Genomic DNA, 55863 nt, shown 5'->3' with positions numbered 1-55863 from the left:
CTCTCCGCGGGGCACAGCGCGTGCCACCTCGCCGCGCTGGCCCTCAACGCGGCGCTGGCCGACCGGTGGCGCAAGGAGGTGACGCCCGACTCGCTCGGCCGGCCCGACTTCGACCAGGCGGCGATCACCACGTCACGGATCGTGGAACACGGCAGTGACGACGTCTACCGCCTGGGCAAGTCGCTGCGGAGAAAGGGATTCGACGCCGAGGGCCTCGACCTCGCGGAGCTCACCCGGCGGATCGACGACCAGCTCGGCGAGTGGATCGCGGCCGATGCGCCGATCACGGTGGACAGCCCGTCCCCTTCCCTGTCCGCGCGGCGGATGTGGCACTGTTCGCTGCCCGAAGGCGAGGCGCGCATCCCCTGCGGCGGGACGCATGTCTCGCGGACCTCCGAACTGGGTTCCGTACGGGTCTCCCTCTCCCTCCAGGACGCGGAGCTCACGATGCGCAGCGTCGTGAGCCCTCCCGCGTAGCGGCACGAGGGAGAGGTCGGCCCGCGGTCACACCGGACCGGTGAACATCGGCTCACCCCGCTCACCGGTCCTCCCGCTCAACCCGCTCTTTGGTCTTCCCTGCTCACCTGCTCACCGCGGAAGCCAGGGCGCGCACCCGCTCGGCGTTCCGGTCGTGGCCGATGACGACCGGTGGCTCGTTGTACGGCATGGCGTCGGAGGAGCGGCGCAGCTTGACGTACTGGCCGCAGGCGTCGACGGCGTAGGGTTCCATGTCGTCCTGGAGCGCGCCGATCACCGTGATCCCGTACGTCTCGCCGATCCGGCGGAACAGCGCCACGGCCTCCCTGCGATGCTCCTTGCCGAGGTTGCGGCCCAGCTCGTCGAGGACCAGGCACAGGTGCCCGCCACCGGAGGACGCGATCGCCGCCGCGCAGACCAGTTTCACCGCCTTCTCGTCCATCAGCGCGGTGTTGGCCCGCCGGTTGTACGGCACGAACCCCTGCCCCTCGCCCCTGCGCCACTTGGGCGTCACCCGCCACGCCCAGCGCTGCTCGGGGTCGGCGGGCGCGGGCGGCACGGGGAACTCCAGCGTCGCGCCGTAGCCTCCGTAGGAGGTGTCGAGCCTGTCGAACTCCTCGGCCACCCGGGTCAGCCGCGCCTTGATCGCGGCGGTCAGCGCGGCCCGGTGCACGGCGGTGGACTGCGCGGCCTCCTCGGCACCCTTGGCGGCGGCCGTCAGGTCACGCTGCCGGGTGGTGATCTGCGTCTCGATCTGGCGGCGCCGGTGCCGTTCGTACTCCTCCTGGCCGCGCAGGTAGGACGCGAGCGCCGAGCACACGCCGGGGAACGTCGCCTGCTCGCGGGCGGTGGGGCCGGGCGCCGGGGCGGGCCCCGCCCGGAGCCGCGAGCGCCCGGGCTGGGGGCGCGCGCCCACCACCCCCGGGCGGGGGGGGGGGTGGCCCCGCGCCCCCCCCCCGCCACACTGCTGCGGGTGCGCGGGTCGAGGAGGTCGGGCCACGGCCACGAGGGCGACGGTGGCTGGCTTTCTGAGCACGTCGTCGAACCGGTGCAGGTGCTTGTAGTCGCCGAAGGCCGGATCCGTAGTATTTGGGATCTAGCCGGATATTTAGGCAAACTGGTTGGCTTGATGCTGGCAACTGCATTGACTATGCTGAATGAAACGGAACGAGCTGCTTGGCCGGATGGCTCGCCTGGCCAAGCGGTACGGCTTCGAGTTCTCGAAGACGCCCGATGTGCATGGTGGCAGCCATGACAAGTGGTATGTCCGAGGAGGCGCGGTCATCGTGCCGCGTCATGCTGAAGTCAACGAGTTGACGGCCAAGGGCATTCTCAAGGAGTGGGACACACTACTCGCTGAAGCTCAACAGGACATGAGCCAGGATGACGAGGAGGAGGCCAGGTGAACGAGTTCCGGGTCACGGCCCAGCGGTCCGGTGGCTGGTGGGCGCTGGAGATCGAAGGGCCGGGATTGCGGCGTCCGGCGCATACTCAAGCGCGGCGGCTCGATCAGGCCGAGGAGACGGTACGCGATCTACTGGCCCTTCGCTTCGACATCGACGACCCGGCCGTGACCGCCTGGCAGATCACGGTGGTTCCCGTCCTGGGGGAGGAACTCGCCGCGGAGGTCGCGCGGACCAGGGAGATTCGCCGGGAGGCGGACCGGTTGCGTGATGACGCGGTCAGTCGTTCCCGCGAGGCCGCGCGCCGTCTGCACGAGCAGGGGCTTCCCCATCGGGACATCGGCTTGCTACTCGGAGTCTCTCACCAGGCGGTCAGCAAGCTTCTCGCTGGTTAGATCGACACTCACCGGTCAGAACCGACGACGGATGCCTTCCGGCGTTCGACAGGATGATGGGGCCAAGGGAGTTCCGTATCACCTGGCTTGCCGGCGTCTAGGAGATTTTCACCAACGGCGCCCACTGCCCGGCTGTCGCTGGGAGGGGCGGGTTGAGAACGACCGAGGCGTTCAATGTTCCCGGCTGGAGTCCGCCCTTCCACGGGTGGATGGTGGTCGGTCCACTCGCGGAGCCGGGCGTGCCGGTGAGAATGTAGCGCTTCATCGTCGTCCGGTTAACTTTCTGATCACGCATCGGAACGATCTTGGTCGTAGAGGGTGCTGGTCTGCCTGGGGGCGCAGTGGACGGTGCCGGCGCCGTTGCCGCCCAAGGGCAAGGAAACGGGCCGACCACAAAGTAGCGGTGATGTAGATCTTGCTCTCTGTGCGTGGTTGGCATGAGCCGAGGTCGGTGTGACCTCGCCCGGGCTCTTGAAAGGTGCGTACTCTCGCGGAGTGAAGATCATTCGCAGTATGGTTGGAGTCCTCACGCTCGGTGCGGGATTTGGAGCGATCACCTTCCTTACCAAGGACGCATCCTCTCCAGGCGGGATGATCGGACGCCGGTTGGTGGACGCAGACTGGGCGTGGGTCGTGAAGGTCGCAGAGGTGGCGAGCCTGCTGCTGGACGTTGGCTGGGCCTGGGCGGCGCTGGCGGTGGCCGCAGGGTGGCTGGTCGGTGGGCTCATCCGAGGAGCGGCCGCCGGCACTCTGGCATTGATCGCGGCCACTGCGGCGTACTACTGCGCGAAGTTCGCCCTAGCGGAGGTTCCGCTGGCCGGGCAGTGGAGTCTGATGCGCTACTGGTGGTTCGCGAGTGTGCTCTTCGGGCCGATGCTGGGCGCCGCAGGCGCGAGCATCCGGCATCCTGGAGTGATTGGCCTGTTTGCCAGGTCGACGGTACCGATCGGCGCGATCGTCCAGATGACCTTTCTGCCGCCCCGAATCTTTCTGATTGGACGCCCGGAGGCGGCCTGGGCGCTGGTGATCGTATGGACGGCCGCCGCAGTGAGCATCGGCGTCATCCTCATCCGGTTCCTTGCCGCAGTGCGGCACCGGGACTTGGAGATCAACGCTCATGAAAGTCGGTCCCAGCAGGCGCCCTGATGACCCGGCGACGGAGGTAGGTCCGGCCCAGCGAGCGGCTGGGGTGCCTGGGCTGGTATACGGAGCCGCCTCCCGCGTGAGCAGGCGTTTTCTGTCAGGACGGCACAGTGATGCCGTCCAGAGCCTCAGCGGGCCTGGCGCCGCCCGAAAACGTTAGAGGTTTTCCCTTTTAGTGCCGAAGCATCGGGAAAGACCGACATATCACCCCATCGAGGCTTCTACTACTGTAATTTGGAGAATACAACCACATGCAATAAGGGTGTCCTTTTAGCGGGATCGCCCGTTGGGGCGGCCTCGAACTCTGAGTTCACTCCAGGTTTGTGAGAAAAACTCATAAGCCCCAAAACGGATGAGACCCACCGAACATCCCCCATCTCAATCGCCATGCGTAAGTAACTGTGGCCGGAATCTGTCACTCCACCTGCATTCGAGGTCTTGCGCCCCTCTGTCATCAATGATTAGCTCGCTTACGTGACGGGCGCGCCAATGTATACGGAGGGTGAAACTCAGGTCGAGTTAATCGCGATTCGTCCATGACGGGTCTTCTTCAGATCCTGATCGTCGGCGACATCGTCGCCGGACTGATTCGAACTGCTTGAACAGGGCGTGAACAGGGGGCAATGAGGCCCTCTCGTGCCATCTGCCACCATCGCCGATCGACATCCCCTCTTGAAGTTGGACCGTTCCAATCTGCCGGAACGGCCCAGCGGCGGCACGAATGCCGCCTCGTGTCCCCGGATGCCGGGGATCTCTTTCTCGCTCGACGCATCGCCGCAGATCACGCATTTATTCGCGAGAACCTTCATGTGATCGTCCGGGAATTCAATGCACCATGCCCGAATTCTCGTCCAGGAACGACCATGTGGGCGTTCTCGACGCCGAATCGTTTGGAGTCTCCTCCGTGACGAGTTCGCTTTCCGATGTCCAGAGTTCCTTTCCAGAGCCGACGACCGGCGAAGGCTACCGGTCACCCATGCCGGGCCTCGCCGCGGCCTTCGACCCCGAACGTTTCCACGACGGCGCCGTGGACATCGTCAGCCGCCTGACGACATATCTGGGCGACCGGTCGGTCCGGGGACTCGACCTCCTCGATCCGGCGGTGCTGCTGAAGGCCGCGCGGGAACTGATGACCCCGGAACGGCGGCGCATCGCCGACTTCGACGCCGACCGGGTGAACCAGATCGTCGACCTGTACACGGAGACCGGCATCCCGGTCTACTCACCCGGCTACATGGGACGGCAGTTCTCCGGTGTGGTGCCACTGGCCAGCCTCATCGACCTGGTCGGCTCGGTGGTCAACCAGCCCTCCTCCTTCTATGAGGCCGGGCAGCTCCCCAACGTCGCCGAGCGGCTCATGGCCGAGGAGCTCAACCGATTCATCGGCTGGGACCGCGACCGGTTCGCCATGGTGACGACCTCGGGGGGCTCCCTGGCCAACCTGACCGCGCTGCTGGCCGCCCGCAACCGCGCCTTCCCGCAGATCTGGACGCGCGGCGCCGGCGGCATGTCGGGTCCCCCGGCCATCGCGGTCAGCGAGGAGGCCCACTACAGCGTGACCCGGGCGGCCGGGGTGCTCGGCATCGGGGAACGGCAGATCGTCCGGCTCCCGGTCGACCGGGCCGGGCGGATCCGCCCCGATCTGGCCGGCCCGGTACTGGACGAGGCGCACCGGCGCGGTCTGCGACCGTTCTGCCTGGTGGCCACGGCCGGGACCACGTCGATGGGCGCCTTCGACCCGCTGGAGGAGCTCGCGGCCGTGGCACGCCGGTATGGTCTCTGGCTCCATGTGGACGGGGCGCACGGGGCGAGCCTGCTGCTGTCGGACCGGCACCGGGACAGGCTGCGCGGCATCGAGCAGGCCGACTCGCTGACCTGGGACGCACACAAGATGCTGTTCATGCCGGCGCCGTGCACGCTGCTCTTCTACCGCGACGGCGCGACGGCGCGCGGTGCGTTCCGGCAGCGCGCCAGCTACGTCTTCGACGAGGAACCGGACGTCTACAGCGCCTATGACAGCGCGGACAAGAACTTCGAGTGCACGAAACGCCCGATGATCATGCCGCTCTGGACGGTCTGGTCGGTCTACGGCCCGGCGCTGTTCGCGCAGAGGATCGACCGGCTGTGCGCGGTGGCCCGGCAGGCGTACCGGATGCTCGCCGCCGAGCCGGACTTCGCCGTGGCACACGAGCCGGAGTCCAACATCCTGTGCTTCCGGTACCGGCCGGACGGCCTGGAACCGGCGACCGTGCACCGGCTGCAGCTGGAGATCCGCAACCGGATCCGGGGCGGCGGGCGCTTCTTCATCTCCAAGGTCGACATCGACGGGGTGGCGGCGCTGCGCGTGGTGGTGATGAACCACCTGATCGACGCCGACCACCTGGCCATGCTCATCGCCGAGATCAGGGACATCGGGCAACGGGTGCTGCGCGCGAGCGCCGCGGCCCGGCACGACCAGCGGAATGGGAGTCATTCATGACCATGACGGATTTGGACACCGCCGCCTCGACGGAGCTGGCGGCACGGCTGATCCCCGAGGAGGAGCTGCGGCCCCGCTCGGTGGACGACGTCACCCGGCTGCCGTCGTTTGCGGGGAAGCTGGAGGAGTGCGGGCGGCTCACCGGAGTCCCGTACTGCGAGTCCCCGCTCGACCTTCAGAACGCGCTGGTGTTCCGCCGACTTCAGCAGCTCGTCGGCGTCGCCCTGCTCAACCCGCTGTGGCGCGAACGGCTGCACTACTTCGGGATCCGCGGCGCCCCCGCCGACATGTCCGAGTGGGAGCGGATCCCTCTCTCGGACAAGACCGTGCAGCGGGACATGTTCATGGGCGCACGGGCCGGGATGGTCGTGCCGCTCGGCCACGGCGGGTTCGAGGTGGTGGCCAGCGGCGGCACCGGTGACGGCATGCCCCTGGAGATCGTGTACTCCCTGCGGGAGCTGCGCGACACCTACCGCATCGCCGGGGCGTTCATGGGCGCCTACCAGCTCGGCCGCTACCTGCGCGGCCCCGCGCCGCGCTGGCTGTTCACCACCCTGGCCGACTACCAGATGTGGAGCAGCGGGACCATGGTCGGCGGCGTCCTGTCCCACGTCCCGGGGGTCAACTACATCGGCGCGGGACCGGTGAGCGCGCCGGTACTGGAGCACATGTTCTCCTACCCCGGCCACAAGGCGCTGATGGGCATCACCGCCGGCATCGGGCTCCTGCCCGAGCTGGGCGCGGGCCTGCCCCCGCACGCCAGGGAGAGCTTCCGGGTCGCCATGTACGGCAGCGGCTCCCTGCCGCAGCGCAAGCGCGACGAGCTGCGGGCGTTCTTCCCCAACGTGTCGATCCTCAGCTACTTCGCCGCGACCCAGGCCGAGTGCGTCGGGCTCCAGCTCGACCACACCTCGCCGGCGCTCTCCGCCGTGCCGGGGCTGCACCTGGTGGAGATCGTGGACGAGCACGGCCGTGCCGTCGCCGAAGGCGAGGAGGGCGAGCTGGTCGTCACCCGGCTGCACGCCGACGAGACGCCGCTGCTCCGGCTCAAGCTCGGCGATCGGATGATCCGCCGCCCCGCCCTGAACGGTCCCGGGCTGCGCACCGAGCGATTCGAGTTCGCCGGGCGCACCGCCGACGTGCTGCACCTCAACGACAGCCAGTACTCGGCGACGCTGGCCTACGCGGCCCTGCGCGGGCGGCTGTGCTCGACGGTCGGCGTCGACCTGGACCTGGTCGCGCACGAGGTCCAGTTCCACAACCACCGTGAGGACCGGACCCTCACCCTGCTGGTGGCGGTGGACGACGCCGAGGGCACGGCCGCGGCCGTCGAGCACGCCCTCGGCCCGAGCGGGACGCGGCAGCTGTTCACCCAGGCGCTGCCGAGCTCCCTGTCGCTCTTCAACGACCGGGAGGCCAACGCGGCGGCCATCGAGCAGACCGGATACGGGTTCCGGCTGGTGTTCGTGCCACCCTCCTCACCGCAGATCGAGCGGACCACCGTCGGCAAGACGCCACTGGTCAGGGACCGGGGCTGAGCACCTGGTGGCCCGTACGCCCGAATGACATCCGACAAGGGAGGATCGATGAAAGACAGGATCAGCATCGTCGTGATGGTCGACGCCGTCGGGGCGTTGTCCGACCGGACGCTGCACAACGGCAACCTCTCGCTGGTCGACGACAGCTCGGCGGGGAGCCGGCACCAGGGGACCCCCGACCTCGTCACGGTGGTGGTCCCGGGACAGGTCGTCCAGTGGACGCCCATCCACGTGGACGTGCAGACTCCGGTCGAGATCCAGGCCATCGAGTTTCTGTCCGGTGCGACCGTCCTGCCCCCGGCCGACCAGACCGTGCCGCCGTACCCGGTGGAGCCCGGAACCGTTCCGGCACCCGCCGCCGTGCCAGGGGCGGGGGCCGACGCCACCGATTCCAACGGGCACGAGAATTACGACCTACTGGTGTGGGAGGGCATTGTGCCCTACGACATGACGCCCGGTGTCCCGTACCGGTACCGGCTCTCCCTCAAGCTCCACGAAGGACCCAACAGCGTGCTGCACATCGACTCGCCCGCGCTGCTGCGCGTGTGAGCCACGTTCTGCGAAAGGCGGTTTCATGGCCCAGCAACACGGGATCATCGTGCTCTTCGACGTCGAGAACGCGCTCCGGACGCGGTCGCTCGACGGCAACACGTACTGGTTCGACAACATGAAGTTGCTCGGCTCAGTCGGGGTGGGCACCGAGCAACTGGTGACGATCGTGCCCGGCACCCATTTCCTCGACGGGTCGCAGGCGACCGAGCAGGTGCTGAACTGGTTGCCCGCGGCGCTGGGGGCGATCCCCCCGACGGTGCCGCGCAACTACCTGGCCGAGCAGGAACGCGCCGACGACCGGCGCACGCTGGAGGAGCTGGCCGCGCTCAGCGGCGAGGGCGGCGTGAGCGGCGCCGATCTCAAGCGGCTGCAGCAGCGGGTCGGCAGGCATGCCCGCAAGTCGGGCGGCGGACGCGGCCTCACCGAGGCCAAGCTGCTGGACGTCACCGGCAGGACCACGAGCAGCCCCGGCGCGTACAACTACCCGGCTCCGGTGATCACCGATATCACCGGCCAGGCCGTCACCGAGAAGATCATGTACCCGGCCCAGTACGGGTCACCCGACATGATCTACGACGGCTGGTACTGGGCCGCGACCGTGGACACGAGCCGGCCCGGGGTCTACCCGTACACGGTGCACGTCCAGCTGCACGAGCTGGTCGAGCAGGACGACGAGCTGGTCTGGGAGTCCGTGGACCTGACCTGCGAGTCCAGCCTCAAGATCATCAACGATCCGAAGCGCAACGGGTTCACCGGCTCCGGACTGGGCGTGCTCCCCCTCCCGCCCGTCCCGGCCGCCGGCTGACCTGGTCCGAACCGGAGCATTCTCGACTGAAGGAGCCGTATGCCCCCGAGGAACAGACAGTCCGAACGCCGGCCCGCCCGGCCCGTCCGGCCCGTGACGATCACTGCGGTGGTCGACCCCGTGGCCGCGCTGGCGTCGGAGAACCTGGACGACAACCTCTACTTCTATGACACCAACGGGGCCGCAGGGTCCACCGGGTTCGGTACCCCCGAGCTGCACAGCCGGGTACGCAAGGGCGACACCCTGCTGTGGAACGTGATCCCGCTGGAGTGCGAGACCTACGTGGCCCTCGCCGACATCGAGATCGACCCGCAGATCGCCGAGCCCACGCGAAAGGTGTATCCCGGCACCGACATCGTGTTCTGGACCGCCGAGGTCAAGCAGGACCTCACCGAACCGGTCCCGTACCGGCTTTCGTTCCTGCTCGGCACCGTCGGCACGCCGTTCACCCCCACCGCCCGGCCGGCCCTGGCCGGTCCCGTCAACGAGGGAAAGGGAGGCCGATGACCCAGGAATACGCGGCTGCGGACTTCGCCGATCGCGGCCAGCTCAACTCCGTCCAGCTGAACGTGGTGACCCTCGTCGACATGGAGAAGGCCGCCGCGACGAAGTCCCTGGACGGCTGCCTCTACATGATGGACAACAGCGTCGGCGGGGTCGGGCAGGGCAGCGACCACCTGGAGACCATCTGCAAGCAGGGGCAGGTGATCAACTGGATCATCCGCCCGATCGACATGCACCGCCGTCCGGACGGCACCTGGCCTCCGATGCCGAAGATCAACAACCTGGTCTTCCTCGACATCGAGAAGGGCGACGAGGACGACGTCGCCGAACGCCGGATCATGACCGAGCTCAAGATCTACGGCGCTCCCGACCGGATGCGCGACCAGTACACCGCCGTCTACTACTACTGGGCCGGGGCGGTGATGAGCGAGGCCCGGCCGGGGCTCTACCGCTATCGGTTCGTCCTGGAGCTGGAGAAGGAACACGGCACCGACAAGCTGTACCTGAACTCGGCCCGCTATCCCGCCCTTCGGGTACTGCCCGTCTGACGGTCTTCGGGGCCGCGAGCACGATGCGGTGAAGGTGGAGGTCATGGTCGCCACCGGGCGGCGGCCATGACCGACCGGTGCGCGCGGCCCGACCGTCATCGGTACGGGTGGAGCCGGGGCCACCGCCGGTCACGGGGCCGCACGTGTCCGGTGTGTCCGGCGTGTCCGGGACACGCCGGATCCCGGCGACCTTCCGGCCAGGAAGGTCGTCCCGCGTGTCCCGGTTTCCGCACCTGCCGCATCGTTACAGGCCGGTATTTGATCCGGTGCAGAGGGTAATCACTCCAGGTAAATCGAGGTCATGTGCGGAATGCGGGGCTAGCATGATCCAGACGATGCCCGACCGTGCAGCGAACGGATCCGCTCATGACGACCACCATCACCGTGATCGGCGGCCCGACGGCCCTACTGGAACTCGGCGGGCTGCGCATCCTCACCGACCCGACCTTCGATCCGCCGGGAGATCACCCCGTCGGGCCGCTCACGCTCACCAAGACCATCGGCCCGGCACTCTCCCCGGCCGACGTCGGCCGGGTGGACCTGGTACTGCTCAGCCACGACCAGCACCCCGACAACCTGGACAGGCTGGGCCGCCAGATGATGTCCGCCGCGCCGCTGACCCTGAGCACGCCCGAGGCCGCCGCGCGCATCGGGGTCACCCCGATGCACCTCTGGCAGCACCACGACGTCGGCCGGGTGCGCGTCACCGCCGTTCCCGCCCTGCACGGCCCGCCGGGATGCGAGCCCATCGTCGGCCAGGTCACCGGCTTCGTGCTCACCGGCGACGGGCTGCCCACCGTCTACATCAGCGGGGACAACGCCTCGCTGGAGTACGTGGAGCTCATCGCCGGGCGGTTCCCGGTCGTCGACATCGCGCTGCTGTTCGGCGGCGCCGTCCGCACGCCCATGATCGACGAGCGGCTCACCCTGAACGCCACCGAGATGGTGATCGCCGCGCGCCTGCTGAAAGCCCGGCAGGTCGTGCCGCTCCATGTCGAGGGCTGGACCCACTTCACCGAGGGCCAGACGGACGTGCACGCCGCCTTCTCCGAAGCCGGCCTCGACGATCTGCTCGTTTCCCCCACTCCGGGACGACCGGTCTCCCTGGGGCCTGCACGGTCAGGTGCCCGGTGATGTTGCCCCTTGTCTGCGCGCGGGCCGCGTAGAGCGAACGGTGTTCAACCGGTCTCGGCTGGAGTCGGGTGGTGTTGGGTCCACTCGCGGAGTCGGGCCAGGTCGGGGAGGGGTGGGAAGGTCAGGCGGGTGCCCGATGGTGTGGGCAGGGCGAAGGCGACGGCCTTGCCGGGGGCGGCGGTGGTGTAGGTCGTGGTGGCGTAGACGTGGCAGTGACCGTGTGAGAGCCGGTGGGCCAGCAGCAAGCCGCGGCCGTTCTCGGCGAGTAGCGGCAGGCCAATCTCCTGTACCGAGTTCAGCAGGTTGAGGATGATGACGATCTCGTGCGGGTCGGGGTCGCCGTCGACGATCTCGCACCAGGTGGGGGTGCCGTCCAGGTGGTAGATCCGTAGTTCGAACGGCGGGCGGGCGTGTTTTTCGGCGTTGGCGGCCAGCTCGGCCACGATGAGTTCGGCGGAGTCGATGTCGTCATCGGGCAGGCCCGAGTCCTGGAGCACCTCCCGGACGACGGCTCGGGCACGGCGCGAGGCGGAGCCGGGCCGCAGAACCTTCACCAGCGCGCGGAGGTCTCCACCGCTGTATCCGTGGTCCGCCGAGAAGGCCGGGTCTTTGGTGGGGTGGCCGTCAGTGCCCAGGGGGATGCCACCAAATGGCCGCATGAGCGCGCTCCGTTCGTTTCCGATGACCGTGAGCGGTAGCGAACACGACAGAGGGCGGGAGGTGGAATCCGTCCCGCCCTCGTTTGGTACAACGGCCAAAGATCGTGGCCGCCATGGTCGGCGCCTGGTCGTTTCTTGGGGTCCTCGGTGTCATGGCGAACTTCGCATCCGTTCGGTGGGCCTCCCGTACGACCTGCGCGTCCGGACCCGTCAGCTCCGCATATAGGCAGGAAGGGGTCGCTGCTCCTGCCGATGTCTTCGCCGCTGGTCGCGTCGTCTTGTGCGAAGTCCTTCATGGGCACGCCACCGGTCAAAAAATCGAAGCCGTCACGGCGAGCGGGGTCATCGCTCGCCATGACGGCTTGCATGAGCAGGACCAACGTGGGCGGTTCATCTGCCCGTCCGGCTCAATGGACAGATCGTGTCACATTGAACTCACCCTGAAAAACCATGGCCTTTGAGGCGTGCGATCAGGTCGTCCATGCTTTTGGGCTCCGCCCACCCCGAGCGAGTGCCCGCGACGTCCAGCGGTTCGATTCCGCCCACGAGAGTCTGGCCACCCGAACTTTTCTGCTGGACAAGTGTCTGATCTTCGAATACGAGGCCCTGGGGCGGAGGAGTGGTGAGAATCGCATCGGCGGAAACGGCGGCTCCAGGCTTTACGACTTCCCCTTCGTAGGGAATGTGATCGGCTGCGAACACCATGGCCTTGGTGCCGGTGGGGATGGATTTCTCGAAGTCTTCCATAGACTTCTTGGGGACCCACTCCTCGGGTTTCTTTGAATCGTCTCGGATCACGGCTCCTCGGAACAGCTCAACAAATATCATTGAATCGCTGTCTGTCTTCCTCTCTTTGATCCCTTTCAAGGGTTGGGTGACCTTGATCCTGAGGATGACACGATGTTCGAGCGGCCCGTTTGGATAGGTGGCCAGAGCCGGACCTTCCTGCCAGCCGTCGACCACGCCTGCGGCGACGATCGGCTGGACCTTCGCCAGCGCCTCCGGTGAGGGCAGGGCCTGGAAGTCGGATTCCGCGATCCGGAGAATCGAGACGTCGAGCGCTTTGTGATTCCCTTGGGAAATCTGGGCCGTAGCAGGGGTGCCGAATGTCTCACCGTCTGTGCACCCGCTCAGGGCAAGAGCCGAAACAAGGGTGAGAGAAGCGATAGGCCGCTTCATCGACGGGCTCCTTTCTGTTTTAGGGCCACCAAGAGTTCGCATGACTGAGGTGATGACTGTTGTATTGCCACGTCCATGAACCGGCGGGATCGTCGGCGTATGAGACATTTCCGCTCACCATACAGTCCAGTACGCCTCCTGGTGGAATGGCGGGAGGGCTGGCGAATCCAGCATAATGATCGAAGCCCGCAGTGTGCCCTAGTTCATGGCATACTGTCTTAATGTATTGATGGTGCGGATACTCTGAGCTTTCAATATTGTTAACGCCTATGGTGATCTGCCTCTGGTCACAGTGAGTGCTGTTGGACGCTGTCTCTACGAAGCAGGGGGCGGTGCCGAACTGTCCGTTCAGGTTCCCTTGTTTCCATACGACATCGGTTGCAGGATCGCCGTCTTGATTTGAATTCTGTGTATCGCATGTAGCGTGCTGAGGGATGCCGGGTATGGTGGTGGAGTTGTATAGGTAGTTCATCGCCCCTGGGATGTAGCTCCTGAGCGTCGACCCTGCCGTGCTGTGATAACACCAGCTGTGTGTGCTCTTGTCCGGGTACCATCCGTCGAATGGCCAGGGGTTGGCCATGACTGATGCCGGTGCCACGGTTACAGCTATCGTGGTCACGATGGTGGAAAGTGTGGCGACGATAATGAGTCGCCATTTACCGATAATCATTTTCGCCTTTCCTGTGGTGGTCGACGAGGAGGCCCTCTTTTCTTGTCATTCTCTGCTCCCTCTTGGTTGATCATGAACTATGACTACCAAATTTTTCAAGTGTTGACATCCATGTAAATTATTGCATAGGCCACTTATGATTGATTTGCTACCTTTAGTTAATTTTGAATTTTCGTCTCTCGGATAAGTCGCTTCGGAGCGGACAACTCGGCGCCAGGGGTTCTTCCGCTTCCGCACTTGCCAGGGGCTCCGAGGACAGGTGGGGCAGAAGGCCCCAACCGGGTGGGGTCTGCGTATCCGCCGCTTTCGCCTCGCGGAACGGATGCGGGGGCCCCGGGGCTTGGCCGGGGGACGGTATCTCCCACCTGCGCGTCGCAGAACGGATGCCGGGGGTCGTGTCCGCAGCCGGGGCAGGCGGTGCCGTCGGCGATGTCGGCGGCCAGCTTTCTGAGCACGTCGTCGAACCGGCGCAGATGCTCGTAGTCGCCGAAGGCCGGATCACCGACGAACTTGGCGCAGTAGTCGGCGATGGCCGGCGAGGAGTGCCGAGGAAGAGCCTCGGAGATCCTTTTCAGCAGCCGGGAGCGTAGCCAGGCCGGGGCGCGGCGGTAGTGGTCGGGCAGCCTGCCGAGCAGCTCGGCGGCCATCCGGGACAACTCTTCCGGATTCGCCGCAGGCGTCGGCGCGGCGCCCGGCCTCTTACGGTCCGCAGGCTCGCCTACGGCGAGAAGAGGTGGGTTTTCGCTGATCTTCTCGGGGTTCTGGTCTTCTTGCTTTGCTGCTCTTCTTATACGGGTGGGTTTTCCTGCGTTGGTTTTCCCGGCGTAGGCCGCGACCTGGGGTTTCACGGTGTCCGTGCTGGTCGGGGCCAACGATGGGTTTTCCGGCGCGGGCTCGTCGGCGGTGAGTTGCGGCGACCAGGGGTCGCAGATGATGTAGGTGACGGCGCCGAGCCTGCCGTCGCGGCCCCGTTGGCGCTCGCGCACCAGGTAGCCGTACGCCTCCAGTTCCCCGATGGCGGTCCGGGCCGCGTCCCGGCCGTCCGGGGCGGCGCAGACGATGGTCTTCTCCGAGACCCGGAAGCCGGTCGCGTGCGAGGTCAGCCAGGCCAGCATGCCGCGTGCCTTCCACGACAGCCGCAGGTCACGGAGCCAAAGGTTGGATATCCGGGTGAACCGGTCGCAGGGCGGTTTTGCCTGCCGGATGCTCATCGCCCGCCCTCCGAGACTGAGGAGACGATCGTCTGGCGGCAGAGGATGTTTGATACGGGCGCGGGCGCGCGGGTACAGTCGAGCACGGATCTTTCTCCTGGTGTTGCAGGGTGAATTGATCAAGGCCCTGGGACGGTGTTGGTAGCACCGACTCGGGGCCGTCTTTCTTTTTCCGGGTGACCGGCTCTGGGCGCCGTGGCACGGTCTGTCGTTCTGGCCCGCCCGCTCACCCGGGCTCGCCGATCTCTCGGCAATCCCCAATGAGCTGGGCCGACGCGCCTTTTTAGCACACACCGCCCGGACGTTTCCGCTGCTCTTGGAACATCTCCGAGTGTTGTATCCGGCACTCGTCGACCAGTGCTGGGGGAGGGGTGTTCGGCTGTTCTCGGCTGGAGTCCGTCGTTCCACGGGTGGGCGGTGTTCGGTCCACTCGTGGAGCCGGGCCGGTAGCTGGCCGCGGCCGTTCTCGGCGAATAGCGGCAGGTCGAAGGGGCTGCTGGAGGTGGTCGTTTGGTGGTCGTTTCCGGAGGTGGGGTGGTGCGTGGCGTCCTTCGCGCATCACAATAGGTAGCCATTCGATTACCCAAAGGGGAGGGGTTGTGGGGAAGAAGGAAGGCGAGGGCTACGGGGCGCCTCGGTTGGAGTTGGCCAGGGCGCGTCGGCAGCGGGGGCTGAGCCAGAAGGCGGCGGCGGAGAAGGCGGGGGTGGCCTCGACGACCTGGTCACGCTGGGAGCGGGGAGGGCAGGGGGTGCGGGCCGGTTCGCGGCGTCGGCTGGCGGAGTTGTTCGAGGTGAGCCCGATCGAGGTGGAGCGGTGGATAGACGGGTGGAGCTTCGGGGAGACCTCTTCGTGGCCCATCACGGAGTACGGCGACACCTCGACCGCGGCTACCGTGAGGTCGGCCGCGCTGCTGTGGAGGTACGAGATGGATGAGACCCGGCGCCACCTGCTGGCTTCGCTGCCTTTCGTTCCGGCGGTGCTGGGGGAGTGGCTGATGGCCTGGAACTACGGGGTGCCGCCGGTGTCGGTCGCGCAGCGGGGGACCAATGCCAGGGTGGGCATGGCCGATGTGGAGCAGATCAACGAGGCCCGCAGGACGTTCAGTCGGCTGGACGGCCAATTCGGAGCCGGCCTGCTCCGCCCTGTGGTCGCGGGCTACCTGAATAAATCGGTGACGCCGCTGCTGCGGGGGCGCTGTGACGACCGGGTGGGATCGGCGTTGATGTCGGCGGCGGCAGGGATGGCCCTGATGGCGGGCTGGACGTCCTTCGACATGAACCTCCACGGTCAGGCGCAGCAGCACTACGGTCAGGCGCTGCGGTTGGCCAAGACGGGAGACGACCCACTCACCGGCGTCTGGGTACTGGCGATGATGACCCACCAGGCGACTCATCTGGAGCAGGCCACTTGGGCGGCCTGGCTCGCGCGAGCCGCGACGGATACCGCCCGCCGGGCGCAGGCACCTCCGCGTGTGATGGCGCTGGTGCTGACCAGAGAGGCCAAGGCGCTGGCTTTGCGGACCAATCCGGCCGAGAGCCACGACAAGCACAGCGCGAAGCAGATCCAACGACTGCTGGCCGAGGCCGAAAGTGCCTCTGCCCAGGGGCCTGCAGATCGCGATCCGGAATGGATCGCCGAGTATGACGCGGCGGAGCTGAGCGCTCAGGCAGGCAGTTGTTGGCGGCTTCTCGGCGAGTATGGAAAGGCGGCGGTTCGTGCGGAGGCGGCAGTGACCGCGTTCAGTGGACGCCTCCCCCGATCCGCCCAGATCAACCAGGTAAGCGCCGCCGGGGCATATCTGGGAATGGGCGAGCTGGAGCGGGCCATCGATTGCGCCCGGGCCTCGATCCCGGCGGCGAAGGCGCTGAACTCTACTCGCTCGGTGGAGCGTCTCCAGAAGTTCGCCGACGAGTTGGACCCGTACAGCAGCAGCATCATGGTCCGCCAGTTCCGCGACCAACTGCACAGCGAACTCGCCGCCTGAGCACGTGCGGTCTGCCTGCGCCGCCTTCTCCGCGACCGTTGACAGCGCAGGCAGACCGCCTCACACTGAGGGGCTGAGATCATTTCGGACAGCGGAATCTGCGGCTGCGAACTACGCAACCGACTGAAGCGCTGTGTACTCGTCGAGGACTTCGAACGGCGTCCGGTAACCAACAGATGAATGAAGTCGGCGCCGATTGTAGAAGCCCTCGATATAACGAATCACAGCTCGGCGAGCCTTCACTCGACTGGTGGAAACGTACCGTTTCAGCCATTCGTTCTTCAACGCCGAAAAGAATGATTCGGCCATGGCGTTATCGTAACATATGCCGGTACGGCCAACGGACCTCCGAATATCCAGCCTCTTCAGCACGGTGCCAAATTCATCGGACGTGTAGTTCGACCCTCTATCGGAGTGGAAGATCGCGTCCTTTTTAATGCTGAAGGTCTGTACCGCGTTCTCGATCACCTCGGTGATCAACTCGGTGCGGTAGTGATCGGCCATCGCCCATCCCACCACGGCCTTGCTGTAGCAGTCGATCACCGTGGCCAGGTAGCAAAACCCCTCCCAGGTCGGAATGTACGTGATGTCGCCCACCAGCTTGACGCCGGGCCGGACGGCGGTGAAATCGCGTCTGACCAGGTCAGGGATGCCCCGGAAAGCGCCCTGCTCGGTGAGCTTCGGCGTGAAGGGCCGCACCTGCGCCGGCAGCAGGCCCAGCTCGCGCATCAGCACCCGCACCAGCTCAGCCGAACAGTGCTCACCGCGGCGCAGCAACTCGGCGTGGACGCGCCGGTAGCCGTACACCTCCTCGTGCTCGTAGAAGATGCCCGCGATCAGGTCCTGGAGCAGGTCGCGACGCTGCGCGGTCGCCGAGGCGGGCCGGTCGCGCCACTCGTAACACCCCGAGCGGGACACCTCCAGCCAGTCGCACATTTTCACAATCTTATGGTTGGCCTTCTCCGCGTCGATCAACTCGAACTTCGCGGTCACCGATTGTTCTCGGCCGCGAAGAAGGCTGCGGCTTTTTTCAGAAAGGAAAGCTTCTCGCGGAGTTCGGAGTTTTCTCGCTCAAGTTCGCGCAGCCGGGCGCGCTCGGGGCCGCTGAGGGAGTGTGGTTCTTCTTCCGCGCGTGTTCGCTTGTAGGTGTTCACCCAATTGCCGAGCGTGGTGTCGTGGACGCCGAACTCTCTGGCGACCTCGGCGATCGTCCGCGGCGCGCACTGTTTAAGTACCCCAGGGGCGGCGGACGGGCCGTGATCACGCGAGATGTGATCACGGCTTTCGGCTGCCCGCGCCGATGCGGCCTTCGTTTGGCGGCCCGCGGCCGTGCGTTTTGCGCATAGTCGCCGCTCCGGGCGCGCGCCTACATTGCCGCCACACCCGATTGCGAGGCCGTCTCGGATGGCGTCTTCGCCGATCATGCAGGAGATCACCGTGAACACCACCGCCACCGCCCCCGCGCCGTCGTACGAGGAGCTGCTGGAGGCCCGCCGCGCCAGCGGCGTCGCCATGTTCAACGACAACGTCATGAAGCTGGGCATCTTCGGCGCGAACTGCAGCCACGGGCTGATGGCAACCCACGCCGAGACGTCCTACGAGCTGACCTGGCAGCACACCCAGCGGATCGCCCAGATCGCCGACCGGCTCGGCTTCGAGGCGATGCTCCCGGTCGCCAGGTACCGCGGGATGGGAGGGGAGACCAACTTCAACGGCTCGAACTTCGAGACCCACACCTGGGCGGCGGGCCTGGCGCAGGCGACCGAGAACATCATGGTCTTCTCCACCACGCACGTCCCGACCAAGCACCCCATCGTCGCGGCGAAGGAGTCGGTCACCGTCGACCACATCTCCAACGGCCGCTTCGGCCTGAACATGACCATGGGCTGGTACAAGGCCGAGATGGAGATGTTCGGCGGCACCCAGCGGGAGCACGACGCCCGCTACCGGTACGGCTCCGAATGGATCGAGATCGTCAAGCGCATGTGGACCGAGGACGCCGCCGTCGACTTCGCCGGCGAGTTCTTCGAGATCAAGGACGCCTACTCCGACCCCAAGCCGATCCAGAAGCCGTACCCCGTGCTGGTCAACGCGGGGAACTCCCCGGCCGGGCTGGAGTTCTGCGCGCGCGAGTGCGACTTCAACTTCATCGCCTTCGCCGACCCGGAGGAGGCCAGGGCCACCGCGGCGCGGGTCCGCTCCATCGCCCACAGGCACGGCCGGGACATGGGGATCCTCGGCTACGGCAACATCATCTGCCGGGACACCGAGAAGGAGACGAAGGCCTTCCTCTCCCACATCCTCGACAGGGGCGACTGGGAGGTCGCCCGAATGGTGTCCGGCGGCCTCGGCGCCGAGAGCGGGTCGTTCGACAAGGTCAAGCTCCTGCAGGAGCGCTTCATCCTCGGCTACGGCGGCTATCCGCTGATCGGAACGCCCGAGCAGGTCGTCGAGCAGATGGTCGAGCTGTCGAAGGCCGGCGTCAACGGCATGATGGTCGGCTTCCTCGACTACGTCGAGGAGCTGCAGTACTTCGGCGAGCGGATCCTGCCCCTGATGAAGGAGGCCGGGCTGCGGAACTGAGGCGGCGGGAAACCGGGGAGGCGGGGCGGCATGAACGAGCCGACCAGCACCGATGCGCATCAGTACAAGACCGTCCTCGGCCGCTTCTGCACCGGGGTCACCGTGGTCACCGCGCTCGACGGGGGCGAACCCGTCGGGTTCACCTGCCAGGCGTTCTCCGCGCTCTCTCTGCAACCGCCCCAGGTGTTGCTGTGCCCGCAGAAGACGTCCACCACGTGGCCGAGGATCAGGCGATCCGGCCGGCTGGCGATCAACGTGCTGGGCGCCGAGCAGCGGGAGATCGGCCGACGTTTCGCGCTGACCGGCGTCGACCGGTTCGCCGGAGTCGGCTGGCGGCCCTCGCCGGCCGGGCTCCCCCTCATCGACGGCACACTCGCCTGGCTGGAGTGCCGCGTGGTCGAGGAGATCGACGCGGGCGACCATACGATCGCCGTGGCGTCGGTCGGCGAGCTGGGCGTCGGCCAGGCCGAACACCCGCTGCTGTTCTTCCGCGGAAAGTTCGTCGACTACGACGTGAAGGAGGCCGTGTCGACGTGAAACTCGTGACGATCTACGGGAGCCCGACTCCTCCCGGCAAGCTGGCCCGCGCGCTCGGGCTGCTGGAGACCGGTGTACGCGACCGCCATCCCGGCTGGGAGGTGGAGCGGATCGCGCCGGCCGAGGCGATCGACCTGGTGACGGCGACGTGGCCCGGGGACGCCGTGGAGAAGGTCGCCGGCGCGGACGCCGTCGTGATCGCCTCTCCGGTCTTCCGCGGGTCGATCACCGGCACGCTGAAGCTGCTGCTCGACACGCTGCCGGTCGAGGCGCTGCGGTCCACGCCGACGGCCGTCCTCACCGTGGCGGCGGCTCCACACCACTGCCTCGGGGCCGAGCGGCACCTGCGCGACATCCTCACCTGGTTCGGCGCCCTCACCGCGCCCAACGGCGCCTTCTTCGTGGACCGCGTGTTCGCCGCGGAGGAGGTCCCGGCCGACGTCCTCGGCGAGCTGGCCGAGCTGGCCGACGAGGTGGTGGTGCTCGCCGAACGCCTGGGCGGCCGGCCGTTCGGCCCGGCTCCGCTGGCCGCCCGCCGCGGCGGGCCGCCCCCGGCCGCGGCCGCCGTACCGGCCCCGTAGCCCGCGCGGGATCGCGGGAAAGCCCTGAGACTCTGACGACGCAAGGAGAAGGAACCATGACGAGTAAGGTCACAGAACGCGTGCCGGTCCGCGACGCGGCGGCCCCGGCCCGGAACTACGTCGGCGGGGAATGGGTGGCGTCGAGCACGACCGGAGTGTCGCACTCGCCCGCCGACGGGGAGCCGCTCGGCGCCTACTACGAGGCGGACGAGGCCCAGGTGCGGGATGCGATCCGGGTGGCGAAGCACACCTTCGCCACCCACCCCTGGCGGACGGACCGCCAGTTGCGCGCCCGGGTCCTCAACGAGATGGCGGACCGCATCGAGGCCGCCGCGGACGAGCTCGCCCTGCTGCTCGCCCGCGAGAACGGCAAGATCCTGCCGGAGGCCCACTTCGAGCTCAGCCTGACGCCGTCGAAGCTGCGCTACTACGCGGCGCAGGCCCTCACCTCCTCCGGCCGCGGCGGCCGGGCCCGTCCCGGGGTGTACTCGATGCTGCTGGCCGAGCCGGTCGGCGTCGCGGGCGTGATCGTGCCGTGGAACTCGCCTGTGGTCCTCGCCGTCCGCTCGTTCGCCCCCGCGCTGGCCGCGGGCTGCACGGTCGTCATGAAGATGGCCGCGCAGACCGCCCTGGTCAACACGCGGCTCGCCGAGCTGCTGGCCGACTGCCCCTCGCTGCCGCCCGGTGTGCTCAACGTGTTCAACGAGTCGGGCAGCGTCGGCGCCAAACTGCTGGTGAGCTCGCCCGACGTGGCCGCGCTGAGCTACACCGGCAGCACGACGATCGGCCGCCAGATCATGGCCGACGCGGGGGCGACGCTCAAGCGACTCTCCCTCGAACTGGGCGGCAAGACCCCCATGATCGTGTTCGACGACGCGGATCTCGACGCGGCCGTGCCGACGATCGTGGCCGGGATCACCACGTTCAGCGGCCAGTTCTGCATGGCCGGGAGCCGGGTCCTGGTGCAGGAGTCGGTGGCGGACGAGGTCAGGGCCAGGCTCGCCGAGGCGCTCGCCCAGGTGCGGGTGGGCCCGGGTGACGCCGAGGGGTCGCAGATGGGCCCGCTCATCGACCTCGCCGGCAGGCGGCGGCTAGAGGAGCTGATCGACGCCTCACGCGGCGACGCCGAGGTCATCGTGCCCGGCGGCCGGCCCGAGGACGAGAGCCTCGCCCGCGGGGCCTACTACCGCCCGGCGCTGTTCGGCGTGTCCGGCACCGACTCGCCCTTGGTGCAGAAGGAGCTGTTCGGCCCGGTCGCCACGTTCGAGACCTTCGCCACGGAGGAGGAGGCCGTGCGCAGGGCCAACGCCACCGAGTATGGCCTCGCGGCGTCGGTGTGGACCGCCGACGGCGCGCGCGGCCTACGCGTCGCCGACGCCCTGGACGCGGGGACCGTGTGGACGAACGGGTGGGCCGTGGTGCTCGACCAGTTCGAGGAGGGCGGCTACAAGCAGAGCGGCCTCGGCCGGCTGAACGGCGACCGCGCGCTTGAGGAGTTCCAGGAGTACAAGCACATCGTCCAGGTCATCTGAGCCGGGAACCGGCGAACCGGGCCTGGGTGAGGATGCGCGCACGCCGCGTGTCCCCGCCCGGGCCCGGTTCGTCAGGCGTCTCTCGTTTTGCGCAGGGTCTCCGACGGCGACTCGCCGTACATCGCCCGGTACAGCGAGGAGAACCGGCCGTGGTTGTAGAAGCCCCACGCGGCGGCCACGTCGGCGACCGTCACCGTGTCCGAGCGCGGGTGCAGCAGCTCCTCCCGGGCCGCGCGCAGCCGTACGTCCCGCAGGTAGTGCGACGGGGTGCAGTCCAGGTTGTGCAGGAACTGGAGCTGCAGCGTCCGCGCGCTCACCCCGGCCGCCTCGGTCAGGTCGGTCAGCGTCGGGAGGGTCTGCGCGTGCTCGTGGATGTAGTCGAGCGCGCGGCGCAGCGCGTCCGGCCGCGCGCTGTCGGTCTGCCGGAGCAACTGCTGGTGCGGCCCGGAGGCGGCCATCAGCAGGTTCGTCAGGATCATCGACTCCAACTGCCGGCGCGACCCGGGGTTCTGGGCGAGGATGCCGCCCTCGTCCCACTCGGCGCGTACGAACTCGATGCAGCGCAGCAGCCCCCTGCCCGCGCTGGAGCGCAGGTTCATCACCAGGTCGAACTCGATGGGCTTGGTGATCGGCTTGCGCACCAGGGCGGCGAGGTGGCCCTCGATGTCGGCACGCGGGATCTTCAACGCGAACTGCGCCGTGTCGGCGGCCCAGTCGATGGTCTGCGCGCGATGCGGCAGCAGGATGGCCGCGCCGCCCATCCCCGTGGTCGTGCCCCTCTCCCCGCCCTCACGGGTGACCCGGCTGTCGCCGGCGAGGGTGATGTTGATGTGGTACCAGCGATCGCTCGGCGGGAGGGTGATCCGCACCTCGCTGCCGTAGGTGAGGTAGCCGAGGGTCAGCCCGCCGTTCTGGACCGCGTTGAGCCGCGCGTCCAGGGCGGCGCCGTTCACCGGCTCCAGCGTGTGCGGTTCGTAGACTTCGGCGACGACCTGCTGGGCGAGGGCAACGTCGTCGGTGCGGAGCCGGCCATGCTGCCGGAGGGGCTCCTCGGAGGCTGTCGAGCGGGACACGGGCATGGGGGACCTCCCACGCTGACCAGCGTTTTCCTACGTGTGGGGTGAGCGTTCTCCAGAGTATTCACCGGGCGCCGCCCGCGTGCCACGGCGACGACTGCTCCCGGCGTTCCGCGCCCGCGCGGCCGACCTCATGGCGGACCCGGTCGCAGATCCGCAGGAGCTCCGCGGCCACCGTCTCCAGGCCGCCGCTCGCGACGCGCGCCGTGGGCAGCGCGACCACGAGTGCGGCGTGGTTGCCGTCGATGACGCCGACCGAGGCGCCGATCGCGGTCACCCCGGGCTCGCTCTCGTCGTAGTTGCATCCGAAGTGATCGCGGCGGACGGCCTCCAGCTCGCGACGCAGGGCGGCCAGGTCGGGGACCTTCTCATCCGCGGCGGGGGCGAGCCCGTCCGCGTGCAGGGCGTCGACCTCGCCCGGTTCGAGGTCGGCGAGCATCGCTTTGCCTCCTGAGGTGCGGTACGCGGGCATCCGCGCCTCTACCCGCAGCCCCACGCGCAGCGACCTGGTGCTTTCGATCCCGTCCACGAAGAGCACCTCGGAGCCGATCCGCACCATGAGGTGGACCGTCTCGCCCACCGCGTCGAAGAGCGTCTGGAGGAAGGGGCGCATCCGGTCGGGCAGGGCCGGCACGTCCCCGGTGCGCAACCGGAGCAGAGCGGGGCCCGGCAGGTACATCCGCCTGTCGCCCTGGATGGCGAACTCCCGGTGGCACAGCGTGGAGAGCAGGCGATGGGCCGTGGACGGCGCGACGCCCAGCTTCCGCCCCGCCTCGGTCACGCTCAGCCGGCCGCGCTCGGCCAGGAGCGTCAGCAGGGTCAGCGCGCGGTCCACGGCCTCGACGCGATAGGGCGGATCATTCTGCTGCACAGAAAGATAGTAGGACACCTTTGCGCTTTGCGGAATACCTTCGCTACGGTCCTGGAAGACGGAGCCGCCGCGCGCATCGAGGACGCGGCTCCCCGCGGCACCCGGGTACCCGTGCCAGCCGAGCGTTTCAGCCAGGAGGCCCGACGATGACCACTCACGACCAGCCCGTCGATCACGGACCGGTCGCCGACCAGACGACCCGAGACGAGGACCCGGAGCTCAGCCGGCTGTACCGGCGGTTCGAAGCCGAGCACCTCATGCCGTTGTGGACCCAGATCGACGACCTCATGCCGCCGCACCCCCGGCCCAAGGCCGTGCCGCACGTCTGGCGCTGGTCCACGCTGTACCCGCTGGCGCAGGCAGCGGGAGAGCTGGTGCCGGTGGGGCGCGGAGGCGAGCGCCGGGCGATCGCGCTCGCCAACCCGGGCCTTCCCGGCCGCCCGTACGTCAGCCCCACGCTGTGGGCCGCCATCCAGTACCTGGGCCCGAAGGAGACGGCGCCCGAGCACCGGCACACGCAGAACGCGTTCCGCTTCGTCGTCGAGGGGTCAGGGGTCTGGACCGTCGTGGACGGCGACCCGGTCCGCATGTCGCGCGGCGACTTCCTACTGACGCCGGGATGGCACTTCCACGGCCACCACAACCAGACCGACCGGCCGATGGCGTGGATCGACGGCCTGGACATCCCGTTCACCCACTACGCCGACGCCGGCTTCTTCGAGTTCGGCGCGGACCGGGTCACCGACTACGCCACCCCCGACCGCTCCCGCAGCGAACGGCTGTGGTGCCACCCCGGGCTGCGCCCGCTGTCCGGCCTGCGGCGGACGGCCTCCTCTCCGATCGCCGCGTACCGGTGGGAGCACACCGACGCGGCGCTGAGCGAGCAGCTCCTGCTGGAAGACGAGAGCCGGCCGGTGACGGTCGAGCCGGGCCACGCCGCCGTCCGCTACGTCAACCCCACCACCGGCGGGGACGTCATGCCCACCATCAGGGCGGAGTTCCACAGGCTGCGGCCCGGCACGGAGACGGGCACCCTCCGCGAGGTCGGCTCCAGCGTGTTCCAGGTGTTCGAGGGCGAGGGCCAGGTGGTCCTGGCGGGCGTCGAGCACGACCTCGCCACGGGCGACCTGGTCGTGGTCCCCTCCTGGGTGCCGTGGTCCCTGCGGGCGCGGACCCGGTTCGACCTGTTCCGATTCTCGGACGCTCCGATCATGGAGCGTCTCCACTTCGACCGCGTGCACAGCGAGGGAGAGCGACGATGAGACTCGCCACCATCCGCCTCGGCGACACCACCGCCGCCGTCCGTGTGGACGGAACGACCGCCGTGGAGACGGGGTTCACCGACGTCGGGGAGCTGCTGCGCGCCGGCGCACTGGAGGCGGCCGCCGCGGCCGACGGCACGCGGCACGACTTCGCCGCCGCCGACCTCGCGCCGGTGGTACCCCGTCCCGGCAAGATCGTGTGCGTCGGCCTGAACTATCGCACCCACATCCTGGAGATGGGCCGCGAGCTGCCCGAGTATCCGACGCTGTTCGCCAAGTATCCCGAGGCCCTCGTCGGCGCCCGCGACGAGATCCGGCTTCCGGCGGAGTCGCGCCAGGTCGACTGGGAGGGCGAGCTGGCCCTGATCATCGGGCGGCCGGTGCGGCGCGCCTCCGCCGAGGACGCGGCGGCGGCCATCGCTGGCTACGCCGTGCTCAACGACATCACCATGCGGGACTACCAGTACCGCACTCCGCAATGGCTGCAGGGCAAGACGTGGGAGGACAGCACCCCGTTCGGTCCGGTCCTCGCCACCGCCGACGAGATTCCCGCCGGGGCGGCGCTCGTCACCCGCGTCGACGGCGAGGAGGTGCAGCGCGCTCCCATCGACGACCTGGTCTTCGGCCCCGTCGAGCTGGTGCGCTACATCTCCACGATCATCACCCTCCAACCGGGCGACGTCATCGCCACCGGCACGCCGGGGGGCGTGGGCCACGCCCGTACCCCCGGCCGCTACCTCAGTGCCGGCCAGACCGTAAGCACATCCGTGGACGGCGTCGGCGAGCTGCGCAACGTCACCGTCGCCGACCCGGCGGGCGAGGCGGTGCCGGGATGAGCGCGCCATCCGGCGGCTCCGGCGCTCCGGACAGGGAGCTGACCTGGGCGCGGCGCGGCTACGCCTTCTTCGCGCGCGCGCTCGACGCGCTGACCGACGCCGAGCTGGACGCGCCGAGCCTGCTCCCCGGATGGTCCCGCCGGCACGTCGTCGCGCACGTCGGCTACAACGCGAGGGCGCTGGGCCGGCTCGTGGAGTGGGCCCGCACCGGGGTCGAGACGCCGATGTACCCGTCCCCTCAGCACCGCGACGCCGAGATCCAGACGGGCGCCACACTGCCGGCGCACGCGCTGCGGAGCCTGTTCGCGCACACCGCGGCGCATCTCGACGCGGAGTGGCGCGACCTCCCGGCCGCCGGCTGGGACGCCGCGGTGCGCACCGCGCAGGGACGGACGGTGCCCGCGCGCGAGACCGCCTGGATGCGCGTCCGAGAGCTCTGGGTGCACGCGGTGGACCTGGACGGCGGCGCCGACATGCGGGACTTCCCTTCCGACCTGCTCACGGAGCTGCTGGACGACGTGTCGCGCGCGTGGCGGCGGCGCGGGGAGACGGTCGATCTCACCCTCGCCGTGACCGGCCGGGAACCGGTCGTCCTCGGCGACGGCGGCCCCGTCGTCTCCGGCGCGCTGCCCGACGTGGTCCGGTGGCTCATCGGGCGCGGGGCGCGCAGGCTCGCGAGCGACGCCGGGCGGCTCCCGCCTCTCCCGCGCTGGTTCTGACCCGCCTCCCCTCCGCGTACGGCCGGGGTCAGGGCAGCCGTGCGGCCCCGGCCGGCGCGTGCTCCGTCCCGCCGTCGCGACTCCGGCCGCCGCCACCTGGCTGCCCCGGCACCGCCGACCGTACGGGCGACGGTATTGACCCCGTTGGCTCCCGCCGTGTGCTCGGGCGGGACCGCGCCGTTGACCAGGCGCGGCAGCGACGCCATCACCAGCCCTCAGCCCAGGCTCAGCACCACGACGAACAGCACGAAGTGCCACACGCGGCTGCGCGCGGCGGCCAGCCCGAGCGCGCCGAGCACGGTCAGCGCGAGGCCGAGAGCCGGGGCGGTGGCGCGCCCCCGCCGGGTATGGGCGGCATCCCTACGAGGGAGTGGCTCCCTTGGCCGGCGTGGCCCCGGCGGCAGCGACTGGGTTGTTTTCCTGATCGTCCAAGCACGCACTGGCGTTCCCCCGGGGGTGTGGACACCCGGTTTCATGCAGCCAGTGCGGTCATCCCAGCAAGCCGATCTTCATACACGGCCGGAGGTAGGTTCCCGATCGCTGAGTGCCGCCGGCGGTGGTTGTAGCGAGCGATCCAGCGGAAGATCTCCGTGTGGGCTTCGGCCTCGTCGCTCCAGCGACGCTTGCCCTTGCCGTGCAGCAGCTCACGCTTGAGGGTGGCGTTGAACGCCTCGGCGAGCGCGTTGTCCAGGCATGTTCCGGCCCTTCCGCTCGATCGGCGGATGCCGTTGGCGGCGCACAGCGCGGCGAAGCCGGCCGAGGTGTACTGACAGCCGCGGTCGGCATGGAAGATCACACCGGTGGTGTGGCCGCCGCGGGCCCGCACCGCCGCCGTCAGGGCGTCGCTGATCAGCTCGGTACGCAGATGGCCGGCGATCGACCAGCCGATCAGCCGGCGTGATCCGATGTCGATGACGGTGGCCAGGCCCACGCCCGACTCGCCGTCCTCGCTCTCGGCCTCTCGCACCCAGGTACGCAAGGTCTCGCGGTTCATCCCGAGTTCCCACGCCACATCGGCACAGGTCCGTCCCGTCGTCCGGACCAGCCTCACCGCGTCTCGCTTGAACTCATCGCCGAACTTCGACGGTCGTGTCACCCGAAGACTCCCCTCCATGGAACAAGATCCATTGTCAAGGGTGTCCTCACCTCGGGGGGAACCTCATGGACCCGTCTCCCCGAAACTTGGGTCTTACCGGAAAGATTCTTTACTATTAAACTCCCGGCGTGGACCTAGAGGTGCGTCACCTACGAGCAATCTGTGCGATCGCCGATTCGGGCAGCATTTCCAAAGCGGCCGTCGCACTCAAGATGTCGCAGCCCGCGCTCGCCACGCAGTTGCGACGCATCGAGCGGATGTTCGGCGGACCGCTGTTCGAGCGAGGCCGGGAGGGGGCGCGGCCCACCGATCTCGGCGCGTGGGTGCTGATCAGGGCGCGGTCGCTGCTGCCGGCATTCGACGAGTTGCGGCGGGACGGCATGCGCTACGCCGAGCAGCCCCCGGAGAAGATCAGAATTCGCCTGGGCTGTATGTCCAGCCATTTAGCGATAAATGTCATTGGATGCCTTAATGAATTGCTGGACGGTGCCGACATCACCGTCCGCACCGAGGAGGCGATGGACCTGCTGCCCGGACTCCTGGAGTCCGAGCGCCTGGAGCTCGCCACCCTCGGCGACTATCCGGGACACGAGCTCCTCCCGCCCCCGGGAGTGGTCTACGCGGGCGTGGCCGTCGAGCCGATCTTCGTCGGGGTGGCCGCCTCCCACCTGCTCGCCCGGCAGGAGGAGATCGAGCTGCGTGATCTCGCCGGCGAGGACTGGGTCATGCACGCGCTGGCCGAGGCGGGACATCGCGAGCACTTCTGGTCCGCCTGCGCCCAGCAGGGCTTCACCCCGAAGGTCGGCTACTCCGCCGACCTCAGCCTCGCCATCGACCTCATCTCCTCGGGCCGGTGCGTCGGCATGTTCCAGGCGACCAGCAAGGGCCACCCGGGGATCACCATCCGGCCGCTCGCCGGGACCCCGCTGCGCTTCCGGCACATGATCGGGTGGACCGAGCACGGGCCGGTCGCCCGCTATGGGCACGAACTGGTCCGGGCCGTCACCAAAACCTACTGGGCCGAGGTGCGGCGCGCCCCCGTCTACGCGTCATGGCTGAGGCGCCATGTGCCGCTTTCTACACCTGTTTAGCCACCTATATCGCGAAGTTATGCAATTTCGTAGGGTACTCGTCCCGCGCTCACGGTGTCAGCTTTGGTCCAGCCCAAAACGTCAGGGCTCCTTGCATCCCTCCAACCCCCCAAGGGACACCGAGAGGAGTCACCCCGCGTGAATCCCAAGGTCAAGCTGGGCGCGGTCGCCGTACTGGCCGCCGTCGCCATGACCACGACCTCAGTGGTGAGCGCCGCCGGCGCCGCCACAGCCCCCGCGGGCATCGCCGACCGCACCATGTCCGCAGATCCGCCGGCGTTCGCGCCGCCGGATCCCGAATCCCGCAGGCGCGCGGTCTCCAGCGCCGGCGGCGCCCTCGCCGCCAGGTCCGACGCCCTGTTCAAGACGGCGGAGGACGAGTTCACGCTCACGAACACCATCGTGGGAACCCGCGGCCTGCAGTACCTGACCTACTCCCGCACCCATCGCGGGCTGCCCGTCTACGGCGGTGACGTGATCGTCACCACCGACAGGACGGGCCAGGAGGTCGGGTCCGTGGCCTCGGGTCAGCGCGCCAGGATCGAGATAGGTGTCAAGGGCAAGATCGACGCCGCCGCCGCGGCCGTCACCGCCCGCGGCAAGCTGCCCACCGTGGAGAGCGTGAGCACCCCCCGGCTGGTCGTGCACGCGGCCGGAAAGCAGCCCAGGCTGGCGTGGGAGGTGGTCGTCACCGGCGCCACCAAGGAGGCCCCGAGCGTCCTGCACGTCTTCGTGGACGCCCTCGACGGAACGGTCGTGGACTCCTACGACGACGTCCGCGCCGGCACCGGCAACGGCTTCTACAACGGCAACCCGCTGACCATCCAGACCTCGGGTTCCGGCAGTTCGTACTCGATGACCGACACCACCCGCCCCGGCCTGCGCTGCGGCGGACAGGGCGGCACCGCCTACACCGGGACCGACGACGCCTGGGGCAACGGCTCGGGCACCAACCTGGAGACCGCCTGCGTCGACGCCCTGTACGCGGCGCAGAAGGAATGGGACATGCTGCGCGACTGGCTGGGCCGTAACGGGTTCAACGGCTCCGGCGGCGCGTTCCCGGCCCGCGTCGGCCTGAACGAGGTCAACGCCTACTGGAACGGGTCCTACACCAACTTCGGGCACAACCAGGCCAACAACCAGCAGGCCACCCCGATGGACGTGGTCGGCCACGAGTACGGCCACGCGATCTTCCAGTTCTCCGGCTCCGGCGGGGCGGGCAGCGGCAACGAGGCCGGCGGCCTGAACGAGTCGACCGGCGACATCTTCGGCGCGCTGACCGAGCACTTCGCCGCCAACGCCTCCGACCCGCCGGACTACCTGGTCGGCGAGGAGGTCAACCTGGTCGGCCAGGGCCCGATCCGCAACATGTACAACCCCGGCGCGCTCGGCGACCCCAACTGCTACAGCTCCTCGATCCCCAACACCGAGGTGCACGCGGCGGCCGGACCGCAGAACCACTGGTTCTACCTGCTCGCCGAGGGCACCAACCCGCCCGGCAAGCCCGCCAGCACCGTCTGCTCCGGACCGGCCGGCCTGACCGGCATCGGCATCCAGAAGGCCGGTCAGATCTTCATGGGCGGCCTGAACAGCAAGACCATTCCGTGGACGCACGCCAAGGCGCGCCTGACCACCGTGGCCGCGGCCAAGCAGCTCTTCCCGAACAGCTGCGTCGAGGTCAACGCGACCAAGGCCGCGTGGGCCGCCGTCAACGTCCCGGCGCAGAGCGGTGAGGCGACCTGCACGGTGAACCCGCCCGGCAACGACTTCTCGGTCTCTCTCAGCCCGACCTCGGGCAGTGTGCAGGCCGGCCAGTCCACCACCGCCACCGTGGGGACCACGGTGACCGGCGGCAGCGCCCAGTCCATCACGCTGCGGGCCTCCGGCCTGCCCTCCGGCGCGACCGCGTCCTTCAGCCCGGCCACCATCACGGCGGGCCAGACCTCGACGCTGACGCTGACCACCTCGGGGAGCACGCCCAGTGGCACCTCCTCGGTGACGGTCACCGCCGACGGCGCCGACGTGGACCGGACGGCGAGCTACTCCCTGACCGTCACCGGCGGCAACCCGCCCGACCCGACCAGCCCGGACATCCCGGTGGCCAACGTGACGGCGCACCTGAACCAGCTGCAGTCCATCGCCTCCGGCAACGGCGGCAACCGGGCCTCGGCCACCTCCGGCTACACCGCCTCGCTGAACTACATCAAGGGCAGGCTCGACGCGGCCGGCTACAGCACGACGGTGCAGAACTTCACCTACAACGGCCAGACCCACTCCAACCTGATCGCCAACTGGCCGGCCGGTCCCACCGGTCCGACGGTCATGCTGGGCAGCCACCTGGACAGCGTCACGGCCGGTCCCGGTATCAACGACAACGGCTCGGGCTCGGCGACCCTGCTGGAGGTCGCGCTGACGCTGGCCAACCGCAACCCCACGCTGACCAAGCACGTCCGCTTCGCCTGGTGGGGCGCCGAGGAGCTCGGCCTGCGCGGCTCGACTCACTACGTCCAGAACGGCGGCGCGAGCGGGGTCGACACCTACCTCAACTTCGACATGACCGCCTCGCCGAACCCGGGCTACTTCGTCTACGACGACAACCCGGCCATCGAGAAGATCTTCAAGGACTACTACGCCACGCTCAACGTCCCGACCGAGATCGAGACCGCGGGTGACGGCCGCAGTGACCACACCCCGTTCAAGAACGCGGGCGTCAAGGTGGGCGGTGTCTTCACCGGCGCCGAGACGGTCAAGACGTCGGCTCAGGCCGCCAAGTGGGGCGGCACCGCGGGCCAGGCCTTCGACCGCTGCTACCACTCCGCCTGCGACACCACCTCCAACATCAACACCACCGCGCTGGACCGCAACGCGGACGCCGCCGCCAACGCCCTGTGGAAGCTCGCCGTGGGGGACACCCCTCCTCCGGCCAACGACTACTCGGTCTCGGTGAGCCCGTCCTCGGCCTCGGTCCAGCCCGGCCAGTCGGCAAGCGCGACGCTCAGCACCCAGGTGACCTCCGGTAACGCGCAGGCCGTCGCGCTGAGCGCCTCCGGCCTGCCCTCCGGCGCGACCGCGTCCTTCAGCCCGGCGAACATCAACTCCGGCCAGTCCTCCGCGGTCACGATCGCCACCTCGGCGAGCACCCCCGCGGGGACCTACACGATCAACCTCAACGCGGACGGCACGAGCGCCGACCGCTCGGCCACCTTCAGTCTCACCGTCAGCGGTGGGCAGGGCGGCAGCACCTGGCAGACCTGGACCCTGTACGCGGTGGGGGACACCGTGACCTACAACGGCGTCGGCTACCGATGCCTGCAGGGTCACACCTCACTGCCCGGCTGGGAGCCGCCGAACGTTCCCGCCCTGTGGCAGCGGCTCTGATCGGATGACGATCCACTGACGGAGTACGGCGGGCGGTCGATGACCACCCGCCGTGCTCGTTTTCCGCTTGGCATGGATCTCGACCGCGGAGCCGTCGTGCACGCCCAGCGGGTGTGATCCCGGCAGCGCGCGCAAGGAGCGCAAGTTCCCGATCCTGCCGGCGTTCGTGGCCCAGGCCGTGAGGCGGTGCCCGGGGCCTGGCCGACCGGCCGGGTCCCGGGCACCGTCCCGCGGGTCAGTTCGCGAGGTCCTCGTCCCTGATGGTCTCGACCCGGCAGTGCGAGAGCGCGTTCCGCTTCGGCTGGTAGACACAGACCTTGAGGTCGATCCACTTGACCTGGCCCTTGGTCTTGAAAAGGTAGCCCTTGGACCCGGAGGGGGCGCAGGACCAGAGCGCCGGTGACCAGGACGGCCCGCCCTTCTGGTAGTGGAACCTGGCGCGAACCCAGGCGCAGTGACCGGGGTGGCGGTCTCGGTCGTAGATCTTGCCGTACGCGGTGAAGTGGCTCTGGTTGAAGCCGGTGACCCACAGTTGCGCCTTGGCGTACCCGGAATGCCCGGAGCCGGATCTGACCGTCCCCAGATAGAAGTCGCCCTGGGCCGTCGCGCTCGCCGCGGTGGGCAGTCCCAGCACGAGCGCGGTGGCCAGCAGCGCTCCACGGACGATCCTGCGCATCGTCTCTCCTCTTTCCTGTTTCCTGTGCTTCCCGGCGCGGGTTCTTCTCGGCTCGAGTGATCCGTCACCAGTGATACGCGAGACGACTTGGAACCCTCTTGCGATTCACTGCCCGCGGCGCACCGCCCGGTTCGCCGCCTCATCCCGCCGAGGAATCCGGGGAGCCGGAAGAATCCGGAGAGCCGGCGGACAGCAGCGCGGCGGTATGGGGTGCCGTTAAGAACCGCACCTCCAAAAACTGACCGCGACGACGAGGGCCCTGGTGTGGGTCGTCGCGTCAGCGCCGGTGGGTCCCGGCGCTTCAGCGTGCTGCCGGATGGGGCATCCCCGCACCTGGGCTATAACTCGCGTTGACGTGAGCCGGCCCGGAGGCCGAGTCGAAAAGAGATGATCACCAGTGAAAGGATCACGTATCCGCTGAATCGTTTCCCAGTGAGCTGCAAGACCCGGTCCTTAGCGTGCCGCCATGAGTTCGGATTCACGCACACGGGCTGCCGGTGTCCTCTTCGTCCTGGCGGTTCTCGCGGTGGCGGGCGCCCTGGTCGGCGCCGTCGGGCACTACACGATCCTCGACCGGCCGGTCCTGCTGGGTACCCTGGCCGCGAGCCTGATCATCGTCTCCGGGGCGCTCGTTTTCGGAGGAGGGCTCCGCGGGCCCGTCATCGCGCTTGGGATGATCTGGACGACGATGGGGGTGGTCACCTATGTGAACGGCTGGCAGGTGTATGCCCAGATCCCCGGCCCGACCGGCAGTGGGCTGGAAGTGCGTGTCCTGTACGACGACTGGATCATCCCCGACTGGGCGCTCGTGGTCCGCAAGAACGACGGCCTGCTGACGCGTGAGTGGACCTTGGTGGAGCGCTTCAGCTCCGAACACGCTGACGGCCTGCCCATGGTGACCTGGGCCGATCCCTCGCACGTGCGACTGGACGACCGGCCGGGCGATGATCGGGCGTTCTGGGGCGGGCAAGTGGTCGTCCTGGACCCCGAGACCGGGCGGCCGCTCGAGCCGGACCACCCGGTGAGCTCCTTCTGAGGCCCGGCCGTCTCCTGCCGACCTCTACCGGCGGGCCGCTGTGATCGACAGGCGCCCCCGGCGGCAAGGGCCGTCACATTCGGCTCGGGCTGTATTGCAGCGTCGCCTGCCTGGTGCTGCGTTCCTCAACGGGGATAGCGAACGCGCGGTGGAGAACCCGAGGTTGTCGGGAGGCCTTCCCTCGCCTTCGGCGTCCCGCGCCGGCAGGAATCTGCGCCTCCAATGAGGCACGTTGCACTAGTGGTTCCTGAGCAGGATGTTGCCCGTGATCCTGGGCTCGCAGAGTTCCTCGGCGTCCGGGGCGCCGGCCACGATGGTGAAGCCGGTCGGGGCCAGGCGCAGTTCCATCACCGCGGCCCGCTCGGCGGCGGGCAGGGCGGCGTAGCGGGCCAGCAGCTCCTCGTCGTCGAACAGGTCGGCGTCCGACAGGAAGACCGGGGAGGTAGGGTGGCGGCGGCCCAGGTCCAGGATCTTGCCGCCGCCGTCCCAGTTGACGCCGTTCAGCGCGACCCAGCCGATCCCGTCCAGGCCCTCGAACAGGCGGGCCGCGTCGCCGAAGCGGTGGGTGCGCATCACCGGGTGCAGGTAGGCGTCGGCGTCCAGCACATCCTGGTCGCGCGGGTCGCCGGTCGCCGAGGAGTGCGTGCCGTAGCGGCCCGCGGAGCGGCCCAGGCCCAGCCGGTGCACCACCGACAGGCCCTCCTCGCCGGTGTCGCCGCCGGAGAGCAGCCGTACCAGCTCGCGGTCGATCAGCCGCTGGTGCTCGCCGAAGCTGTGGAAGAGCCACAGGTACATCAGGCCGCCGGGGGAGAGCCGCTCGGCCAGCCAGGCCAGGCCCGCGCGGGGGTCGTCGAGGCAGTGCAGCACCCCGGTCATCACGATGAGGTCGTAGGGCCCCTCGAACCCGTCCCCGCCGATGGCGCCGCGTACCAGCTCCACGTTGGCCAGCCCGTTGCGCTCGCGCAGCTCCCCGGCCACGTCGAGCGAGGACCGCGACAGGTCCATGCCGGTGAAGCTCGCCCGCGGATACTGCGAGGCGAGCCCGAGCAGCTGGTGGCCGGTGCCGCAGCCGGCGTCCAGCACCCGTTTGCCGGCCAGGGTCTTGTCCCTGGCGACCATGCCGATGCCGAGCGCCAGGTCCAGGATCAGGTCGTCGCCGACGGTCAGGGAGGGGCAGGGGTAGCGCTCGTACAGCTCTCTGACCTGCTCTACGGCGCTCACGGGGTGTCGATCTCGTCGTACGGGATCTCCTCGATCCGGCGGGCGAAGACCCAGTGGTGGCCCTCCAGGTCCTCGGCGGTGTAGTTGCGGTCGCCGTAGAAGCGGGTGCCCGGCTCGTCGCGGATCACCGCCCCGGCCTTCCTCGCACGCTCGTGGTGCTCGTCCACGTCGTCGACGAACACGTACAGGCTCTGGTGCGGCTCGCCCTGGCCCCGCGGCTCGTGCCTGCGGCCGTCACCCGTCCCGGCGAGCTGCACAACCCCCTCGCCGAACGACAGCTCGGCGTGCACGATGGAGCCGTCGTCGTCGTTCAGCACCTTCCGCTTTTCGAATCCGAACGCCTCGATGAGCCATTCGATGGCTTTTTCGAGGTCGGCGTAGAAGAGGACGGGGGTGATTCTCGGCATTCCGTCGGGTGGGTTGAGCATTTCTCCCTCTCCCTCGATCGGTGACCTTGGAAACGTACGGGAACGCTACCCCGCATCCCGCCGGCGAGACGTCCGGGCGTTCACGATTTGCACCGCGTTCACGGGTTCCACGAACCGGTCACGTGTTCGGCAGGCGCAGGCCGCCGTCCAGGCGGACGACCGTCGCGTTGAGGTAGCCCAGCTCGCACACCGCCCGGACCGCGCGGGCGAACTCCCGCGGCGTTCCCAGCCGGGGCGGGAAGACGATCTGCCGTACCAGCGGGCGCCGGAACTCCGGCGGGATCGCCCCGAACAGCGGGGTGTCGAACAGGCCGGGGGAGAGCGCGCACACCCGTACGCCGACCGAGGCCAGGTCGCGGGCGGCCGGCAGGGTCAGCGCGGCGACCGCGCCCTTGGAGGCGGCGTAGGCGGTCTGACCGGCCTGGCCGTCCTCGGCGGCGGCGGAGGAGGTGTTGACGACCACGCCCCGCTCGCCGTCCTGTAGCGGCTCGGTCGCGGCCATCGCGGCGGCGGCCAGGCGCATCACGTTGAAGGTGCCGACCAGGTTGACCGCCAGCGCCCGCTCGAAGGTCTCCAGGTCGTGCGGGCGGCCGTCGAGGCCGAGCGTGCGGGCGGCGGGTGCGATGCCCGCGCAGCTCACCGCCACCCGCAACGGCCCGGTGAGTCCCGCGGCCACCTCCACGGCATGCTCGACCGACTCGGCGCGGGTCACGTCGGTCTCCACGAACGTGCCGTCCACCTCGCCCGCCACCGCGGCTCCCGTACGGGTGTCGGTGTCGGCCACGACCACGTGCGCGCCGGCCCCGGCGAGCTCGTGCGCGGTGGCGGCGCCCAGCCCTCCACCGGCCCCCGACACCAGTGCCGTCACCCCTCGCAGCTCCATATCCGTTTAGCCGCCTTTCCGCAATGCTGGGCGAATGTGCTTACTTATCAAGACATATCCTGACGCGAAATTCCGCATTCACGCTGCACTCCACAGACGTGAGGTAACCAATGACGATTTCCAACGGCGCTGACAATGTGCACGACCTGATCGCCCGCCGGCGGCGCGAGCGAGATCGCATCCCGCGGCGCGCGATACCCGAGGAGGGGGTGCCGGTCTCCTCCACCCAGGAGCGCATCTGGTTCGGCGAGAGGTTCAATCCGGGATTCGGGTTCTACCATGTGCCCGCCACCCTGCGACTGCGCGGCCCCCTCGACGCCGGAGCCCTCGACCGGGCGCTCTGCGAGGTGATCAGGCGGCACGAGATCCTGCGCTCCACCGTCGAGGAGATCGACGGCATGCCCGTCCAGCGCGTCGGCGGCGCGCCCACCGGTGTGCTGCGCTCCGTCGACCTGGCCGGCGAGCCCGATCCCGGGGCCGAGGCCGCGCGGATGGCCGCCGACGACATCCTGGCCCCGTTCGACCTGCGGCACGGGCCGCTGGGGCGGGCCCTGCTGCTCAGGCTGGGGCCCGACGACCACGTGCTCGTGCTGACCTTCCACCACATCGTCTTCGACGACCCGTCCTTCGGCATCGTCGGGCGCGAGATCGAGGCCCTCTACACCTCCTCGGCGCCCCTGCCCGAACTGGAGCTGCAGTACACCGACTTCTCGGTCTGGCAGCGCGAGCGGCTGCGCACCGAGGAGGTGCGCTCGCGCCTGGTCGACTATTGGCGGCGGACCCTGGAGGGCGTGCCCCGGCTGCTCGACCTGCCCTCGGACCGGCCCCGTCCGCCGCAGCGGAGCCGCGCGGGCCGCTTCCACCGCTCCCGGCTGCCCGCGGACGTCGTCGGCGCGGCGCGTGCGATGGCGCGCGAGGAGGGCACCACCCCGTTCACCGTCCTGCTGGCCGCTTACGGCGTGCTGCTGTCGCGCTACGCCGACCAGGCCGATATCGTCACCGCGGTACCCGCCGCCGGACGCATCCGGCCCGAGCTCGAAGAGCTCGTCGGCTGCTTCATCAACATCATCTGTCTCCGCCTCGACCTGCGCGGCGAGCCCACCTTCCGCGAGCTGCTGCGCCGGGTGCGGCACGCCTCCGTCGAGGGCCACGACCACGAGGAGATGCCCTTCGAGGAACTGGTGCGCGAGCTGCACCCGCAGCGGCCGCGGAGCCACACGCCGCTGTTCCAGGCGGGGCTCGGGGTACGCGACAACGACGGCGTCTTCCTGAACCTGCCGGGCGTGCGGGCCTCGGAGTTCGTGCCCGACGTCGAGGTCTCGCACTTCGACCTGATGGTGGACTTCAGCGTCGACGGCGACGGCATGGCGGGCCTGTGGGGTTACAACGACGACCTGTTCGACCCCGACACCGTCGAGGTCCTCGCCGAGCAGTTCACGCTCCTGCTCACTGAGGCGTGCGCCCAGCCCGACCGTCAGGTCGGCGACCTCCGGCTGCCCGCGTCCCCGAGGCTGCCCCAGCCCGAGAGCGTCGGGGCCGAGGGACCGGCCGCCGTCCTGGCCGGGCGGGCGCGGCGCGCACCGGACTCGCCCGCCGTCACCTCCGCCGACGGCACGCTGACCTACGCCCAGCTCGACGCGCACGTCGAGGCCCTGGCACCCGCCGTGCGCAAGGGGGCCGAACTGCCGGCCGCCGACACCCCCGACCTCGCCGTGTGGTGGTACGCCCGGCTCAGGGCCGACGGCGGCCCGCGGGACGCGGGCTACGCGCGGGCCGCGGACCTGGCCTCGCGGATCGGCCTGGGCGCTGCCGGCACCGTGCTCACCTTCGCCCCGCCCGCCTCCGGCGCGCTCGCCGACGCCATGCTGCTGGCCCTCTCCTCCGGCGCGCACCTGGTGATCGCGCCCCCCCAGGCCGCCCGCGACATCGAGCGGCTGAAGACCCTGGTCGTGGACACCACGGTCGTGCACGCTCCCCCGGCCACGTGGCGGCTGCTGCTGCGCGAGAACGCCCTGCCGGAAGGCCGTCCGTTCACCGCGCTCTGCGACGCGGCCACCACCCCGGACCCCCTGGTACGGGAACTGGCCGCGCAAGTCCCCACCTGGACCCTGTACGGAGAGCGCTGGGCCGCGGCCCACCGGATCGACCCGCTCGCCGAGCCCCGCAGGGGCGTCCCGCTCGGCGTCCCGCTGGCCGGCACTCCGATCGAGGTCACCGGCCGGGCCGGGCGCCCCGGCGCCACCGGCGTACCCGGGGAGATACACGTCGGCGGCGCCGCCACCGGGGACCGGGGCCGGATCCTGCCCGACGGCTCGCTGGAGCTGCTCGGCCGCTTCGACCGGATGTTCACCGTCGGCGGGTTCCGGGTGGACACCGACGAGGTGGCCCGCTCCCTGGCCGGCCGCCCCGGCGTGGTCGAGGCGGTCGTGGACGTGCGCCACGACCGGCTCGTCGCGTACGTGGCCGGAGACGGGATCGATCCGCGGAAGCTCACCGCCCACCTGCCCGAATACCAGGTGCCCGGCTCGGTCGTCGTCCTCGACGCGCTGCCCAGGAACGCGCGGGGCGACATCGCCCACGAGGAGTTGCCCAGCCCCGAGGCCCCGGGCGACGGGGGCGGCCAGGTGCCGATCAGGGGCGGCACCGAGGAGTCCGTCGCCGGCATCTGGCGCGAACTGCTCGGCGTGCGGGAGATCGGCGCCGCCGACGGCTTCCTCGACCTCGGCGGCCACTCGCTCACCCTGGCCCGCCTCAGCCTGCGCTACGAGGTGGCGTTCGGCATCGAGGTGGAGCTGCCCGACCTGCTGCGCCACGCGACGGTCCGCGAGCAGGCGGCACTCATCGACGAGCGCCGCGCGCAGGCCGGTCTCACCGGAGAGGGGAAGTCGTCATGACCTCGGTATCCGCCAAGCCCGCGCAGGCCACGAGCGAGGGACCCCCCAGGACGAGGCTGGAGTCGCTGACCGGGCTGCGGTGGTTCGCCGCGTTCGGCGTGTTCTTCAGCCACGTCGCGATCCTGCTGCCGCTGCCCTACCTCAACGAGTTGTTCATCCTCGGCACCGCCGGGGTCACCTTCTTCTTCGTCCTGTCCGGATATGTTCTGACCTGGACGTTCTTTGAGAACGACACCGCGCCGAGGTTCTACTGGCGCCGCTTCGCCAGGATCTGGCCGTCGCTGCTCATCACCACCGTCGCGGCGGTCGCGCTGCTCGTCGGCGGCCAGCTCTGGCCCACCGAGGGCGGCACCTCGCTGGTCTGGTGGACGGTCGCGACGCTGCTCCTGGTACAGGCGTGGATCCCGGCGTCGTTCCAGAGCGACACCGTGCCGCACACCGTCTCCTGGTCGCTGTCGTGCGAGGCGTTCTTCTACGCGGTCTTCCCGTTCGTGGTCCGCCCGATCGTGCGGCGCACGCTGCGCCAGATGGTGACGATCGCCGCCGTGCTCATCGCGATCAGCATCGGCACCCGGGTCTGGCTCTGGCTGGCCAATCCGCAGATCACGCCGGAGAACTGGTTCACCTCCGACCTGTACTACTTCGCCACCCACTCGCCGATCGCCCGGGTCAGCGAGTTCGTGCTGGGCATCGTGATCGCCGCCGCGGTGCGCCGCGGCTGGCGCAGCCCGCTCGGGCTGCGCGCGGCGACCGCGATCACGGTCGGCTACTTCGCGCTGCTGTGGGCGTGGTCCGTCTCGGGCCTGTGGCCGACCGCGCTGGCCGAGGCCGCCAACCGGGGCAGCATCGTGGTGTTCGCGCTGCTCATCGCGGCGGCGGCGACCAACGACCTGGCCGGCCGGCGCAGCCTGCTCGGCTCCCGCCCGCTGGTGGCGCTCGGCCAGTGGTCCTACGCCTTCTACCTGGTGCACTTCCTGGTGCTCTTCCCGATCGCCAAGCACGCGTTCGGCCGGCAGTCGCTCTACGACTTCCCGCCGCCCAGCTGGGCGCACCTGCCCTACGCGGTGGCCGGGCTGGCGGTCAGCGTGCTGCTGTCGTGGGGGCTGTACCGGCTGTACGAGTACCCGATCGAGAAGCGGCTGCGGGCCATGCTGCGCCGCGAACCGAAGACCACACCCCCGGCCCCGGGCGCGGAGCCGTCGATGTGAGATCGAACTCCTGCCCTCCAGCTTCTCCGGGGTCCCAGTGGTAACGACGCAGGAAACAACGAATATGCAGGTCAGCGGCTCACCTTTCAAGCTGTGCCCGAAGGTCCTCAAGGAAGCTCCGACCTGCGTATCCGTTGAAAATTTCGCCGAAACCACCGGGACCCCTCATCGCGCGCCGCACGCGCCGAGGGCGGGCGGGCCTTGGCCGCGTAGTACGTAGAGGTCGCCACCTGTAGGACCTGGCCGATCGGCTCGACCCCGAACCGGTCGCGGTGGTGGTCGATGAGCGCAGGGAGTGCCACTCTGGCTAAGCCTGCCTGTTTCTCCTTCACCCTGGACAAGGGGTTGTGGATCAGGGGGTTCTGGTGAGGGGGAGGCCAGAGAGGAGGTGCTCACGGAGGGCGGATCCACGGATGCCGATCTCAGGGAAGTCGCCGGGGCTGACGGCGCGGCAGTCGCGACGCAGCTTCTCCGGGCCGGGCTGCTTGACGAGCTGCTGCTCTTCACCCACCCGGCAATCCTCGGCTTCGGCAGGCCGCTGTTCGACGATTACGACCTGCCGATCGACCTCGATCTGCTCGAGCAGCGATCGTTCGAGCAGGGCGTCACGATGCACCGCTACGCCATCCGGGATGCAAGGGAGGCGAGCTCGTGCTGAGGCAGGTCGCGGAGGGTGTGCTGGTCCACGAGAGCGGGTTCTGCCAGAGCAACACCGTTGTCGTGCAGGGCCAGGGTGGCGTGTTGCTCATCGACGCCGGGGTGCTGGACGACGAACTGGCCTGCCTCGCGAACGACCTGTCCGATTCGGGCCAGAGCGTCGTGGCAGGTTTCTCGACGCATCCTCATTGGGATCACCTGCTCTGGCACCCCGGGCTCGGCGCGGCGCCCCGCTACGGCACCGCGCGTTGCGCGGCTACTGCGCGAGATCGCCTGTCGGGTGGGGTGGATGCGGTGGCAAGGGTCGTCGGCATCCCCGAGGAGGTACCGCTGGACCTGCTCGGCCTCATTACCGGCCTGCCCGCCGAGACGGCGCAGATCCCTTGGGATGGCCCCGGGGTCCGGATCATCGAGCATCAAGCGCATGCTCCGGGCCATGCGGCGCTGTTGATTGAGGAACGCGGGATTCTCGTCGCCGGCGACATGCTCTCTGATGTCTTGATTCCCATGCTCGACTTGAACGCCGTTGACCCGATCGAGGACTGCCTCGCCGCGCTGCGGCTGCTGGAGGGCGTGGCAGGCGACGTCGATGTCTTCGTCCCGGGCCACGGGTCCGTCGGCGGAGCTGACGAGGTACATGCCCGGATCGACCAGGATCGGGCGTACCTGCACTCCTTGCGTGACGGCCGTGCTCTCAGCGACCCGCGGGTCGGCCCATCGGCCAAGCCCGGCTGGGAGTGGGTGGCCGGCGTGCACGAACGGCAACTCCAGCGCCTCGCCCAAAGAAGCGAGCGCGACGGGGCACTCCGCTAGCGATCGGTGTGCGACACAGCCAGTACGCGCGGGCCGCCGGTCGGGATCTGGGGCAGCGGCACGACGTTCTCCAGGGTGGTCGGGCTGGTCAGTCAAGTCCGCTCCCTCGCTGCAGGCCAGGGCCTTCCCGAGCGTCGGGATTACCTCACCCGGTATCCGCCGTGCGCAGTCGCGCGCTCGTTGAAGTCGGCGAACTCCTCCACCCACTGGACCAGCGCCTCGGCCGGGGGCGCCTCATCAAGGTAGAGCACCAGCTCACCGGGCACGTCATGCTCCACGGCCAGGCGCATGCGCGCCGCGATGAAGCTCGCCTCCTCAGCGGTGATGTGCCAGCCGTCGTTGGACTGGAACTTTGCCATGTCCACGCTCTGCTCGGTCGGCTCCAGCCCTTCGACCTTCAGCGCCTGTTCCAGATACTCATCCCTGACGACGCCGGCTTCCAGCATGATCAACCGGAGGAACTGCATCTGCCAGATGTTGAAGTTGCACCCGTCGTGGGGCGGCTTCTCGAAGGTGAACGAATATCCCATTGCGGCAGCCTATTTGGAATCTACCTTCCCCGGGACAATCCTCCCTGGCCGGAACCACGCCCAGCGGCGAGTGACACCAGGGAGCGGCTGGTAACACCAGGGCCTGCCGACGTCACCTCCGGCCACACACCGGCTGCCCGGCGAAGTCCTCCTGGAGGCGGGCCGCCTCGCCCCCGGCCTGGAGTGTGGCCGACGCTTGCCGCCGGTCAAGTCCGCTCCCTCGCTGGTGCTCGGTCGACGGACTGGACAGTCGGCCGCGCGCCGGCCGGACAGGCCGCGGGGAGCGAGGCCGGGAACGGCGGGGTCGGCCGGGGCGTCGACGTCAAGGGCGAGTACGGGCGTGCCGTGGGGGCCCGTGCTCGGAGCCGATCGGCCGACGGGCGCGGTGGCGCCGCATTCTGCGGAGCAAGTTAGAACACAAATCGGACTTACCGGTCCGAGGGCGGATCGGCCCCTCCGTCGCCGGCCTCGGCGAGGAGGACGAGGAGCCCCGTCCCGCGACGTCGCCGGAGCTGCGTCCGGGGAGTGATACGAACGCCGATCACAGAAGACCAACACCACGAAGGAGAAGACGACACGACGACGAGAGCACGAACACCACCGAGAAGGCGACCACGAACGACAGAGCACGGCACAGCCGATCAGCAGATCAACCGGCGACAACACCACCAGCAGAATCAGCCAGCAGTGCTAAGCCGCAGGGCGCGGCCTGGGGATCCGGTGCCCCGGGTTTCGTGACTTTCGTGACACCTCTACGCGCGCGGGCGTGAACCGGTGCGATCCGGACCGGTCGTGGGATGGTGTCGGCGTCAGTGGGCCGGCGTCGGCTGAGGGCGTCTCCCGTCCGGTTCGGATCTCACACAATGCTATTCATGTGAGATCGAGGTGAGATCCAGTTCTGTCGGAGCTGATCTCTACGGTGTGCGACATGATGACACACCTCCCCAAGAGCGGGGCCTGGCCGGGCGTGCGCATGGCCATCACCGCCGGCGACCCGGCTCTGGTCGCGGATGCCGTGCTGGCCCTGGAGGAGGCCGGGCGCCGCGAGGTGGCTCGCGAGCTGCCCGGCCACATCGGCGTCGCCAGGAAAGCGGTCGCGGAACGCGACCGGCGCCGGGGCGTATGGACCGGCGGCGAGGAATGGATCGAGCCCATGCGGGTCGCCGGCGCGGGCGTGCTCGGCGGGGCGGCGGCCGTCGCGACCTGGCTCTACCGGCGCGACTTCACCCGTTGGCGGCAACCGCTCGACTCCGGGCCGCTGCTGCGTGTGATCGCCGCGCGGCCGCCGGAGTGGCAGGCCGACCTCGCCGTGCGGCTGGCCCTGCGGCTGCGCGGCAGCCGGGCCCAGGCCAGGGACGACAGCGTGCCACTGGCCCTGGAACTGCTGCGCCGCACCGGTGCCGTCCCGCCCGACCACGACCCGCTCACCACCGCCTGGGTGTCCCAGCCGCCAGACCTGGAGCACGACCCGCTGGCCGAGCACCTGGTGCCCCGGTTGTTCGAGGCCGAGGGCGTGGGCCGGGCGCTGCGTGAGGACAACATCGACCCGCCCTCGTGGGACCCCAGCCGCCGTACCTGGCTGGGGGCGCTACGCTCCGCGGTCGCGGCCGGCCGGTTCGCCCCCGAGCCGCTGGTCGGCGGCTGCCTACGCCGGTTCTTGCGCGGTGGCAGCGCCACCGACCTGCGCTTCTTCGCCCGCCTGCACGAGATGCTCGCTCCGGCGCCGAGCAGGGAGCGCACCCGTGACTACCTGCGGCTGCTGCCCGCCGCGCCGGGGCCGGTGGCCGAGCTGGCACTGCGGCAGTTGCGCGGCGCGGGCGAGTTGAGCGGTGAGGAGGTCAATGAGGCGGTGTCGGCGCTGTTGTTTCGCCCCGAGGGCAAGCTGGTGCGGGCCGGGCTGACCCTACTGGACCAGGCCGCTCGCGACGCGGTCGGCGACCTCGACGAGCTGGCCGCGGCGCTCGCCTCGGCATTCCTCTGCGAGTCCTACGAGGTGCGCGAGCGCACGGTGGGCCTGGCCGTCAAGCATGCCGGACGCTTCACGCCCGCCGGGGCCGAGGCCGTGCGCGAGGCGGCGAGCGTGCTGCCCGCCGAACTGGCGGCGCGGCTGTCGCAGGCCTACGGTGTGGTGGCGGCCGAGCCAGAGGCGGCCGACGACTTCGAGCCCGGACTGCTGCCGCCGTTCGAGCCGCTCGCCCGTGAGCCGTTCCCGCCGGCGCTGGAGGATCTGACCGCCACCTACGACCAGGTCGGTGACGGCATCACCTTCGAACGGTGGCTCGACGGCTTCGTCCGTGACCCGTCCAAACGGCCGCGCCCCGGCCGGGGCCGCCTCTACGAGCGGCGCCAGTGGTGCAACCTCGAGGAGTGGACGGAGGCGCTGCTGCGCGAGGCCGCCGACCCCGGCGAGGAACCGCCCATCCCCGAGCCCGAACGCGCTCCCGAGTACGCCAGGCACGTCATCGGCGTGCGCATCGCCGAAGGCGAGGACGAGCGCGACATCGAGGTGGACTTCGGCCGGCTGCCCGCCGAGCTGCGAGAGAGCATCGCCGCAAGCCTCACCGAAAACGGCACTCCGCTGGGCAACCTGGAGCACTTCACGCAGGGCCCGCCGCTCGAAGCGGAGATCCTGGGCGTGTCGATCATGTCGTCGGGCCACTGGAGAGACCGCGACGAGCAGGAGGACAAGCCGCGAGATCGGCTGCCGGACCCGCGTCACATCTCGCCGCCGCACTACGCCATGCTGGTGCGCTGCGCCGAGGTCCACGCCGCGCTGAAGGCCGGGACGCTGCCGCCGTATCTGCTGGCCACCCCGACCCTGACCTCCGGCCACCTCGACCCCGCCGAGCTGGTGGCCCGCCTGGAGGGCTACGAGCGGGCCGGCGTCCAGGCCCTGCCCGCCGACCTGGGGCAGGCGCTGCTGCGGCTGCCGCGCGAGGTGGACCCGCAGGTGATCGACCGCGCCGGGAAGCTGACCTCGCGGGCGGGCGCCACGCTGGCGCGCTGGCTGGCCGACCGGCCGGAGCCGCAGCTGCGCGTGGACTGGTCACATGCCGGCGGCGACTACACGCACGACCGGCAGAAAGGCGAGCACAGCCCTCGGCTGCACCCTCGCATCCGGATCGAGCCGACGGGGTTGGCGCTGATCGACGCGCTGCTGTCCGATCCGCGTTCCTGGACGGGCGAAAGTGACGGCGTGTACATGGAGTCCTGGCGGCTGACGCTGCCCTCGGACCGAGAGGCGGTGGCCATGCACCTGCTGCCGCACCTGCTCAACACCTGGGACCGGCCCGGCTACTTCCACAAGTACGTGGCCGCGCTGTTCTCCCAGGACGGCCCGGTGGGCGAGGCGCTGGCGCTGCTGATCGCCGTCCAGCTGACCGAGACCGGCATGTTCGCCTGGCCCGAGCGCGGCCGGCGGCTGCTGCTGGGCGCAGCCGCCGCCGGCTGCCTGCCCGCCGTGGAGTGCGGGCGGCAGCTCGGGCTGTCCCTGCGCAGAGACGTGACCAAGATGAGCACCGTACGCTCGATGCTGGAGGAGTGCGCGAAACAGGGCGCGCACCGGCAGGTGTGGGAGATCATGACCGGATTGCTGCCCGTCTACCTGCCAGGACCGGACGAGCGGCCACATGCCGGGCACACCCAGGCACTCTCCTTCGCGATCGACGCCGCCCGCTGGGCCGAAGCGCGCGGCTCCGTCCCCGCGGTCGCGGAAGTGGCGGCCCGCAAGGGGGCGAGCGGCTTCGCGCGCACCGCCCGCGCCCTGCACAAGCAGCTGCTCGGCGAACAGGGGTAGGCCACGATGCGGACGCGCGCCTAGACAAGCGGAACTTTCTGACTGGATGTCCCTCCTTCCCCGCTCCCAGCGGCGTAGCCCAGCTCGGGTGCAGCCGTGAGGAAGCTGGCTCCTGATAAAGGGTCCTTTATCAGGAGCCAGAACCAGTTCTGATCCGGTGTTGAAGGCAAGCTCACCCTGACACCGTTCTCGGCTACGATCAGCCAGCCGCTGAGTTATCAACGGTGAAGTGCCGCAGCCGTCGCTGTGGCCTTCTCGGTAGTGTCGCCCGGCGGTCGAGTTCGAACGCTACGCCGACGACGCGGTCGTGCACTGCGTCACCGAACGGCAGGCCCGCCAGGTCCTGGCGGCGCTGCAGGAACGGATGCAAGAGGTCGGACTCACGCTTCACCCGGCCAAAACCACGATCGTGTACTGCAGGGACGCGAACTGACGGCAGAACTACGATGCCACCGAGTTCACGTTTCCAGGATTCATGTTCCGGCCGCGTACGGCGCGGGCCGACAACGGCGCGCTGTTCGTGTCGTTCCAGCTCGCGATCAGCAAGGACGCCCTGAACAAGATCAGCCGGGAGGTTCGCTCCTGGCGGCTGCATCGGCGGATCGGCTCCATCTTCGCTCAGCTGGCCAAAGCGATCAACCCGATCGTGAACGGCTGGATGCGGTACCACGGAGCGTCACCCATCCGGCCATCACCCCGACCACGCGCGGCACCCTCCCGGCACCTCTCCGCGGGTGATGCTTCGCCGGTCAGGCGGTGGGGATGATGCCGAGCTGCTGGAGCACCTTGACTCCGTCGTCGAGGCCGAGCTCCTCGACGATGAGGCCGTCCTGAACCTTCAGGACGGTGGTTCCGGTGAAGCGCAGGGTCTTGCCGGAGGCGGGCGGGACGGAGCCGATCGGCAGGTCGTCGAAGACGATCGGGCCGGTGTGGATGCCGCCGCCTTCCCACTGTCCGACGACGTAGTCACCCTCGGCGATCAGGTCAGCCGTGCCCCAGAAGTTGAGGTCGGGGAAGGCGGTGCGGAACTTGGTGGCGAACTCGCGCACCTCGTCTCGCCCGCGCATCGGCTGGTGCAGGGAGTACTCGAAGCGGATCTCGGGGTGGGCGAGCTCATCGATGACGTCGGGCTTCCACGGGTTGCCCCAGAATTCGGTGAACCAGCGTTCGACGATGGCCTTGTTCTCTTCAACCGACATGTACATGTCCTTTTCTGTGGATGTGCCGCCGTTTCGTCTTTGACTGGCGACACGTCGAAGACGTTGGGGAACGTCAGTTCGTGAGATCCTCTGCCGGACCAATTCCGAGCGCCGCGTAGAACGTCACTGATCTCGTGTCCCCGGGCGCCCACAGAGCGGTGATTCCGGCCCTCTGGGCGCTCTGAAGCGCCAGGCGTTTTAGAAGGCCCGGCGAGCACAGGGCCGTCGAAACCGATACGTGAGATTGGCGGTGAAGATTCATGTGCGAAGGCCGAGTGTCTAGTGGAACGACCGAGCGACACTGTCCAAGGGAGCCCAGAGCGCACTGCTTCCGGCTTGCGCACGTCATGAATCGAATGGATCTTCATGGCAGTCGCAAGGCCGCGGTGGCGCCATTACGGGTGGGTCCACGTCAGGGTGTCGAACGCGGTGCTGTCGGTGGGGTCGATGATCGAGATGCCGACGGTCTCGTAGCCTCTGCACGCTACGACGACGAGGCTCTTGTCGCGGATCGTGAAGGGCATCACGTCGATGCCACCGCAGATCATGGCGGATTGGAGGAGGTCTCCGACCGCCGTGCCGAGCTGAGCCGATCGGGCGCTCTTTTCCGCGAGACTCGGGAAGTAGTACGTGGCAGCGGTCGCGCGGTGCGTCTCGATCCAGTAGTTGTCGGCGTCGAAGTCGGTCAGGTCGTATTCCTTGTCCTGCCGACTGGTCATTCGCATTGTCCCCTGCACGCCCATCTGTAGCAGCGGTGCCCGCGACCGCTGGGCGCGTGACGGCCGCGGGCATGCTGAGCCGACTGATGTCAGCCATGCCGGGCGATTGCTTCCCGGCACGTGGAAGACGCCGGGTCACACAGGAACGTGAGATTGGGGCCTGGCCTCAGGATCGCGTCAGTCCGGCCTGACCGCGCCGTAGGCGACGTCCGCCCACAGATGCATGAGCGCGTAGGAGCGCCACGGTGCCCACGCCGCAGCGATGGTCCGCGCCCGGTCAACGGTGACGGCTCCAAGCGCCCTGCGGGCGACCAAGTCGCCGGGAGCGAAGGTGTCTGGATGCTGCATCGCGCGCACTGTGAGGTAGTCCGCGGTCCAAGGGCCGATGCCGGGGAGCGCAAGCAGGGCGCGACGCGCCTCGTCGACAGTGAGTTGCGCGAGCGTGAATCCGTTCGCCCACTTCTCGGCGACGGCCCGAAGCGTGCGGGTCCGCGCGCCGGTGAGGCCGACGGCCGCCTGCAGTTCCGCGTCGGGAACCGCCGCGAGATCCCGTGGTGCCGGGAGAGCGTGCAGACCGGCTATCGGCGTCCCATAGGCGGCCACGAGCCTGCCCATGAAGGTGCGGGCCGCGGCGAGTGAGACCTGCTGGCCGATGACCGTCGCGGCCACCGCCTCGAACTCATCGGGGTAGCCAATGAGCCGGATGCCGGGCCGGCGCTCGACCAGCGGCCGGATCAGCGGGTCCGTGGTGAGGTGATCGGCGATCCGCTCGGTGTCGGAGTCGAGGTCCAGCCAGCGTCGAATCGCGACCGCGATGCCGTCGGGGTCAGGCACCTCGTCAGGGAGGTTCGCGACGACCCCATCCTCGGCGAAGGTCATCTTCACCCGTGCAGGGCCTCCTGCGTGGGTCAGAAGCCGGGTGTAGGTGCGGCCCGGGATGTCGACTTCTTCGGCTCCTGGGATCGCGTGGGCAGCCAGCATCCGTAGAGCGATCTCAAAGTCAGTGGGGCCGTTCGGGATCAGGTGTAGGAGGGGCACGATGTCCAGATTCCAGAGCTGCCCCGTCGATGCGAGCCGAGCAGATGGGTGTCGACGATGCCGATCGCCTCCATGAGCGCGTACATGGTGGTCGGGCCGACGAAGGCGAATCCGCGTCGGCGCAGCTCCTTTGACAACGCGACCGACTCGGCGGACTTCGTGGGGATCTCTGCAAAGGTCTGGGGGCAGGGCGTGCTCTCGGGTCGGAAGGACCACACCAGCTCGGCCAGGCCCATCTCCTCGCGCAGCGTGATGGTGGCGCGGGCATTGGTGATGGTCGCCTGGATCTTCTGCCGGTTGCGCACGATGCCGACGTCGGCCATCAACCGCTCGACATCGGTCTCGGTGTACGCAGCGATCGCGTCCGGGAGGAAGTTGTCGAACGCCGCACGGAATGCGGGTCGCTTGCGGAGGATCGTTGCCCAGGACAGTCCCGCCTGAAATCCTTCGAGACTGACGCGCTCGTAGACGCCGCGTTCGTCCGTGACCGGCATGCCCCACTCTGTGTCGTAGTAGTCGCGCAGCAGAGGGGCAGCGGCTGCCCATGCGGGCCGGGCGAGCCCGTCGTCCCCGACGACGACGCCGGGGTCGGCGGTGGTGCTGCTTGCATCCTGTGTCATTCGATCACCCGTCAAGCCCGGTCATGCGCATCGTGATGTTGATCCGGCCGCGACTGAGTCCGCATCCCTCGGGGGCGGTGCTCTCGTGCACCTTGGTGACACCGTGGTAGGCCAGTCGGGCGGGTCCGCCGAAGACGAAGAGGTCGCCGGAGGCCAGCAGCACGTCGGTATAGGGTTTGCCGCGGCTTTCCGTATTGCCGAATCGGAACGTGCAGCTATCGCCGATGGACAGCGATACGACCGGGGCGCGGGAGATCTCGTCCTTGTCCTGGTGCATTCCCAACCGGGCCTCCGCGTCGTAGTAGTTCACCAGCGCGGTGTCGGGCGTATAGGAGCGGATCGCGGCTGCGTCGTGGCCAGTGGCCTTGAGGGCATCCCGTCCCAGGCGGATCATCCAGTCGGGGAACGGAAGGACACGGGCGCCGTTCACGTCGGTGGCCTCTCGCGTGTACTTGTACGGTTGCCAGTGCCAGCCCAGACATACGGTGCGCACCGACATCTCGTGTCCGCGGACCTTCGCGGCGCGGATGGGGACAGGGCCCCGCACCCACTCGCGGAACTGATCCACGATCCACTTCTGCTGTTCCCGAGTCAGCCAATCAGGGACCAGGGTGGCGCCCGGGGCGACCTCTCCTCCGTCACGCTCGGGGATCTCCGGAGTGAACAGCGCTGTCATCGCTTGCCCTCCGTGTGTGTGAGGTGCACGAGGGAATCGTGCGCAACGAGCCAGGAGGTACCGTCTGCGTTTGCGCCGGTCAGGCCGTCCAGATTGGTCAGTCCGACGAGTGCGAGAGTGCGCGGGTCGCCGATTCCGGCGGTCGCGAGGGTGCGTGCGGGGCTCCAGGGAGTCGACCACAGCAGCCGCCGGGTCATCTGTGCCCAGCCGGTTGCCGGCCCGACCATCACCCACAGGTCGGGGTCGGCGGCGGCGAACCGTGACGCGTGACGCAGCCAGGAGGCCCCGGTCTCGGGCCAGGTGATCGTATCGAGAGTTCCGCCTCCTGTGCGATCCCAGGCCGATTCGATCAGGCGCGAGGTCGCAAGGGCGTGAGGAGTGCGGCCGGAGCCGATCACGATATTGCGGGCACGGCGGTCGCGAGCAATTCTGATGACGGTCGCGACCTCGGCATCCGTAGCCGTCAGGTCCGCGTCATGACTCGCTGACGCCTTCAGTAAGGGGCTGGTCAGGGCTTCCATCGTTCGCCGTTCTCCCGGGTGGTCTTCCACGTCTGATAGCGGTCCCTGCAGCAGGCTCCGCAGGGGCGGAACCCGGCGGCGACCGCCGTGGCCTCGTCAGCGAAGAAGACCCGGTGCTTCACGTAGCCGCCGCGAGTGACGGCGCGCAGCGCGGCGGGACAATCGAGTCGCCCGTAGATCTTCGAGCCGCGATGGCCGCCCCACAGCCCCTTGACCGCAGACCGATAGGGACGGCCGTCCGCCCCCAGAAGGGTGTACGTCTTCGTTGCGTCGCTCATGCGGCGTCATGGAAGACGAGAGCGAGGGTGTGACGTTCGCCGGACCGGATGGCGGATACGCCGTGCCGAACCGGCGCGGCGGACCATCCGCGGGCGGACTTGACGGGTCGGTCGCGGGTGGTGAAGAGGTATCCGTGACCGTGCGGCAGCAGCGTGGCCGTGCCCCGAGACTGGGCGCGCGGGCGCTGTTCCAGCAGCAGGAACTCGCCACCCGTGTGATCCACGCCGGGCTCGTTGAGGTTGATCACGACCTGCAACGGGAACACGAGGTCGCCGTACAGGTCGCGATGCAGAGCGTTCCAATCCTTCTCGCCGTAGTGGAGCAGGATCGCCGAAGACTTCGTCTGGCCGGCGTCGTGGCACATCTGAAGCCACTCATCAAGCGAGTCCGGCCACGGTGCGGGCCGGCCGAGCTTGGTCCACCAGTCGCGGGCGATGGGAAGCAGCCGCGGGTACAGCGCCTGCTTGAGCCGCTCGATCGGTTCCGGGTACGGCGCGTTGAAGTATCGGTACTGGCCCTCACCGAAGCGGTGCCGGCCCATGTTGACGGTGCTGCGGAACAGGCCGTCCTGCTCGTACAGCTCCCTGATCTCCACGCTCTCCTCCGGGGTCAGCAGTTGCGGCAGCAGTGCGCCGCCGTACTCGTTGACCTCTGTGGTGATCGCCTCCCAGTCGCCGGACTCGACGCGGCTGTACCACCGATCCGTCTTCCTCCCGGTCGCCTTCGCGATGCTCATGCCGCGGCCTCCAGGTTCAGCAGCATGGTCTTGGCCTCGAGTCCGCCGATGTAACCGCCGAGCGTGCCGTCGGTACGCAGCACGCGGTGGCACGGGACGACGATCGGCAGCGGGTTGGTCGCACAGGCGGTGCCCACCGCTCGGACGGCCTTGGGGTTGCCGACGAGCTCGGCCATGTCTCGGTAGCTGCGGGTCTGGCCGTACCCGATCTCGGGCAGATGCGTCTGCACGAGGCGCCGGAATCCGCGAGACAGGGACAGGTCCAGTTTCAGGTCGAAGACCTGGCGGTGCTTGGCGAAGTACTCGTCGATCTCGCGAGCCACTTCGTCCAGCCGCTTCGGGGCGCGCAGGATGCGCGGGCTGAGCTTCTGGCCGAGGGCTTCCAGGACTCGATCGTGGTCCTCGCGGGCGTACGCCACGCGGACCAGCCCTTCCGGGGTGGCGGCGAGCAGCAACTTGCCGACAGGTGAGTCGATGGTGGTGTAAGCGACATCGACGAGATTGGCTCGCTCTGCCGCCTGCTCCAGACGGCGGTGGAGCCGACTGAGAGTGCCGGCGTCCACAGGCGTCGACAGCAGGGCGGCCATGTCGTCATCGTGGCGGATGTCGTTGATGTCGTTCATGATGATGCTCCTCTCGTGATCGCGCCCGGATATTTCTTCCTGAGATTCTTGAGCCCGTCTGCGGCGGCTCTTCGGGCCGCCTCAACGGTGCCGCCGAGGATCTCCGCGATCTCGGCGTATGCCAGCCCCGCCACATAGCGGTAGGCGACAGCCTGGCGTTGTTTGCTCGGGAGCCCTTTCACCGCGGCCCACAGGTCAGAGTCCCCAGAGTCCGGGATGTCCCGCCCCGTCGGTGCTTCCGGTACCTCGTCGACGGGCAGGGGATTCCTTTTCGCGACACGCAGCACGTCGATCGCCTTGCGATGCGCGATCGTCACGAGCCATGCCTCCACGTTCGCCGTCTCAGGCAGGTCGGGATAGGCGCGCAGGGCGGAGAGGAAGGTCTCCGACCATGCGTCGTCCGCGTCGTGCGGGCCGAGGACGACCCGGCAGACGCGCAGCACGGTTGCGCCGTGCTGCGCGACCACGTTCTCGAACGGTTGTTTCATATCCATCCCATTGACGACATACTTTCGGTGACAAACGTGAGGTTTACCGTCAGAACAACCGTCCAGCGCTGACCGCAGGCGGCTCCTCAAGCTCCAGCAGCGCCTGCTTGCGTTCCAGTCCGCCGGCGTATCCGGTGAGGGAACCATTGGAGCCGACGACGCGGTGGCACGGCACGAAGACGCACAGCGGGTTCGCACCCACGGCCTGTCCGACCCGTTGCGCGAGACTGCGGTCTCCGACCTGCTCGGCGATCCGACCGTAGGTGGTCGTGTCACCACACTGAATGCTCTTCACGATGTCCCAGACGGCGTGCTGGAACGCGTCACCCTCGGCGGCGAGCGGAAGATCGAACTGCCTGCGCCGACCCGCCAGGTAGTGGCGCAGCTGTCGGGCAGCTTCGTTCAGCAGCAGGTCCGTGGAGCCGGCCACCTCGGGGCCGAACGTCTCCTGCGAGGGCCGGCGGACGTGGTGCCTGAAGTACAGGCCGGCAATCGTCTCGCCCTTTGCAACGAGCGTGATCGGTCCAAGGCGGGTCTCGATCACGATGTGTCGAGTGCTCATCTGCGTTTCCCTTCTCCTGGCTGGTAGACGTGCGCCGCCCGCAGAACGTGAGATTTCAGATGGTGTCGTTGCCGGTCGCCGTGCTGGTAGAGGCTGGTCGGCTTCGGACGCGGCGGCGTGTCGGTCCCTTGAAGGCTAGGCGGAAGAAACACCGGGCCCCAGATGGGACGGCTGATATCCAACCGTCGCTCCACTTGAGGCCCTGCCACCGGGCGACTCGCCGGGTCGACACCAGGCCCTACTAGAGCCTGTCTGACAAATGATCAGGGCCGGTGCGGTTAGATGATCGTTCATGGTGAGACGCGGTGAGCTGACCGATAAGGCCTGGTAGCGGATCGAGCCGTTGCTGCCCGCCACGGACGGACGAGGTCGCCCGTGGCGGGGCCGCCGGCAGGTCATCAACGGGATCTTGTGGCGGCTTCGGACCGGGGCACCCTGGCGCGACATCCCCGAACGCTACGGGCCCCGGCGGACCTGCTACGAGCGGTTCAAACGCTGGGACCAGGGTGGCACCTGGGCGCGCCTGCCGGAGGAGATGCAGGTCAAAGACGACTCCGGCGACTACCTGCGCCTGTGCAACTCCAACAGCGACAAGGTTCTCGGCGTCGAGAACATCGGCACCGCTGAATGATCGCGGCCCGGCTCGGTTCCGCGCTTATCAGTGCCTACGAGTGCGGGCGGAGTAGATGAACTTTTCATCCGATTTTGCAGTGTATGGCCAGCTCCCGGCCCGTTGCCCGCCGAGAGCCATAGATCACTGTTGCCGCTGCCCGGGGACTGGGCGACGGTGGGGACACCTCTGGCATGAGGACTCGGCCCTCACTCGGCGTGCCAGGACTCGTCATCCCAGCATTCGAAAGGAAACCTGTGCAGATGAGTTCACACGTGCTCCGACTCTTACGCGGCCATACCGGCGCATCCGACGCACCTCCCCGCCGGAGCAGGTTCCGGCGGGTGTTCGTCGCGGTCGCGGCCGCGCTCATGCTCACCACCATGATGGTCGTCCCCGCCTCGGCGCACGGCTCGATCAGCGACCCGCCCTCGCGCAACTACGGCTGCTGGCTGCGCTGGGGGAGCGACTTCCAGAACCCGGCCATGGCCCAGCAGGACCCCATGTGCTGGCAGGCCTGGCAGAACAACACCAACGCGATGTGGAACTGGAACGGGCTGTACCGCGAGGGCGTCGCCGGTAACCACCAGGCCGCGATCCCCGACGGGCAACTGTGCAGCGGCGGCCTGACCGAAAGCGGCCGCTACGCCTCCATGGACGTGCCGGGCGCGTGGAAGACCGTGGACCGCCCCGCCAGGTTCACCATGAACCTGATGGACCAGGCCTCGCACGGTGCGGACTACATCCGCGTCTACGTCACCAGACAGGGCTACGATCCCAAGACCCAGCGGCTGAGGTGGAGCGACCTGGAACTGGTCAACCAGGTGGGCAAGGTGCCCACCGGCCTCACCACGCCCATTGATGTGTACGCGCCCGGCCGTACCGGCCACCACGTCGTCTACACCATCTGGCAGGCCAGCCACTCCGACCAGTCCTACTACTTCTGCAGCGACGTCAACTTCACCGGCGGCACGAACCCCACCCCCACCCCTACTCCGACTCCCACGCCGACTCCCACCTCGCCCCCGGCCGGTGGCTGCTCGGCCACCTACCGCACCGTCTCCCAGTGGTCCGGCGGCTTCCAGGCCGAGGTACGCGTGACCGCCGGCTCCGGCGCGATCACCGGCTGGACGGTGAACTGGACCTTCACCGGCGGTGAGCAGGTCAGCTCGGCGTGGAGTGCGACCGTGACCGCCAACGGGTCCGCGGTCAGCGCCCGCAACGCCGCCTACAACGGCTCACTGGGCGCCGGCACCGCCACCACCTTCGGGTTCATCGGCTCCGGCACCAGCGGCACACCCACCCTCACCTGCACCGCGACCTGATCTCCCCGCCGGGGTGGAAGTGGGTGCCACGCTGACGAACGATGATCTCGCCGGCGTTGACCAGCTGACCGCCGAAGCGCT

56 protein-coding genes and 3 pseudogenes (1 of these 59 only partly in view) are annotated in these 55863 nt (G+C 68.9%); 31 read left to right on the top strand and 28 right to left on the bottom strand.

The features are described from left to right. On the top strand, positions 1 to 477 hold the 3' portion of the coding sequence (locus ABT130_RS03445) for an alanyl-tRNA editing protein (protein WP_350952477.1). The gene continues 342 nt to the left of window position 1, outside the view; 477 of the gene's 819 nt are visible here — the last part of the coding sequence; the start codon falls outside the window, past its left edge; it ends in the stop codon at positions 475 to 477. Positions 478 to 580: 103 nt separating this feature from the next. Here the strand turns inward: ABT130_RS03445 and ABT130_RS03440 are convergent, their stop codons facing one another. Beyond that, a complete protein-coding gene (locus tag ABT130_RS03440; RefSeq protein ID WP_350952475.1) occupies positions 581 to 1393 on the bottom strand; it encodes a hypothetical protein in 813 nt (270 codons plus the stop codon). A 241-nt stretch (positions 1394 to 1634) separates the two neighbouring features. On the opposite strand from ABT130_RS03440, the gene ABT130_RS03435 reads away from it, so the two are divergent. From ABT130_RS03435 to ABT130_RS03425, 3 genes are all read left to right on the top strand, one after another. Continuing rightward, positions 1635 to 1883, top strand: a complete 249-nt coding sequence (locus ABT130_RS03435; protein WP_350952473.1) for a hypothetical protein — start codon at positions 1635 to 1637, stop codon at positions 1881 to 1883. After that, complete coding sequence (locus ABT130_RS03430) at positions 1880 to 2275, top strand: hypothetical protein (RefSeq protein WP_350952471.1); 396 nt, start codon at positions 1880 to 1882, stop codon at positions 2273 to 2275. Before ABT130_RS03435 ends, ABT130_RS03430 begins: the two co-directional genes overlap by 4 nt. Positions 2276 to 2770: 495 nt before the next feature. After that, the gene (locus ABT130_RS03425) at positions 2771 to 3421 is read left to right on the top strand and encodes a hypothetical protein (protein ID WP_350952469.1); all 651 of its coding nucleotides are present in this window, start codon (positions 2771 to 2773) and stop codon (positions 3419 to 3421) included. A gap of 506 nt (positions 3422 to 3927) precedes the next feature. On the opposite strand, the gene ABT130_RS03420 is transcribed toward ABT130_RS03425, so the two are convergent. After that, positions 3928 to 4227, bottom strand: a complete 300-nt coding sequence (locus ABT130_RS03420) for a hypothetical protein (protein WP_350952467.1) — start codon at positions 4225 to 4227, stop codon at positions 3928 to 3930. 167 nt (positions 4228 to 4394) lie between these two features. On the opposite strand from ABT130_RS03420, the gene ABT130_RS03415 reads away from it, so the two are divergent. The 7 genes from ABT130_RS03415 (at position 4395) to ABT130_RS03385 (ending at position 10978) form a co-directional block, all read left to right on the top strand. Next, positions 4395 to 5897, top strand: coding sequence for a pyridoxal phosphate-dependent decarboxylase family protein (locus tag ABT130_RS03415; protein WP_350924978.1), 1503 nt, complete (start codon positions 4395 to 4397; stop codon positions 5895 to 5897). Next, positions 5894 to 7435 carry a phenylacetate--CoA ligase family protein gene (locus tag ABT130_RS03410; RefSeq protein WP_350952465.1) on the top strand — a complete coding sequence of 514 codons (1542 nt, stop codon included), beginning with the start codon at positions 5894 to 5896 and terminating at the stop codon, positions 7433 to 7435. The genes ABT130_RS03415 and ABT130_RS03410 overlap by 4 nt, the downstream gene beginning before the upstream one ends. Positions 7436 to 7483: 48 nt before the next feature. Continuing rightward, on the top strand, positions 7484 to 7984 hold the full coding sequence (locus ABT130_RS03405; RefSeq protein ID WP_350952463.1) for a DUF8788 domain-containing protein: 501 nt from the start codon (positions 7484 to 7486) through the stop codon (positions 7982 to 7984). Between the two features lie 25 nt (positions 7985 to 8009). Continuing rightward, positions 8010 to 8792, top strand: a complete 783-nt coding sequence (locus tag ABT130_RS03400; RefSeq protein ID WP_350952461.1) for a hypothetical protein — start codon at positions 8010 to 8012, stop codon at positions 8790 to 8792. A 93-nt stretch (positions 8793 to 8885) separates the two neighbouring features. Beyond that, complete coding sequence (locus ABT130_RS03395; RefSeq protein ID WP_350924986.1) at positions 8886 to 9299, top strand: DUF8788 domain-containing protein; 414 nt, start codon at positions 8886 to 8888, stop codon at positions 9297 to 9299. Then, positions 9296 to 9844, top strand: coding sequence for a DUF8788 domain-containing protein (locus ABT130_RS03390; RefSeq protein WP_350952459.1), 549 nt, complete (start codon positions 9296 to 9298; stop codon positions 9842 to 9844). Before ABT130_RS03395 ends, ABT130_RS03390 begins: the two co-directional genes overlap by 4 nt. 366 nt (positions 9845 to 10210) lie before the next feature. Then, positions 10211 to 10978 (top strand): MBL fold metallo-hydrolase, encoded by a 768-nt coding sequence (locus ABT130_RS03385; RefSeq protein WP_350952457.1) that lies wholly within the window; start codon positions 10211 to 10213, stop codon positions 10976 to 10978. Positions 10979 to 11022: 44 nt separating this feature from the next. On the opposite strand, the gene ABT130_RS03380 is transcribed toward ABT130_RS03385, so the two are convergent. From ABT130_RS03380 to ABT130_RS03370, 3 genes are all read right to left on the bottom strand, one after another. Continuing rightward, the gene (locus ABT130_RS03380; protein ID WP_350952455.1) at positions 11023 to 11637 is read right to left on the bottom strand and encodes an ATP-binding protein; all 615 of its coding nucleotides are present in this window, start codon (positions 11635 to 11637) and stop codon (positions 11023 to 11025) included. 435 nt (positions 11638 to 12072) lie between these two features. Then, positions 12073 to 12816 (bottom strand): hypothetical protein, encoded by a 744-nt coding sequence (locus ABT130_RS03375; protein WP_350952453.1) that lies wholly within the window; start codon positions 12814 to 12816, stop codon positions 12073 to 12075. Between the two features lie 828 nt (positions 12817 to 13644). Continuing rightward, positions 13645 to 14697: a hypothetical protein gene (locus ABT130_RS03370; RefSeq protein WP_350952452.1), complete on the bottom strand. Its 1053-nt coding sequence runs from the start codon at positions 14695 to 14697 to the stop codon at positions 13645 to 13647. Positions 14698 to 15068: 371 nt separating this feature from the next. On the opposite strand from ABT130_RS03370, the gene ABT130_RS03360 reads away from it, so the two are divergent. After that, entirely contained in the window at positions 15069 to 16682 is a 1614-nt protein-coding gene (locus tag ABT130_RS03360; protein ID WP_502992064.1) for a helix-turn-helix domain-containing protein, read from the top strand. A 111-nt stretch (positions 16683 to 16793) separates the two neighbouring features. On the opposite strand, the gene ABT130_RS03355 is transcribed toward ABT130_RS03360, so the two are convergent. Both ABT130_RS03355 and ABT130_RS03350 read right to left on the bottom strand, forming a co-directional pair. Further along, the gene (locus ABT130_RS03355; RefSeq protein ID WP_350952451.1) at positions 16794 to 17675 is read right to left on the bottom strand and encodes an IS3 family transposase; all 882 of its coding nucleotides are present in this window, start codon (positions 17673 to 17675) and stop codon (positions 16794 to 16796) included. Continuing rightward, entirely contained in the window at positions 17672 to 18127 is a 456-nt protein-coding gene (locus ABT130_RS03350; protein ID WP_350952449.1) for a transposase, read from the bottom strand. The genes ABT130_RS03355 and ABT130_RS03350 overlap by 4 nt, the downstream gene beginning before the upstream one ends. Between ABT130_RS03350 and ABT130_RS03345 the strand changes: the two genes are divergently transcribed. The 4 genes from ABT130_RS03345 to ABT130_RS03330 are packed head-to-tail and all read left to right on the top strand — an operon-like array spanning position 18120 to position 21915. After that, positions 18120 to 19265 (top strand): LLM class flavin-dependent oxidoreductase, encoded by a 1146-nt coding sequence (locus ABT130_RS03345; RefSeq protein ID WP_350952447.1) that lies wholly within the window; start codon positions 18120 to 18122, stop codon positions 19263 to 19265. The genes ABT130_RS03350 and ABT130_RS03345 overlap by 8 nt on opposite strands. Before the next feature lie 30 nt (positions 19266 to 19295). Beyond that, on the top strand, positions 19296 to 19802 hold the full coding sequence (locus ABT130_RS03340; RefSeq protein ID WP_350952445.1) for a flavin reductase family protein: 507 nt from the start codon (positions 19296 to 19298) through the stop codon (positions 19800 to 19802). Then, positions 19799 to 20383, top strand: a complete 585-nt coding sequence (locus tag ABT130_RS03335; protein ID WP_350952443.1) for an NADPH-dependent FMN reductase — start codon at positions 19799 to 19801, stop codon at positions 20381 to 20383. The genes ABT130_RS03340 and ABT130_RS03335 overlap by 4 nt, the downstream gene beginning before the upstream one ends. Positions 20384 to 20439: 56 nt before the next feature. After that, entirely contained in the window at positions 20440 to 21915 is a 1476-nt protein-coding gene (locus ABT130_RS03330) for an aldehyde dehydrogenase family protein (RefSeq protein WP_350952441.1), read from the top strand. A gap of 71 nt (positions 21916 to 21986) precedes the next feature. Here ABT130_RS03330 and ABT130_RS03325 read toward each other — a convergent pair whose 3' ends face one another. Next, positions 21987 to 22994, bottom strand: a complete 1008-nt coding sequence (locus tag ABT130_RS03325) for an AraC family transcriptional regulator (protein WP_350952439.1) — start codon at positions 22992 to 22994, stop codon at positions 21987 to 21989. 61 nt (positions 22995 to 23055) lie between these two features. Further along, a complete protein-coding gene (locus ABT130_RS03320; protein WP_350952437.1) occupies positions 23056 to 23862 on the bottom strand; it encodes an IclR family transcriptional regulator in 807 nt (268 codons plus the stop codon). Positions 23863 to 24008: 146 nt separating this feature from the next. Here ABT130_RS03320 and ABT130_RS03315 point away from each other — a divergent pair, with 146 nt between their 5' ends. Genes ABT130_RS03315 through ABT130_RS03305 form a run of 3 tightly spaced genes read left to right on the top strand, consistent with a single transcriptional unit; the run spans position 24009 to position 26679 of the window. Next, positions 24009 to 25124, top strand: coding sequence for a cupin domain-containing protein (locus ABT130_RS03315; protein ID WP_350952435.1), 1116 nt, complete (start codon positions 24009 to 24011; stop codon positions 25122 to 25124). Then, positions 25121 to 25960, top strand: a complete 840-nt coding sequence (locus ABT130_RS03310) for a fumarylacetoacetate hydrolase family protein (RefSeq protein ID WP_350952433.1) — start codon at positions 25121 to 25123, stop codon at positions 25958 to 25960. Before ABT130_RS03315 ends, ABT130_RS03310 begins: the two co-directional genes overlap by 4 nt. Beyond that, the gene (locus ABT130_RS03305) at positions 25957 to 26679 is read left to right on the top strand and encodes a maleylpyruvate isomerase family mycothiol-dependent enzyme (RefSeq protein ID WP_350952431.1); all 723 of its coding nucleotides are present in this window, start codon (positions 25957 to 25959) and stop codon (positions 26677 to 26679) included. The genes ABT130_RS03310 and ABT130_RS03305 overlap by 4 nt, the downstream gene beginning before the upstream one ends. A 215-nt stretch (positions 26680 to 26894) precedes the next feature. Here the strand turns inward: ABT130_RS03305 and ABT130_RS03300 are convergent, their stop codons facing one another. After that, complete coding sequence (locus ABT130_RS03300; RefSeq protein ID WP_350952429.1) at positions 26895 to 27119, bottom strand: hypothetical protein; 225 nt, start codon at positions 27117 to 27119, stop codon at positions 26895 to 26897. A 32-nt stretch (positions 27120 to 27151) separates the two neighbouring features. Beyond that, complete coding sequence (locus ABT130_RS03295; RefSeq protein WP_350952427.1) at positions 27152 to 27775, bottom strand: IS3 family transposase; 624 nt, start codon at positions 27773 to 27775, stop codon at positions 27152 to 27154. A gap of 128 nt (positions 27776 to 27903) precedes the next feature. Between ABT130_RS03295 and ABT130_RS03290 the strand changes: the two genes are divergently transcribed. Both ABT130_RS03290 and ABT130_RS03285 read left to right on the top strand, forming a co-directional pair. Further along, positions 27904 to 28866 carry a LysR family transcriptional regulator gene (locus tag ABT130_RS03290; RefSeq protein ID WP_350952425.1) on the top strand — a complete coding sequence of 321 codons (963 nt, stop codon included), beginning with the start codon at positions 27904 to 27906 and terminating at the stop codon, positions 28864 to 28866. 138 nt (positions 28867 to 29004) lie between these two features. After that, positions 29005 to 32244: a M28 family peptidase gene (locus ABT130_RS03285; protein ID WP_350952423.1), complete on the top strand. Its 3240-nt coding sequence runs from the start codon at positions 29005 to 29007 to the stop codon at positions 32242 to 32244. Positions 32245 to 32479: 235 nt separating this feature from the next. Here ABT130_RS03285 and ABT130_RS03280 read toward each other — a convergent pair whose 3' ends face one another. Continuing rightward, on the bottom strand, positions 32480 to 32920 hold the full coding sequence (locus ABT130_RS03280) for a hypothetical protein (protein ID WP_350925045.1): 441 nt from the start codon (positions 32918 to 32920) through the stop codon (positions 32480 to 32482). Between the two features lie 466 nt (positions 32921 to 33386). Between ABT130_RS03280 and ABT130_RS03275 the strand changes: the two genes are divergently transcribed. Beyond that, entirely contained in the window at positions 33387 to 33956 is a 570-nt protein-coding gene (locus ABT130_RS03275; RefSeq protein WP_350952421.1) for a hypothetical protein, read from the top strand. 237 nt (positions 33957 to 34193) lie between these two features. Here the strand turns inward: ABT130_RS03275 and ABT130_RS03270 are convergent, their stop codons facing one another. The 3 genes from ABT130_RS03270 to ABT130_RS03260 all read right to left on the bottom strand — a co-directional run bounded on the left by ABT130_RS03270 (position 34194) and on the right by ABT130_RS03260 (position 36488). Further along, the gene (locus tag ABT130_RS03270; protein WP_350952419.1) at positions 34194 to 35177 is read right to left on the bottom strand and encodes a class I SAM-dependent methyltransferase; all 984 of its coding nucleotides are present in this window, start codon (positions 35175 to 35177) and stop codon (positions 34194 to 34196) included. Beyond that, positions 35174 to 35605: a VOC family protein gene (locus tag ABT130_RS03265; protein ID WP_350925051.1), complete on the bottom strand. Its 432-nt coding sequence runs from the start codon at positions 35603 to 35605 to the stop codon at positions 35174 to 35176. The genes ABT130_RS03270 and ABT130_RS03265 overlap by 4 nt, the downstream gene beginning before the upstream one ends. Before the next feature lie 118 nt (positions 35606 to 35723). Beyond that, positions 35724 to 36488 carry an SDR family NAD(P)-dependent oxidoreductase gene (locus tag ABT130_RS03260; protein ID WP_350952417.1) on the bottom strand — a complete coding sequence of 255 codons (765 nt, stop codon included), beginning with the start codon at positions 36486 to 36488 and terminating at the stop codon, positions 35724 to 35726. A gap of 110 nt (positions 36489 to 36598) precedes the next feature. On the opposite strand from ABT130_RS03260, the gene ABT130_RS03255 reads away from it, so the two are divergent. From ABT130_RS03255 to ABT130_RS03240, 4 genes are all read left to right on the top strand, one after another. Then, positions 36599 to 39382, top strand: coding sequence for a condensation domain-containing protein (locus tag ABT130_RS03255; protein ID WP_350952415.1), 2784 nt, complete (start codon positions 36599 to 36601; stop codon positions 39380 to 39382). Continuing rightward, positions 39379 to 40590 (top strand): acyltransferase family protein, encoded by a 1212-nt coding sequence (locus ABT130_RS03250; RefSeq protein ID WP_350952413.1) that lies wholly within the window; start codon positions 39379 to 39381, stop codon positions 40588 to 40590. Before ABT130_RS03255 ends, ABT130_RS03250 begins: the two co-directional genes overlap by 4 nt. A 388-nt stretch (positions 40591 to 40978) precedes the next feature. After that, a complete protein-coding gene (locus ABT130_RS03245; RefSeq protein WP_350952411.1) occupies positions 40979 to 41248 on the top strand; it encodes a dihydrofolate reductase family protein in 270 nt (89 codons plus the stop codon). Next, the gene (locus tag ABT130_RS03240; protein WP_350952409.1) at positions 41242 to 42060 is read left to right on the top strand and encodes an MBL fold metallo-hydrolase; all 819 of its coding nucleotides are present in this window, start codon (positions 41242 to 41244) and stop codon (positions 42058 to 42060) included. Before ABT130_RS03245 ends, ABT130_RS03240 begins: the two co-directional genes overlap by 7 nt. 140 nt (positions 42061 to 42200) lie before the next feature. Here the strand turns inward: ABT130_RS03240 and ABT130_RS03235 are convergent, their stop codons facing one another. Then, on the bottom strand, positions 42201 to 42590 hold the full coding sequence (locus ABT130_RS03235; RefSeq protein WP_350952407.1) for a hypothetical protein: 390 nt from the start codon (positions 42588 to 42590) through the stop codon (positions 42201 to 42203). 928 nt (positions 42591 to 43518) lie between these two features. Between ABT130_RS03235 and ABT130_RS03230 the strand changes: the two genes are divergently transcribed. The 3 genes and pseudogenes from ABT130_RS03230 (at position 43519) to ABT130_RS03220 (ending at position 47152) form a co-directional block, all read left to right on the top strand. After that, entirely contained in the window at positions 43519 to 46386 is a 2868-nt protein-coding gene (locus ABT130_RS03230; RefSeq protein WP_350952405.1) for a DUF7824 domain-containing protein, read from the top strand. 289 nt (positions 46387 to 46675) lie between these two features. After that, a pseudogene (locus ABT130_RS03225) lies at positions 46676 to 46819 on the top strand (reverse transcriptase domain-containing protein); the annotation flags it as partial. A 42-nt stretch (positions 46820 to 46861) separates the two neighbouring features. Beyond that, entirely contained in the window at positions 46862 to 47152 is a 291-nt protein-coding gene (locus tag ABT130_RS03220) for a group II intron maturase-specific domain-containing protein (RefSeq protein ID WP_350952403.1), read from the top strand. On the opposite strand, the gene ABT130_RS03215 is transcribed toward ABT130_RS03220, so the two are convergent. The 11 genes from ABT130_RS03215 to ABT130_RS03165 all read right to left on the bottom strand — a co-directional run bounded on the left by ABT130_RS03215 (position 47136) and on the right by ABT130_RS03165 (position 53847). Next, complete coding sequence (locus ABT130_RS03215) at positions 47136 to 47585, bottom strand: ester cyclase (protein WP_350952401.1); 450 nt, start codon at positions 47583 to 47585, stop codon at positions 47136 to 47138. The genes ABT130_RS03220 and ABT130_RS03215 overlap by 17 nt on opposite strands. A gap of 395 nt (positions 47586 to 47980) precedes the next feature. Next, entirely contained in the window at positions 47981 to 48304 is a 324-nt protein-coding gene (locus tag ABT130_RS03210) for a hypothetical protein (protein WP_350952399.1), read from the bottom strand. A 177-nt stretch (positions 48305 to 48481) separates the two neighbouring features. Beyond that, on the bottom strand, positions 48482 to 49342 hold the full coding sequence (locus tag ABT130_RS03205; RefSeq protein WP_350952397.1) for a DNA-3-methyladenine glycosylase family protein: 861 nt from the start codon (positions 49340 to 49342) through the stop codon (positions 48482 to 48484). After that, complete coding sequence (locus ABT130_RS03200; RefSeq protein WP_350926409.1) at positions 49324 to 49962, bottom strand: DNA-3-methyladenine glycosylase I; 639 nt, start codon at positions 49960 to 49962, stop codon at positions 49324 to 49326. The genes ABT130_RS03205 and ABT130_RS03200 overlap by 19 nt, the downstream gene beginning before the upstream one ends. 4 nt (positions 49963 to 49966) lie before the next feature. Then, entirely contained in the window at positions 49967 to 50638 is a 672-nt protein-coding gene (locus ABT130_RS03195) for an alpha-ketoglutarate-dependent dioxygenase AlkB family protein (protein ID WP_350952395.1), read from the bottom strand. Continuing rightward, positions 50635 to 51159, bottom strand: a complete 525-nt coding sequence (locus tag ABT130_RS03190; RefSeq protein ID WP_350952393.1) for a hypothetical protein — start codon at positions 51157 to 51159, stop codon at positions 50635 to 50637. Before ABT130_RS03190 ends, ABT130_RS03195 begins: the two co-directional genes overlap by 4 nt. Next, positions 51147 to 51437: an Ada metal-binding domain-containing protein gene (locus ABT130_RS03185; protein WP_350952391.1), complete on the bottom strand. Its 291-nt coding sequence runs from the start codon at positions 51435 to 51437 to the stop codon at positions 51147 to 51149. Before ABT130_RS03185 ends, ABT130_RS03190 begins: the two co-directional genes overlap by 13 nt. Then, positions 51434 to 52174 carry a 2OG-Fe(II) oxygenase gene (locus tag ABT130_RS03180; RefSeq protein ID WP_350952389.1) on the bottom strand — a complete coding sequence of 247 codons (741 nt, stop codon included), beginning with the start codon at positions 52172 to 52174 and terminating at the stop codon, positions 51434 to 51436. Before ABT130_RS03180 ends, ABT130_RS03185 begins: the two co-directional genes overlap by 4 nt. Continuing rightward, positions 52171 to 52797 carry a methylated-DNA--[protein]-cysteine S-methyltransferase gene (locus ABT130_RS03175; protein WP_350952387.1) on the bottom strand — a complete coding sequence of 209 codons (627 nt, stop codon included), beginning with the start codon at positions 52795 to 52797 and terminating at the stop codon, positions 52171 to 52173. Before ABT130_RS03175 ends, ABT130_RS03180 begins: the two co-directional genes overlap by 4 nt. Continuing rightward, positions 52794 to 53264: an RNA polymerase sigma factor gene (locus ABT130_RS03170; protein ID WP_350952385.1), complete on the bottom strand. Its 471-nt coding sequence runs from the start codon at positions 53262 to 53264 to the stop codon at positions 52794 to 52796. Before ABT130_RS03170 ends, ABT130_RS03175 begins: the two co-directional genes overlap by 4 nt. A 70-nt stretch (positions 53265 to 53334) precedes the next feature. Further along, positions 53335 to 53847 (bottom strand): methylated-DNA--[protein]-cysteine S-methyltransferase, encoded by a 513-nt coding sequence (locus ABT130_RS03165; protein ID WP_350952383.1) that lies wholly within the window; start codon positions 53845 to 53847, stop codon positions 53335 to 53337. A 334-nt stretch (positions 53848 to 54181) separates the two neighbouring features. Here ABT130_RS03165 and ABT130_RS03160 point away from each other — a divergent pair. After that, a pseudogene (locus ABT130_RS03160) lies at positions 54182 to 54403 on the top strand (transposase); the annotation flags it as partial. A gap of 248 nt (positions 54404 to 54651) precedes the next feature. Continuing rightward, positions 54652 to 55782 carry a lytic polysaccharide monooxygenase auxiliary activity family 9 protein gene (locus tag ABT130_RS03155; RefSeq protein ID WP_502992061.1) on the top strand — a complete coding sequence of 377 codons (1131 nt, stop codon included), beginning with the start codon at positions 54652 to 54654 and terminating at the stop codon, positions 55780 to 55782. On the opposite strand, the pseudogene ABT130_RS03150 reads toward ABT130_RS03155, so the two are convergent. After that, positions 55781 to 55863: pseudogene (locus tag ABT130_RS03150) on the bottom strand (50S ribosomal protein L27); the annotation flags it as partial. The gene ABT130_RS03155 and the pseudogene ABT130_RS03150 sit on opposite strands and share 2 nt — an antisense overlap.

The organism is Streptosporangium sp. NPDC001681, assembly GCF_040298085.1.
GTDB lineage: Bacteria > Actinomycetota > Actinomycetes > Streptosporangiales > Streptosporangiaceae > Streptosporangium.
Note: the sequence above shows the minus strand (reverse complement) of the source record. Positions and strands in the feature narration are given on the sequence as shown.

Bases quoted from the DNA above. Each gene is read 5' to 3' on its own strand.
- ABT130_RS03400 (WP_350952461.1), top strand. From the start codon at position 8,010: ATGGCCCAGCAACACGGGATCATCGTGCTCTTCGACGTCGAGAACGCG.
- ABT130_RS03180 (WP_350952389.1), bottom strand. From the start codon at position 52,174: ATGAGCATCGCGAAGGCGACCGGGAGGAAGACGGATCGGTGGTACAGC.
- ABT130_RS03200 (WP_350926409.1), bottom strand. From the start codon at position 49,962: ATGACACAGGATGCAAGCAGCACCACCGCCGACCCCGGCGTCGTCGTC.
- ABT130_RS03265 (WP_350925051.1), bottom strand. From the start codon at position 35,605: ATGCTCAACCCACCCGACGGAATGCCGAGAATCACCCCCGTCCTCTTC.
- ABT130_RS03380 (WP_350952455.1), bottom strand. From the start codon at position 11,637: ATGCGGCCATTTGGTGGCATCCCCCTGGGCACTGACGGCCACCCCACC.
- ABT130_RS03420 (WP_350952467.1), bottom strand. From the start codon at position 4,227: ATGAAGGTTCTCGCGAATAAATGCGTGATCTGCGGCGATGCGTCGAGC.
- ABT130_RS03275 (WP_350952421.1), top strand. From the start codon at position 33,387: ATGAGTTCGGATTCACGCACACGGGCTGCCGGTGTCCTCTTCGTCCTG.
- ABT130_RS03370 (WP_350952452.1), bottom strand. From the start codon at position 14,697: ATGAGCATCCGGCAGGCAAAACCGCCCTGCGACCGGTTCACCCGGATA.
- ABT130_RS03390 (WP_350952459.1), top strand. From the start codon at position 9,296: ATGACCCAGGAATACGCGGCTGCGGACTTCGCCGATCGCGGCCAGCTC.
- ABT130_RS03210 (WP_350952399.1), bottom strand. From the start codon at position 48,304: ATGACCAGTCGGCAGGACAAGGAATACGACCTGACCGACTTCGACGCC.
- ABT130_RS03340 (WP_350952445.1), top strand. From the start codon at position 19,296: ATGAACGAGCCGACCAGCACCGATGCGCATCAGTACAAGACCGTCCTC.
- ABT130_RS03215 (WP_350952401.1), bottom strand. From the start codon at position 47,585: ATGTCGGTTGAAGAGAACAAGGCCATCGTCGAACGCTGGTTCACCGAA.
- ABT130_RS03260 (WP_350952417.1), bottom strand. From the start codon at position 36,488: ATGGAGCTGCGAGGGGTGACGGCACTGGTGTCGGGGGCCGGTGGAGGG.
- ABT130_RS03165 (WP_350952383.1), bottom strand. From the start codon at position 53,847: ATGAGCACTCGACACATCGTGATCGAGACCCGCCTTGGACCGATCACG.
- ABT130_RS03195 (WP_350952395.1), bottom strand. From the start codon at position 50,638: ATGACAGCGCTGTTCACTCCGGAGATCCCCGAGCGTGACGGAGGAGAG.
- ABT130_RS03385 (WP_350952457.1), top strand. From the start codon at position 10,211: ATGACGACCACCATCACCGTGATCGGCGGCCCGACGGCCCTACTGGAA.
- ABT130_RS03305 (WP_350952431.1), top strand. From the start codon at position 25,957: ATGAGCGCGCCATCCGGCGGCTCCGGCGCTCCGGACAGGGAGCTGACC.
- ABT130_RS03220 (WP_350952403.1), top strand. From the start codon at position 46,862: ATGTTCCGGCCGCGTACGGCGCGGGCCGACAACGGCGCGCTGTTCGTG.
- ABT130_RS03405 (WP_350952463.1), top strand. From the start codon at position 7,484: ATGAAAGACAGGATCAGCATCGTCGTGATGGTCGACGCCGTCGGGGCG.
- ABT130_RS03375 (WP_350952453.1), bottom strand. From the start codon at position 12,816: ATGAAGCGGCCTATCGCTTCTCTCACCCTTGTTTCGGCTCTTGCCCTG.
- ABT130_RS03330 (WP_350952441.1), top strand. From the start codon at position 20,440: ATGACGAGTAAGGTCACAGAACGCGTGCCGGTCCGCGACGCGGCGGCC.
- ABT130_RS03315 (WP_350952435.1), top strand. From the start codon at position 24,009: ATGACCACTCACGACCAGCCCGTCGATCACGGACCGGTCGCCGACCAG.
- ABT130_RS03325 (WP_350952439.1), bottom strand. From the start codon at position 22,994: ATGCCCGTGTCCCGCTCGACAGCCTCCGAGGAGCCCCTCCGGCAGCAT.
- ABT130_RS03185 (WP_350952391.1), bottom strand. From the start codon at position 51,437: ATGAGCGACGCAACGAAGACGTACACCCTTCTGGGGGCGGACGGCCGT.
- ABT130_RS03255 (WP_350952415.1), top strand. From the start codon at position 36,599: ATGACGATTTCCAACGGCGCTGACAATGTGCACGACCTGATCGCCCGC.
- ABT130_RS03190 (WP_350952393.1), bottom strand. From the start codon at position 51,159: ATGGAAGCCCTGACCAGCCCCTTACTGAAGGCGTCAGCGAGTCATGAC.
- ABT130_RS03155 (WP_502992061.1), top strand. From the start codon at position 54,652: ATGAGGACTCGGCCCTCACTCGGCGTGCCAGGACTCGTCATCCCAGCA.
- ABT130_RS03230 (WP_350952405.1), top strand. From the start codon at position 43,519: ATGATGACACACCTCCCCAAGAGCGGGGCCTGGCCGGGCGTGCGCATG.
- ABT130_RS03410 (WP_350952465.1), top strand. From the start codon at position 5,894: ATGACCATGACGGATTTGGACACCGCCGCCTCGACGGAGCTGGCGGCA.
- ABT130_RS03310 (WP_350952433.1), top strand. From the start codon at position 25,121: ATGAGACTCGCCACCATCCGCCTCGGCGACACCACCGCCGCCGTCCGT.
- ABT130_RS03175 (WP_350952387.1), bottom strand. From the start codon at position 52,797: ATGAACGACATCAACGACATCCGCCACGATGACGACATGGCCGCCCTG.
- ABT130_RS03235 (WP_350952407.1), bottom strand. From the start codon at position 42,590: ATGGGATATTCGTTCACCTTCGAGAAGCCGCCCCACGACGGGTGCAAC.
- ABT130_RS03415 (WP_350924978.1), top strand. From the start codon at position 4,395: ATGCCGGGCCTCGCCGCGGCCTTCGACCCCGAACGTTTCCACGACGGC.
- ABT130_RS03435 (WP_350952473.1), top strand. From the start codon at position 1,635: ATGAAACGGAACGAGCTGCTTGGCCGGATGGCTCGCCTGGCCAAGCGG.
- ABT130_RS03250 (WP_350952413.1), top strand. From the start codon at position 39,379: ATGACCTCGGTATCCGCCAAGCCCGCGCAGGCCACGAGCGAGGGACCC.
- ABT130_RS03280 (WP_350925045.1), bottom strand. From the start codon at position 32,920: ATGCGCAGGATCGTCCGTGGAGCGCTGCTGGCCACCGCGCTCGTGCTG.